The sequence below is a fragment of the Bacillus sp. YP1 genome (assembly GCF_000877815.1).
In the GTDB taxonomy this organism is placed as follows: Bacteria; Bacillota; Bacilli; order Bacillales; family Bacillaceae; genus Bacillus; species Bacillus subtilis.
Genome location: NZ_CP010014.1, coordinates 576,713 through 634,383 on the forward strand (window position 1 = coordinate 576,713; position 57,671 = coordinate 634,383).

Consider the following 57,671-nt stretch of genomic DNA (forward strand, 5'->3'; position numbering starts at 1 on the left):
TATAACATTCCGGAGGTGTCATTATGAGTGATCCTTATATGCCGCTGACTTCAGTCAGAAGCGGAACGGGGTTCGAAGCGGCAAAAGGGGTGCACGGCCTGACTGTGCAAATTGCGAATGTCTATTTTATTCAGCTGCCTTCTGAACCTCACTCATTTGTTTTAATTGATGCCGGCATGCCTCAATCAGCCGGCATGATTGTCAATGAAGCCAAACAAAGATTCGGTGAAGGGTTTCAGCTGAAGGCGATTATCCTCACACACGGGCACTTTGACCATATTGGGGCAATCGAAGAGATCCTTGAGCATTGGGATGTACCTGTTTATGTCCATTCTCGGGAAATGGCCTATGTAACAGGTAAAGAGGATTATCCTCCGGCTCGTCCTGACAGCAAGAGCGGGCTGGTCGCCAAGCTGTCGCCGCTGTTTCCGCGGCACTCCATCGATATTTCCTCACATGTTCAGGCACTGCCGGAAGACGGTTCAGTCCCTTTTCTTGACGAGTGGATGTGGATCGCGACACCAGGACACACGCCGGGCCATATTTCGTTATTCCGCGATGACGGCCGCGTGCTTGTGGCAGGTGATGCTGTTATTACAGTGGAACAGGAGAAAATGGCTGACGTCTTGATACAAAAACAGGAGCTTCACGGGCCGCCGGCTTATTTCACGCCTGACACAGAGACGGCCGCTGAGTCCATTCTGAAGCTGGCCGGTCTTGAACCGGAAGCGTTATTGACAGGGCACGGCATACCGATGACCGGCAAAAACTTTCGAAGTGACTTAACTGAATTGGCAAATCGATTATCGTCTATTTGACACCCGCACCACGCGGGTGTTTTTTATTGTTTTCCAGGAAGTTGCAGAAAAATCATTTGTCTTGCCGCTTAAAAACGATACAATGAAAAGCATGAAGTGATGTGAAGGGGAGAGTTTGTTGGAAGAAAAAGAAATACTCTGGAACGAAGCGAAAGCGTTTATTGCCGCATGCTATCAGGAATTGGGAAAGGAGGAGGAAGTGAAAGACCGTCTCGAGGACATTAAAAGTGAAATTGACCTGACCGGGAGCTATGTACATACGAAGGAAGAGCTAGAGCACGGAGCGAAAATGGCTTGGAGAAACAGCAACCGCTGCATCGGCAGATTGTTCTGGAATTCGCTGAATGTTATTGACAGACGAGACGTCCGGACGAAGGAGGAAGTGCGTGACGCCCTCTTTGACCATATTGAAACCGCCACCAATAACGGCAAAATCAGACCGACCATTACGATTTTCCCTCCGGAAGAGAAGGGTGAAAAGCAAGTCGAGATCTGGAATCATCAGCTGATCCGGTACGCTGGATATGAGTCAGACGGAGAAAGAATCGGCGACCCGGCTTCCTGTTCCCTGACAGCAGCCTGCGAAGAGCTCGGCTGGCGCGGAGAGCGAACGGATTTTGACCTGCTGCCGCTCATTTTTCGCATGAAAGGCGACGAACAGCCTGTCTGGTATGAGCTGCCGCGTTCACTTGTGATCGAGGTTCCAATCATACATCCGGACATCGAGGCGTTTGCTGATTTGGAGCTGAAGTGGTACGGCGTGCCTATCATCTCTGATATGAAGCTTGAGGTCGGGGGCATTCATTATAATGCCGCGCCATTTAACGGCTGGTATATGGGCACGGAGATCGGAGCGAGAAACCTAGCAGATGAAAAGCGGTACGACAAGCTGAAAAAAGTAGCGTCCGTGATCGGTATCGCCGCTGATTACAATACGGATTTATGGAAGGATCAAGCGCTAGTTGAATTGAATAAAGCAGTGCTGCACTCGTATAAAAAGCAGGGTGTCAGCATCGTTGACCATCATACAGCGGCAAGCCAGTTTAAACGGTTTGAAGAACAGGAGGAAGAAGCGGGCAGAAAGCTGACGGGGGACTGGACGTGGCTGATTCCGCCAATTTCACCCGCTGCCACTCATATCTTCCACCGATCCTATGATAACTCAATCGTTAAGCCGAATTACTTTTATCAAGATAAGCCTTATGAGTAAACAATAGAAAATCGATGATGGCCTTCAAGGCTGCGGGATTCAGTCACAGAGATGTCGGTAACTTTTGAGAAAGGGCTTCCGTTCTTTACAGCCTCAACAAACGATTGCAGGGCGTTTTCCGGACCCTCTGCCAAAATCTCGACACGCCCGTCATCACGGTTTTTGACCCAGCCGGCCAGTTTTCGCTTATCAGCTTCCATTTGAACAAAATAGCGAAAGCCCACACCTTGAACCCGGCCGTTTACAATGATTCGGTATTGAAGCATGTAAAAACCACCTTTTCTTTTTATGATAATCAATCATTTTACAACCTGTAAAGGGGATGTGTTTGTATGAAACCAGAGCGCTATTCAGTTCTTTCTCTTAATCTGGGAAAACCGCAGACGCTTGAATATGACGGAAAGAAAATCGAAACCGGCATCATGAAGCGGCCGGCTGAATCAGCCGTCATGCTGTATCGGGAGAATTTTGAAGGAGACGGACAGGCGGACCTCGTCAACCACGGCGGACCTGATAAGGCTGTCTGTGTCTACCCGGCGGAGCATTATCCGTTTTGGGAAGAGTTCCTCTCAAGACCGCTGTCAAATGCCGCATTTGGAGAAAATCTGACGGTCGCGGGCCTGACTGAGGAGAATGTTTGCATCGGGGATGTGTTCAGGCTTGATGAAGCTGTTGTTCAGGTCAGCCAGCCGCGCCAGCCGTGTGTAAAGCTGGCGAAAAAGTTTGGTGTAAAAGAAATGGTGCTGAAGGTCCAGCAAACCGGCTATACAGGGTTTTATTTTCGCGTGCTGGAGGAGGGCAGGGTGTCTCCCGGCGCGAACCTTGAATTGCTGTCCAGAGGAGAGAAGGGCATCTCCGTCCAGTTCGCCAACCGCATCAACTACCATAATGCAAAAAATCTCACCGCCATAGAACTGATTTTAAGTGAGGCTGCACTATCGGAAAGCTGGAGAGCGTCCTTTATGAAAAAGAAGGACAGGCTGCTGCCGGTTGAATAGAAAAAAGCCGCGCATATCAACGTGCGCGGCTTTGCCATATTTAAGATTGTTTTTTCTTTGTTTCAAGCAGGTTGGCAAGAAAATAGGTTTTATAGCTTTGAAGCTTTCTTCCCTCATGGTGCGTGATCCCCTGCTTTTTTAGTTCTGCCACATACCAGCCTTTACTGCCGTAATGCATGTCAGAAAACTCCTTTCCCTATCTGATTTCGAAACGATTGGCATTGTAACATCTATAAAAAGATGCTGAAAAGAGATGCGGGGAAAACTGAGCCTTTCGCACTAGATGTACGAATGTTCTTCTGTATGTATATGCGGAGCAAAAGCCGAATATGATTTAATGGCCGGTTAGTTTGATCATGACAACGCCAAATGTCATAATGGCGAAAACAATGCCGATATATGTGAGCATCCCGTTTTTTTTCTTAACGCCGTAAACGGTCATAATGATGCCTTCAATGAAAAAAATGATGCCGAAAATAATAAACCACATGCAGATAAAGGCTCCTTTCACAGACATAATAGTAGTGTAGCATATCTGAAAGAGCCGGGCTGTGACAATATCAAGAAAGCCGGGCGCATATCGCCCGGCTCATGTTTTATTGTTTATCAACCAATTTGACCAGAAGCTGTGCCAAATGTTCTTTCTCATCTTCGTCTGCAACGCTCCAAAGCTCTTGCAGCAGCATTTCTTCACCGTTTTGCGGCTCTTCATGCTTTGCGAGGTAGTCTCCCAGGATCGCAGCGCTTTTTACAAGCTTGCCGTCATCCAATCCCAGCTTTTTGCCTCGGTTGACTTGTTTTTTCAAGTAGCCTTTAAATTCCTCAAAGTCTTTTAAAATGTCTTCTTTTATTGTGCCATGCATCGCGTTCATTTCGTTTTCAATTTGGATTTTTTCTTGATCTCTGTTCATTGCAAGACCTCCTCGTGCAGAATAATGATGTTTTACCTGCTATTGGAGGAGGTTAAACCTGCCGGAAGCCCGGAATGTGTTTTACAGTTTCGTCAGGATAATCGGTTCATCTTTTGTGATGACGATCGTGTGTTCAACTTGGGCAACCATGCTTTTATCCGGCGTCTTGAACGTCCAGCCGTCTCCAGCTTCAACAATCGTTTCTGCTTTCGTTGAAATAAACGGTTCAAGCGCGATGACTGTGCCATTTTTGAACAGTGCGTTATCAAACGGATCATAATAGTTCATGATGTGGTTCGGCGCTTCATGCAGGCTTCGGCCGATTCCGTGGCCGGTCAGGGTTTTGATGACGGTAAAGCCTTGAGAGCGTGCTTCATGATAAACGGCTCTTCCGATCTGGTTTTGGCGCTTGCCCGCTTTTGCCTGCTGAAGCCCCTTTTGAAATGCGTTTTCCGCGCATTGGCAAAGCTTATGAAGGCGTTCTTCTCCTTCACCGAGCACAAATGAGATGCCTGTGTCGGAATAGAAGCCGCCAAATTCAGCGGAGATGTCGATGTTGACAAGGTCCCCTGCTTTTAAAATTTTGGATGTGCTTGGTATGCCGTGAGCCACTTCATCATTTACGCTGATGCATGTCACACCTGGAAAATCATATTCCTTCTCAGGAGCTGAAACGGCGCCGTGCTCATCAAGCACAGCTTTTCCGATAAGGTCAAGGTCTTTTGTGCTCATGCCGGGCTCTGCCTTCCGCTTCATTTCTTCACGCGCAAGCGCGACGATTCTTCCGATTTTTTTCAGACCTTCTAATTCTTGATCGTTTGTTACAATCATCTGTCATTCCCGCTTTCTTTTTAAATAATCTAGATTAAGCTTACCACAACTGTCTTAAAAATAGGAAACACACGGGCCTGGGAAAAAAGAAATACCCCCGGGAAAATTGGTATAGATCACTAGATATCTTATATGGTATATTTGAAAAAAAAGGGTATGAGGGGGATGGGTATGCTTTCATTTTTACAAAAACTCGGGAAGTCATTTATGCTCCCGATTGCGGTTCTGCCTGCGGTTGGAATTATCCTTGCGCTTGGCAGAGAGGATGTATTTAATATCCCGTTTGTTTATCAGGCGGGGACGGCGGTTTTTGATCATCTGCCGCTTATTTTTGCGATCGGAATTGCCATCGGCATTTCAAAAGACAGCAATGGGGCCGCGGGTTTATCAGGGGCGATATCGTATCTGATGCTTGACGCGGCAACAAAGACAATTGATAAAACAAATAACATGGCGGTGTTTGGGGGAATTATTGCCGGTTTAATTGCCGGTTACACCTATAACCGCTTCAAGGATACCAAGCTGCCTGAATATCTCGGGTTCTTCAGTGGCAGACGGCTTGTGCCGATTATAACAGCCATTATTACGATCATTTTAGCGGGCATATTCGGAGTCGTCTGGCCGCCGATTCAATCGTGTATAAACTCGTTTGGAGAGTGGATGCTCGGGCTCGGCGGCATCGGGGCAGGCATATTCGGCCTATTCAACAGGCTGTTAATTCCGCTTGGCCTTCACCATGTGCTGAACAATATTTTCTGGTTCCAATTTGGAGAATATAACGGAGTGACAGGGGATCTGGCGCGCTTTTTCGCGAAAGATCCGACAGCGGGCACATATATGACCGGATTCTTCCCAATCATGATGTTCGGTCTTCCGGCGGCTTGTCTGGCTATGGTTGTGACTGCGAAGCCGTCTAAACGGAAAGCGACGGCTGGAATGATGATTGGATTTGCTTTAACGGCGTTTATCACAGGGATTACGGAGCCGATTGAGTTTGCATTTATGTTTTTATCTCCGCTTTTATACGCTGTTCACGCGGTCTTAACCGGGTTATCTTTATTTATCGTCAACTGGCTCGGCATCCGTTCAGGCTTTTCTTTTTCAGCTGGAGCTATCGATTATGTGCTCAGCTATGGAATCGCAGAAAAACCGCTGCTTCTGCTTTTGGTAGGTATATGCTATGCGGCAGTATACTTTATCGTGTTTTATGTACTGATTAAGGCTTTGAATTTAAAAACGCCTGGACGGGAAGACGATGATGTAGATGAAGTGCTGGATGAAAATACTGTTCAGGATGTAAATGAAAACATCATGCTGAAAGGGCTCGGCGGAAAAGAAAACATTCAAACCATTGATCATTGCGCCACAAGGCTGCGACTGACTGTGAAGGATACCGCTTTGGTGGATGAAGCGCTGCTAAAGAAAGCAGGCGCAAAAGGGGTTGTCAAATCAGGCGGGCAATCGGTTCAAGTCATTATTGGCCCGAATGTGGAATTTGCGGCGGAAGAATTGAGGGCTGCTGTCAAATAAAAAAAGCGGAGAGGGCAACCTCTCCGCTTTTTCTTATTTATCTTCGTTATCCTTTGACGTTTCGGAAGAATCTTCGTCATGTTTTGTGTAATCATAATCAGAAGGATTCACCTTCTTAAAACCTTTCGGCTCGTAGAACCGCAGCAGGTCTCCGTTTATGATTTTATCGGACATTTCAAGTTCCTTCTTGACGAGCGAGTCTTCTGACTTGTCGACTTCGGATTCATCGAGTTCTTTTCCGGTTTTCGTGTCGTAATACTTACCGGATATTTTCGTGTACTTCGGTGAAATAAAGTCTCCGTTTCGGAACGGAATCACTTCACGGTGTTCTTTCGATAAAATATCAGACCCGGACATCAGATAGTCCTTCGTATCCACTCCGAGCAGATGCAGAATGGTAGGAGCCACATCAACGTCTCCGGCATATTTATGAACTTTCTCGCCCTTCACGCCGGCAGCGTGGATAAAGAGCGGCACCCGTTGAAGCTGGGCGTTGTCGTAATCAGTGATTTCATCCTTGCCAAGCACTTTCGCCATCGCTTTATTGTGGTTTTCAGAGATGCCGTAGTGGTCTCCGTACATCACAATAATCGATTTATCATATAACCCGTCTTTTTTCAGATCATTGAAGAATTGTTCAATGGACTGATCAAGGTAATGGGCTGACTGGAAGTAGTTATCGACGACAGAGTCACCAAAGTCTCCAGCCGGGAAGTCTGTATCCCCCTCATCCATTCCGAATGGGAAGTGGTTAGACAGGGTAATGAACTTCGTATAGAACGGCTGCGGCAGGCTTTCCAGCAGCGGCATTGATTCTTTGAAGAACGGTTTGTCTTTCATGCCGTAGTTTTTCGTGTTTTCTTCGTTCATGTCATAGTAAGCAGAATCAAAGAATTTATCAATGCCTTCCGCTTTGTACATTTCGTTACGGTTCCAGAACGTCTGCGTGTTCCCGTGGAAAGTAGCAGATGTGTAATTCTTAGACTTCAGAATCGCCGGAACGGATTGCAGCGTGTTTTGTGCTTTGTTTACGAAAACTGAACCTTGAGCCAGCGGGTACAGAGAGTTTTCCATCATAAATTCAGCATCAGATGTTTTACCTTGTCCCGTTTGGTGGAAAAAGTTATCAAAGTAGAACGTTTCGTTATCATGTGCCAGTTTATTTAAGAACGGTGTCACTTCTTTGCCGTCAATTTTATAGTCGATAATAAATGACTGCAAAGATTCAAGTGAAACGTAAATGACGTTTTTTCCTTCCGCTTTGCCGAAATACACGTTATTCGGCACATCGTAATTGGCTTTCATGTAGTTTTCCACTTCCGTCACGTCGCTGGAATCGGCAAGCGCGCGCTGGCTGTTGGACTTGATATTCTGTACAGCGTCATAAATCGTGAAATTGTATGTTCCCAAGTATTTCACAAGATAGTTCCGGTCGAATGATCTTGTCAGCAATTCAGGACGGTCTGATTCCGCAACTGCCAGGTTGATCAAGAACACAAGAATTGAAGACGCAAAAATAATTCGGAACGATTTTTTGCTTGACGTTTCGGCAGGCTTGTTTACTTTGATCGCCAAGATGATCAGGATGATCGTATCGATAAAGTAAAAGGCGTCAGTCGGTCTCATCAGCGAAAATGCGCTGTCACCGAGTTGGCCGCCGTTTGTTTTAGCCTGCATAATGACCGGAATTGTAATAAAATCATTGAAAAATCTGTAGTACACAATGTTTGCGTACAGTAAAAAAGACATTAAAAAATGAATCACTATAATGGCTGTCTGCTGTAATTTTTTCTTGAACAAGAGTCCAAAGCCAAGAAAGAACAAGCTTGAGCTAAGAGGATTCACAAAAAGCAATATTTTTTGTATCGTGTTGTCTATTCCTAAGTTGAAGTTCAGGACATAACCGACATACGTTTTGATCCATAACAGGACGACCGCAATTAAGAAGAAGGCCAGTCCTCTTTCTTTTATAAATGTTTTCATTGTTACACTCCTTTTTTCCGATCCAGTTCGAGCGAAACGATAGAAAAAACGAACGTATCCAATATAACACGAATCAGCAGATTAGAAAAGTGAAAATCGTATGATGGAGAAAGTGGCGAAAAACGCCGTCGAATCAACGTTTCGCTTTGATATTACCAAATGTAAAACAAGGTATCTTTCTAGAAATAAAGGAATAAAATGGTGCGTTGAGAATTGTATGATAAAATATAAGGTATAGATAAAAAGAGGTGAAATGATGGATTTTTCCCATATTGTGTCTGAAGATAAAATTAAGCGCGCCATCAAAGACGGGGACTTTCAAAACCTCCCGGGAATGGGGAAGCCGCTGCCGAAGGATGACGCGGCACACTTGCCGGAATCGCTGCGCATGGGCTATCGTATTTTGAAAAACGCGGGAATGGCAGAGGACGAGGGCGCGCTCAAAAAAGAGCTTATGACCATCGACCATTTAATCGAAAAGTGCTATGACGAAAAAGAACGCGAGCAATTAATCAGAAAAAAATCTGAAAAGCAATTGCTGCTTGATAAGCTTGTCGACAAAAAAGGCATGTTTTCAAAGCCAGCATCCGCTTTTTATAAGAATAAAGTATATGACCGGCTTGGACGAAACAGACCTTCTTCCAGCTGATTTGTCTTTTCTGCAGGATGGCGATTGATAAAAGCCATCCTTTTTATGTTCCAAGTTCTATGTCAAAAGGTTTATGTTTTTCCATCTATGGGAAATGATTCATAAACGAAAAAAGGGTGATGGGATGGAACGACTATTAGTATGGATAGAGCATATATCTGATTGGCTGTGGGGTCCGCCGCTAATCATCCTGCTGACGGGGACGGGGTTGTATTTCACTATTTTGCTGAAAGGTTTTCAATTTCGCTATCCTTTATACATTTTCAAACAGACAATCGGCAGCGTAGGAAAAAAACCGAAGGGAGAGGGCACAGTCACACCGCTTCAGGCATTGACCTCAGCCCTCAGTTCAACGATCGGTGCAGCGAACATTGTCGGTGTGCCCGCCGCTATTATGTTTGGAGGACCAGGAGCGGTTTTTTGGATGTGGCTGATTGCCTTATTTGCCATGGCGATTAAGTTTTCTGAAAGTGTTCTTGCTGTTCATTACAGAGAAAAAAATGAGCAGGGTGAATACGTCGGGGGACCGATGTATTACATAACAAAAGGGCTGCGCATGAAATGGCTCGGCGTATTCTTCTCTGTTGCGCTGATTGTGGAGCTGATCCCCAGCATTATGGTTCAGGGAAATTCGGTTTCAGTCTCGCTTGCTGAGACGTTTTCTTTCAATAAAATATACGCAGGAATCGGAATTGCGTTTTTGATTGGGTTAGTGGTGATAGGAGGGGTAAAGCGGATCGGAAAAGTAACAGAGTTTGTCGTGCCTCTTATGGCAGGGGCATACGCAGGTGCCGGTCTCCTAATTGTTCTCATGAATCTATCATCAGTGCCGGCGTTTTTCTCTCTCGTTTTTTCAAATGCGTTTACCTCTTCTTCAGCAGTTGGAGGGTTCGCAGGTGCTGCGTTGGCGGAAACCGTTCGCTGGGGATTTGCCCGCGGGCTTTATTCTAATGAAGCCGGAATGGGAACAGCCCCGATTGCACATGCGGCAGCAATGACTGATCATCCTGTGCGGCAAGGGTTTTGGTCTGTGATCGGCATTGTCATTGACACCTTGATCATCTGCACGACCACCGCTTTTGTCGTTCTTGCATCTGGTGTCTGGACAGGGAAGAACGCCTCAATTGATCCGGCAGCACTGACGACGGCTGCATTTCAGCATTATTTCGGTTCTGGCGGAGGGTACTTCGTTTCGGTTTCCCTAGTCTTCTTTGTCGTATCAACCATTATGGTTGTCATTTTTTACGGCGTAAAGCAAGCTGAATTTCTGTTCGGGCGGCTGGCAGGACACGTGATTAAATTCGTTTATTTAGCGGCTATTATCATAGGTGCCGCAGGCGGAGCAAAAGCCATTTGGGGCTTTTTGGACTTAGCATTGGCTTTTATTCTCGTCCCAAATGTGATTGCGCTGTTGTTATTGAGCAGAAAGGTAAAAGCGCTGTACACCGAATTCTTTACATCTGAACAGTACTACCTGAAAGATATAAGAAAAACAAAACAGAATCCTGTTTATCAAACAAAAGAAGCTAAAAACTCCTAGTGCTTTGCTTTGGCGCCGAACAACGCTTTGCTTTTTATGATCAAATAAATGAGTAAAGGCAGCAAAAGAGAAATCACTACATTAATGATTGGTTTGATTCTGTTAAAGTCGATTAGCTGATTTGTATTTAAAAAGAACCAAAAGCTGCATACGACTGAGAACATGCCGGTTGGTGTATACATGGCTTTCGGGTCGATTTTTGAGTGTAAAAACGAAAGGCCGTATACCACGATATATAGGGAACCTGCTATCTTCACCATAATGACCGGAATCCAAAAAGCCGCGATGACCAGGTCTGAGCGATCCAGAAAATCCGTAATGCGGATCTGCCTGATGACCATATAAGCAGGATCAAAGAAAGTAGATGTCAGGTTGGGACCAAAGACAGAAATTGAAGAAAATAACATCACGGCCAGCAATAAAGCACCCAGCAGTATCGCGAAAATGGTGTATTTTAGCGGGACGCTCTGGTTTGAGAAGAGAAGCGGAAGGATAATCAATTCCCCCATTGTCCCAAACGCGTAATAGCCTGATTGAAGATATGGGATTAGACCTTCAAAAACAGGCGTCAAGTTTTGAAGCTCAATTTGTGTGGCCAGCGTGAATGGAAGGAACAAGACCAGGGTGCCGAATGGAAATAAGAATATCTGCGCCATTCTGGTCAATGTTTCTTTTCCCTCTCTGGCAATACAGATCGCCACAAAGATAATAACACCGCCCAGAACAGCCATTGGTGTTCTCGGGAGAAATAAAATGTTAATCAAATTGATGAAAAAACGTATATCATGAGCATTGATTAACAGGAAATACAAAGAAAACAGTAAAATGATAATCCGGCCTGCGATTGGTGAGGAATCGCTCAGCAGCTCATAGATATTTTTATCCTGATGCTTTTTCATCAGCCTATGCATGAGCCAGAGTGCCGGAATCACGATGACAACGCCGAGGATGTAGCTGTGCCAGGCATTTTGTTTTGCTGATTCGATCATGAGAATCGGAGCATGCTTTAATCCGACCGCTAACGTATACAGAGCTCCGAAAAATAATCCTTGGTATGCAGAGGTCTTGTCCATAAAGCACATCCTTTCTGTCATGTTCAAAACGGAATATATTTAAACAGGTGCCCCAGCCGCGGAAGCAGGGGATTCACTCTCATATAAATCCATAGAAAAGCACTTCCTGCAATTAGCAGGCTGAAGGCCCATTTTGTTAGATTGTTAGCGGAACGAAAATTCTTCCATTCATATGCGTATATGGCAATGCACACAATCAATGTCTGTACGATATAGCTGATCATGCTGACGCACCTCCATTAATGGCTGATCGTTTTGTATAGGACACCGCCCTGCTCAATCGTCACAATTGGGACGACGTGAACCTCCATATCCTTATATACCTCTTCCCATTCCTTTTTCAGCAGATTCTTCGTGGTTGCCGTGCTTCTGATGGTCCTGTCTTGAAAGCCGGCCGGGTCCGCCTTTAGCTTTTGCAAACGATGAACGGTGCTGATCACGTCCTTCTTTATGGTTCTGTTTAATGCTTTTTGAATGATGTAATACTGGTCGGTTTCTCTCGTCTCATAGGTTGATTGGTTTTCCATAATAATTCCTTTGGCTCTGATCTCGATTGTCATTGACAGCTTTCCGTTTTTTTCAGCGGCATGAAAGGATGCATTGGACTTTTGAAGCTGAATGGATGCTTGTCCCATTTGATTCGGCAGGTCTACTATGAATTCTGGCTGGCGGGCTTGATTAAGCAACATCAGAGCTGCTGTCATGTGTTCATCTTTGAAAATATCCATCAATCTGTCCTTTTTAAAGATCGCAAGCCCGTCAATTTTCAAATTAGATTTGCCTTTCCCTCCAGGTTTTGTTTTAGATGCAGAGATGACCGGTGCATACGGATCACTGCCTATTTCTACTAGATCAGACATGAATCTGCTTAAAAAAACGGGGCGGCTCGTTGCGATAATGGCCAGCTCCCGAATCATTTCCGCCGGAAACTGTTCAAGCTGAACATCGGTGTTTAAAATGTCCCGCGCTTCTCCCCGGCTGACTAAAATGAGCGCCGTTAATCTGTTCTGCGGATTTCGCGTTAAAATATCAAAGACTGGGGCAACGCCGTCTCTCGCCATATCCTCTCCAATAATGACTGTACGTCTGTGGGACGTATTGATTGTCCGTGACAAGGAGGTTTGCAGCTTGTTGTTCGCTTCTCTGATCGTAGTGCCGGAAGCTGAATCAACATACCATGTTTTTGAACCGGCAGTTCCGCCGCCGCCCCCTGTTTGTCCGCCTAATTGACCGACCAAGGGAATCTGCATGGCCACTCGATACTGATCTTTTTTCTTATCAATGGCTGAGCTGACAACAAATGCAATGTCATTGATTTCTGTCCGGTCCCAGCACCCCGTTAGAAGGATACAAATGAGAAGCGGCAAAACACACTTATATATTGTTTTCTTCATCTTTTGGGTCCTCTCTTTTCGCTCCCTTCTGTCCGTTGCCGCGCGAATACGTGCCCGGCCTTCTGGTCATCGTCCACCAAGGCGCCCTGACAAAAATATCTTTTACTTCATCTCGTTTAAACGGAGAAATCCCGGATAAATAAGGAATGCCGAAAGATTGCAGCTTGCATAAATGAAGCACTAAGATAATCGTGCCGAGCATAATGCCGAATATCCCAAAAATACTTGCCAAAAACATAAGCGGGAAACGAAGCATCCTGATGGAGATAGCTAAGTTAAACCGCGGAATTGTAAATGACGCGATCCCTGTTAACGATACGATGATCACCATGGGGGCAGACACAATTCCCGCTTCAACAGCGGCTGTCCCAATGACTAGGGCCCCGAGAATACTGACGGTCTGGCCGATGGTTTTCGGCAGGCGCACTCCCGCCTCACGGAGAGCCTCAAAAGAAATTTCCATAATCAATGCTTCTATGATGGCGGGGAAAGGAATCGGTTCACGCGCAGAGGCCACACTGAACATTAAGTTTGTCGGCATTAAGTCCTGGTGGTATGTAATAACGGCAACATAAATAGCCGGCAAATATAAAGCAACGAATAAAAACATATAGCGAAGCCAGCGGATTAAGTTAGACATCAAATAACGCTCATAGTAATCTTCACTGGCCTGCATAAGCTGCCAAAACGTAATCGGGCCTGTTAAGACAAAGGGCGTATTATCTGTGAAAATGGCAAATCGGCCTTCGAGAAGCTGGGCGGCGACGGTGTCCGGCCTTTCTGTGTATTGCAGCTGGGGGAATGGCGAGTACGTGTCGTCTTCGATAAATTCTTCAATATATCCGCTTTCTAAGACAGCATCAATCTTTATCTTTTTGATTCTTTTTTTTGCTTTGTCAATGACCTTTGGATCGGCAAGCCCGTCAATATAGGCCAAGACAACATCGGTTTTGGTTTTCGTGCCGATTTTAAACGAGATCATTTTAAGCTGAAACGTTTTGACGCGAAACCGCACAAGAGCGGTATTGACCCTGAGGCTTTCAGTGAAGCCCTCTCTTGACCCTCTGATGGTCGATTCTGTTATCGGCTCTTCAATGCTTCTTCTTTGTCCGCCTTTTATATTTAAGATCAGGCCTTTTGAGTGCCCGTCGGCAAATAAAACCGCGTTCCCCTCAATGATGGATGCAGCCACTTTGCTCATACTCGTTTCTATTGCAACATTTGAAATTGATAGAGTATTTTGCAGCGCCTCTTCATGTTCATCTATTTGATCCGTCAAATGCATTAAGAAAGGGCGGAGGGCGTGATCCTGAATATGTTCAGATTTTACAATTCCTTCGATATAAACAATAAATCCGCACAGCCCGTTTCCAAAGTCAAATTGTCTAAATACGATGTCTGAGCAGCCTTCTGTTAATAAGGTCAGATTATCGAGGTTTTCCTTCAAATTGGGAGAGATCGGTCTGTCCTGATTGTCTTCAAGCTCTTTGATGAGCTGAAGCGCTTTGTCGCGTTTATTCATAGAGACTCACCCTGCTTTTTAATGTCACAATAAGTGCTTGTGACTTTTAGGGTAACCTTGTCTGTTTCATATATTCCAGACTAGGATGAAAGCGCTATAAAAAAGTGTTGACTACCTGTATATACAGGAATACAATATGATTATAAGTTGTATATACAAGTTATAAAAACGGATACGGAGGGGTTGGCATGGGGGAACTGAACAAATCGGCACGTCAGATTGTCGAAGCAGTCGGCGGTGCTGAAAATATTGCAGCGGCAACTCATTGTGTTACACGTTTGCGTTTTGCTTTAATAGATGAAAGCAAGGTTGACCAAGAGATGCTTGATCAAATTGATGTGGTAAAGGGATCATTCTCGACAAACGGACAGTTTCAGGTCGTAATCGGCCAGGGAACTGTCAACAAAGTATATGCTGAACTGGTCAAGGAAACGGGGATTGGCGAGTCAACAAAGGATGAAGTGAAGAAGGCCTCAGAAAAAAATATGAATCCTTTGCAGCGTGCTGTGAAAACGCTTGCAGATATTTTTATTCCAATATTGCCTGCGATTGTCACGGCGGGTCTTTTAATGGGGATCAATAACATTTTAACGGCGGAAGGCATTTTCTTCAGCACAAAATCGATTGTGCAGGTTTATCCGCAGTGGGCGGATCTTGCTAATATGATTAACCTGATTGCAGGCACGGCCTTTACGTTTTTGCCTGCGTTAATCGGATGGTCTGCCGTCAAGCGGTTCGGCGGCAATCCGCTTCTCGGCATTGTGCTCGGAGTTATGCTCGTGCATCCTGATTTGCTGAATGCGTGGGGATATGGCGCGGCAGAACAAAGCGGAGAGATCCCGGTATGGAATCTATTCGGCCTAGAGGTGCAGAAAGTCGGCTATCAGGGTCAGGTGCTCCCAATTTTGCTTGCTTCTTATATGCTGGCGAAGATTGAGGTATTTTTAACAAAACGCACACCTGAGGGCATACAGCTGCTCGTTGTCGCACCAATTACGCTTCTCTTAACAGGATTTGCCTCTTTTATCATTATCGGCCCGATTACATTTGCGATCGGTAATGTACTGACTTCAGGGCTTATCTCGGTGTTTGGTTCTTTTGCCGCACTGGGCGGTCTGTTATATGGCGGTTTCTACTCAGCGCTCGTGATTACCGGTATGCATCACACGTTTCTTGCAGTCGACCTGCAGCTCATCGGTTCAAAGCTCGGCGGCACCTTTTTATGGCCGATGCTGGCGCTTTCTAATATCGCACAAGGTTCGGCAGCTCTGGCCATGATGTTTATCGTGAAGGATGAGAAACAAAAAGGCCTCTCCCTCACATCAGGGATTTCTGCTTATCTTGGCATTACAGAGCCTGCCATCTTTGGGGTGAATCTGCGATACAGATTTCCGTTTATCATTGCAATGGTCAGCTCTGGCCTGGCCGGAATGTATATTTCTTCTCAAGGTGTGCTGGCAAGCTCCGTCGGTGTCGGCGGCGTGCCGGGGATTTTCTCAATCATGAGCCAGTACTGGGGCGCGTTTGCAATCGGGATGGCTATTGTATTGATCGTGCCGTTTGCCGGAACATACGCGTATGCGAGATTCAAACATAAATAACAAATGGGGAGCGGGACGTGTTGAACGTTCCCTTTTCCCGTTTTCAATTTAAATATGGTGGTGGAAACAGATGAAAACAGAACAAACGCCATGGTGGAAAAAAGCTGTGGTTTATCAAATTTATCCGAAAAGCTTTAACGATACGACAGGAAACGGTGTCGGCGATCTGAACGGCATTATTGAAAAGCTTGATTACTTAAAAACACTTCAGGTGGATGTGCTTTGGCTGACGCCGATTTATGATTCTCCGCAGCATGATAATGGGTACGATATTCGTGATTATTACTCGATTTATCCTGAATACGGAACGATGGAGGATTTTGAGCGGCTAGTGTCCGAAGCACATAAAAGAGACCTGAAAGTCGTCATGGATCTTGTTGTCAATCATACGTCAACAGAGCACAAATGGTTTCGCGAGGCGATCTCTTCAATAGACAGCCCGTACCGTGATTTTTATATATGGAAAGACCCACAGGAAAACGGTTCTGTTCCGACGAACTGGGAATCGAAATTCGGCGGCTCGGCATGGGAGCTTGACGAAGCATCAGGCCAATACTATTTGCATCTGTTTGATGTGACACAGGCTGATTTGAATTGGGAAAATGAAGAGGTCAGAAAGCATGTCTATGACATGATGCATTTTTGGTTTGAAAAGGGAATAGACGGCTTTAGGCTTGATGTCATCAACCTGATTTCTAAAGATCAGCGCTTTCCGAATGCGGAGGAAGGCGACGGCCGCTCTTTTTACACTGATGGGCCGCGGGTGCACGAATTTCTGCATGAAATGAACGAAAAGGTGTTTTCGCATTACGACAGCATGACGGTCGGTGAGATGTCTTCAACAACCGTAGACCACTGTATCCGGTATACGAATCCTGACAATAAAGAACTTGATATGACATTCAGCTTCCATCATCTCAAGGTTGACTATCCTAACGGCGAAAAATGGGCCTTGGCGCCGTTTGATTTTTTGAAGCTGAAGGAGATCCTATCTGACTGGCAAACGGGGATGCACGCAGGAGGAGGATGGAACGCTCTGTTCTGGTGCAATCATGATCAGCCGCGCGTTGTATCAAGATATGGAGATGATGGCGCATATAGGGTGAAATCGGCGAAAATGCTTGCTACGGCCATTCATTTGATGCAGGGCACGCCTTATATTTATCAGGGCGAGGAGCTGGGGATGACGAATCCGAAGTTCACTGACATAAGCTCCTATCGGGATGTCGAATCGCTGAACATGTATCACGCCTTTAAGGAAAAAGGAATGGCTGATCAAGATATTACAGCCATTTTACAGGCGAAATCCCGTGACAATTCCAGAACCCCCGTTCAGTGGGATGCTACGGAAAATGGTGGTTTTACAGCGGGCACACCATGGATACCGGTTGCAGGAAATTACCGGGAAATCAATGCTGAAGCGGCGCTGAGGGATCAGAATTCGGTGTTTTACCATTATCAAAAATTGATTCAGATTCGCAAAATGTATGACATTGTGACAGAGGGTACGTATGAGATAATTGCAAAGGATGACCCGAACATTTTTGCGTATCTCAGACACGGCAGCAATGAAAAGCTGCTCGTGATCAATAATTTTTACGGGACAGAGGCGGCCTTTACACTGCCGGACTCTTTAGCGCCTGACGAATGGAAGGCAGAGGTGCTGTTGACGAACGATGAAGCAAGGGAAGGGCTTCAGAACATGACGCTTCGCCCGTATGAGTCCATTGTTTATCGTTTAACGAAACCGTGTTAAACTAAGCTGGGTGGTCCATAATGAAGGTGAATAAATTCATCACAATTTATAAAGACATCGCACAGCAAATTGAAGGCGGCCGATGGAAAGCGGAGGAGATTCTTCCGTCTGAACATGAGTTGACCGCACAGTACGGTACATCAAGAGAAACGGTCCGAAAGGCGCTTCATATGCTCGCGCAAAACGGTTATATCCAGAAAATCAGGGGAAAAGGCTCCGTCGTGCTCAATCGTGAAAAAATGCAGTTTCCCGTTTCGGGCCTTGTCAGCTTCAAGGAGCTCGCGCAAACGCTTGGCAAAGAAACGAAAACAACTGTACACAAATTCGGGCTGGCGCCTCCGTCAGAGCTGATCCAAAAACAGCTCCGGGCCAATCTGGATGACGACATCTGGGAAGTCATCAGGTCTAGAAAGATTGACGGGGAACATGTGATTTTGGACAAGGATTACTTTTTCAGAAAGCATGTCCCTCACCTGACGAAAGAAATTTGTGAAAACTCCATATATGAGTATATAGAAGGAGAGCTCGGTCTTTCGATCAGTTACGCCCAAAAAGAAATTGTCGCCGAGCCGTGTACGGACGAGGACAGAGAGCTTCTCGATTTACGCGGCTATGACCATATGGTCGTGGTGAGAAACTACGTCTTTTTGGAGGATACCAGTTTGTTTCAATATACGGAAAGCAGACACCGTCTCGACAAATTCCGATTTGTTGATTTTGCGCGGCGGGGGAAATGAGAGAGGCGCCTGCCTGCGGCAGCGCGCTTTTTTGTTTGGTATCAAAATTGATACTATCCAACAAAAATGTGCGTACTTTTACTTTTTATCATAATGGCTACAATAGAGATGAGAGTAACCTAAAGGAGAGGTGTTTTACATGGCAGATCTAAAGAAACAAATTCTGGATGCATACAATTTCAGGCATGCGACTAAGGAATTTGACCCGAATAAAAAAGTGTCAGACAGCGATTTTGAATTTATTTTAGAAACAGGAAGACTGTCTCCGAGCTCACTCGGCCTTGAGCCTTGGAAATTTGTCGTCGTCCAAAATCCGGAGTTCCGCGAGAAGCTTCGTGAATACACATGGGGCGCGCAAAAGCAGCTGCCGACCGCAAGCCATTTCGTCCTGATTCTTGCGCGTACAGCGAAGGATATCAAATATAATGCGGACTACATCAAACGTCATTTAAAAGAAGTAAAACAAATGCCGCAAGACGTGTACGAAGGCTATTTAAGCAAAACAGAAGAATTCCAGAAAAACGATTTGCATTTGCTTGAAAGTGACAGAACATTGTTTGACTGGGCATCAAAACAAACCTATATCGCGCTTGGCAACATGATGACTGCCGCTGCGCAAATCGGTGTTGATTCCTGCCCGATAGAAGGCTTCCAGTACGATCACATTCACCGTGTTCTTGAAGAAGAAGGCCTTCTGGAAAACGGAAGCTTCGATATTTCTGTGATGGTGGCATTTGGCTACCGAGTGAGAGACCCTCGTCCGAAAACAAGATCTGCTGTTGAAGATGTTGTGAAGTGGGTTTAAATAAAGAAAGCTGCTCGCTTAGCGAGCAGCTCTTTTTTATGCCTGATTCGCTCTATTCTGTTTTCTCCTCTGATGTAAGTACATTGCGGTGCCGAGTGCGCTGATCAGAAATCCGGCCAACAGGATCGAGTACATGGATGTGGCTGTGTCCGGAAGCAGGCCGCCAGCCGGACCGTCTGTTCCTGATCCGCCCGAACCGTTTCCTCCAGAGCCGTTAGTCGGTTGAGTGCCGGGAGGCGTATCATTTCCTCCGTTTCCGTCAGTTGGCTGTTTTCCGCCTGGTTTGTCGGAGCCGCCGCCATGATTGCCGTCATCACCGCCTGTCGGTTGATCTGACGGGAATGCAGGCGGTTTGTTGTTCTCTCCGGAATTTAAGATCGTGTATTCGCTGAAGTGGTTTGTATATCCTGTCACCATATCATCGTCAACTGATCCGTGATCTGTCTTTATGAAAGCTTTCTTTTTCCTGTCGACATGATAAATGGCAGGGTTATGGGCTTCTTCAATATCAAACATGCGAAGCGAAAGCTGAACGGGCTCCTTGAATGATTTTATTTCTTTTCCTTTTTGCTTCACTGTAAAGTCATATACATCTGCCAGTGACACATCCAATTCTCCCGTCGACTTGATTCCGATTGCAGTGTCTGCTGATTTAAGGTTCGCCATTGGCATCTTCATGCTGTACCAGTAGTTGAACACCGTCAATGAAGGATCTGATTCTCTTTCTTTCAAAAGTTTGACCTGATCTTTTTTCATTTTAAGATTGATAGGCTTCTCTTGAGATCCTTCATGTGTTCCATAATAGACAAACGGCGTGTTGGCATTTTTAGCGTAAATCGCAAATTTGTCTTCATCAAGTGTCCAGCTGCCGTCCTCCTGCTTTGTCGGCAGGAATACTTCTTTGATCCGTCCTTCAAGCTTAGGAGAGACCTTGTTTCCTAGTTTTTTCAGCTGTTCGGTGAAAATCTCATAATCAACGTAGCCAAGGTCTTCACCATGGGAGGCTTCTGTAAAGACAGAGTATCCGTCTCCTCCGGCACCGACAAAATTATTTGTTGCCACGCGGTAGGTATCATCCGTATTTATAGCAACTTTGTCTCCGTTAGGCGATTCAATTTTCACTTCTAACACACGGTGTCCAGGTTTGTTGTTTAATGTAAAGGTATATTCGATTCCGGCCACCTGAGGGAAAGCGCCGCCGCCATTTTCCACATTGCTTAAGCCTTGTTCAAGGGCTTCTTTAATTTGTTTTCCGGTTAAATCGGCCACGTAAAGCGTATTGCCGAACGGCATCACGTTGAGCACCTCGCCGAGTGTGATATCACCTTTGTCAATGCCGGCTCTGATGCCGCCGCCATTTGTTATCGCTATTCTGGCGCCGGCTGCTTCTTTCGCTTTTGCCAGCATACCGTCCGCAATGAAGTTTCCGAGATTTGTTTCCTTCGTGCGCACATGCTCACGCTGGCCGTCAAGCGCCACATCCGTGTAGCCGACTTTTTCATTTTTTACGTCTTCTAATTCATTTTTGAACTGATCGAGCTCTTGTTTTGCTTCTGGGTTTTCTTCTGTATGTTCATCAATTGGCAGCACGCTCAGATTTGATTTGTCTGTTTGCACAACGCCATTTTCATCAAACGCGACATCAACGCGCCCCAAGAATTGGCCGTATTCTTTTGCCTGCGCCACGATCGTCGGTTCTTCGCTGTTTACGACCTCCATTTTGTCAACGAGGGTGTGAGTGTGTCCGCCGATGATCAAGTCAATGCCTTTTACTTTTTTGGCTAGCTCAAGATCACGGTTATGACCGATATGGGTTAAAGCAATAATTTTATTTACCTGTTCTTCTTCCTGAATCGCTTTGACGGTGTTTTGTGCTGTTTCAAAGGCATCATTGAATACGATGCTTTTGCCCGGGCTTGATGTGGTGGCCGTATCTTCCGTTGTCAGGCCGAATACGGCGACTTTCTCCCCGTCAACGTCTAACAGAATGTAAGGATGGATGCCGGCCTCTTTCTTTTCACCTGCGGTAAAGGTTTGCGGTTTTTTGACAAATGATTTCAGTTTGGGCTCATTTGACACATCTACGTTTGCGCTGACAATCGGAAATTCCGGCGCTTCAAAGTGATAGCGGTTCGCCGGATCAACGGTCGCGCTGTTTCCGCTTAGAAAATCAGAAAGCACTGTCGGGCCTTTGTCAAATTCATGATTTCCGAAGGTCATGGCGTCATAGCCCATCATGTTCATCATTTTCAGATCGGCCAAACCGTTCCATTTTGTAAAATACAGATCGCCGGAAAACACATCTCCCGCATCAAGGAGAATGTTGTGATTTGTTTCGCTGCGTACTTCGTTGATTTTCGTCATTCGTCTCGCTGCATCATCGAGATGTGCGTGCGTATCATTGGTGTGCATGACGGTCAGATCCCACAGTCCGTCTTTAGGAGGATCTGGATTTGAATCATCATCGAATTGCAGCTTATACACACCATAGCCTTCATTCGCAGACTTGCCTACATAAGCGACGTCGTCTGCTTTATCGGCAAATGGCTTGGCCAAAAGCGAGGATTCAAACGTCAGATTCGTGCCGGAAACAGGCGCGATTGACCAGTTGTTGTCTGCCTTTGGATTGACTGTTTTTTGTTCAATAATGTAATCCATCAGCACCTGCCTATTTTCAACCGCAGAGCCGTGGACAATTTTATCGCTTGTCAGATGAGGGAACCCGCCGCCTCCGGACGCACGATAGTTATTGGTGACCACGAGAAATTCCTGGCTTGGGCTGATCGGCTTGCCTTCATAGGAAAGGTTGATGATCCGGGATGAATCCGCATTGATCACTTTTCCGTTCTCATTGTATTTAGCCGGTTTTGTCACATCGACCTGATATGTGACACCGTCAATCACGTCAAAATTATAGGAGCGGAAATTCTCGTTCAGCAAGGCCTGATCGCCGCCTTTGGCTGGATCAATTTGGTTGAATTGGCCTGCTGACATCTCCAGCCAGTCCTTCACTTCGCTGCCTGTCAGCTTGACGATTTGAACAGTATTATCGTAAAGGTACAAGTCACCGACATTTTTAATCGCAAGATCTCCGGCTGGAATGTTTGTATAGTAATTGGCTCCGTTTCTGCCGCCTGCTTTAAACGGCGCCCCCGCAGACAAAATTGGAAGGTCCTTGTACTCAGTATCCTTCATTTCTTTTTGGGCATACCATTTTTGCGCGTCAGTCACGATTTGAATGGAAGGATCATCTTTGACCTGTGCAAAGAAGCTGTTAATATCTGCTTCGGTTTTGCCGACTGGCTTTCGGACATACTCCAGTGTGTTTTGGTGTGTTTGCTGAATGGTGTTTGTAACGGTCTCGTTTCTTGATGTGACGTTGCCAGCAATAGATTCAATACTTCCTTTGGAATCTGCTACCTTCCATGAGCCGTCCGCCTTTTCAAGCTTGAGGTCAATCACGCCTAAATATTTGCCCCAGCTGCTTGGCATGACGACAGGAATGCCGTTAATTGTTCCCTTTTCCACATTGAACTGAGCAACACCCGCATACTCGGCGGAAGGAAAGAGTCCGTGCTGATGGCCCGAGATAATCGCGTCAATGCCTTTCGTTTTGGTGGCAAGGTCAAATACGGCGTTTTCTGCACCTGATGATTGTGACTGCTTTTCAATGCCGGTGTGGGCGAGGGCAATAATGACATCTGCGCCTTCCGCCTTCATTTTCGGGATTGTTTCATTGGCGGATTCTACGATATCCTGCACCTGAACCTGCCCCTCGAGATTCTTTTTGTCCCATGTCATGATTTGCGGCGGGACAAAGCCTATGTAACCGACTTTTACTTTCTGCTCATTACCGTTTTCATCAATGAGAGTTTTTTCATTAATCACATACGGCGTATAACGGTTTTCGCCGCTAGTTGTTTTGACGTTGGCATTTACAATCGGGAAATCGGCTCCTTTGATTGTGCCGTCGAGAAAGTCGAGCCCGTAGTTGAATTCATGATTGCCAAGCGTTCCGGCGTCGTATTTCAGCGCATTCATGACGCTGATAATCGGATGGGTTTTCGTGCCGGAGATAATGTCGTCTTTTTGATATTTCACCGCGTATTCACCCAGCGGATTCCCTTGAATCAAGTCGCCGTTATCCACAAGCAGGGTGTTAGGGTTTTGCTCGCGGTGCTTTTGGATCAATTGCGCTGTTCTCGCCAGACCGAAATCCGCCGTTTCTTTGTCGCTGTAGTAATCGTAATCCATCATGTTGGCATGAATATCAGTCGTAGCCAAAATACTCAGATGCACCTGAGGAGCCGCGCTTTCTTCTGCATGAATGGGTGGTGTTGGGAGGATTAGGCTAAGTATCATAATTGGGGGCAAAAGAATACGGAGAATGTTTTCGACGTGTGTTCGTCTTTTCTGTATTCTCACCAGTTCTCCACCTTTCAACGAAATTTGTGTTACAGCTCCTATTGTAAGAATATTTTGTAACTATTTGTAGGTGTTTCTTTATGATTATTGTAAAAGGGAGAAAAATGAGTATTATGTAGCAGTATCAAGCGACAAATACTGGGTATTTATGCTTATCGTTTGTCACAAATCGCGGAATGTTTATTTTAGTGTGGCTGGGGTAGAGTGTTTTATGTAGACATATAAAGCGGGAGGTTATGAATCATGGGGAAAAAAATTGCAGTTGTTTTAACAGATTATTTTGAGGACAGCGAGTACACTGAGCCTGCGAAAGCCTTTAAAGAAGCGGGACATGAACTGACTGTCATCGAAAAAGAAAAAGGAAAAACAGTAAAAGGCAAGCAGGGAAAAGCGGAAGTGACGGTTGACGCGTCCATTGACGACGTAAACCCTTCAGACTTTGATGCGCTTTTGATTCCCGGAGGATTTTCACCAGACCAGCTTCGCGCTGACGATCGTTTCGTCCAATTTACAAAAGCGTTTATGACTGACAAAAAACCGGTATTCGCCATTTGCCACGGCCCGCAGCTTTTAATCAATGCGAAAGCGCTCGACGGCCGAAAAGCGACGGGCTATACGTCCATTCGTGTTGACATGGAAAACGCCGGTGCCGACGTTGTGGACAAGGAAGTGGTTGTTTGCCAGGATCAATTGGTCACTAGCCGCACACCGGACGATATACCGGCATTTAACCGCGAGTCATTGGCATTGCTTGAGAAATAAGAAAAAACGGACGCCCGCGGGCGTCCGTTTTTTTGTTGCTTAGGCTTGAGCACCTGTCAGTTTCTTGTACCTGTAATACAAGAAAGCAGCTGCAGCGGTTCCGATGACCGCAATGCCGAAGTCGAATATGAAAATATGAGCGATGCCCCCCGCTTTTGCGATAAGCCCTGTTGCAATCGGCAGCAGAATCGATGCAAGACTTGAAGCGGTCGCTACAATTCCGGTAACGGTTCCTTTTCGCTTCCAGAAAAGCTCTGTCATTAACGTAATGGTAATTTGAAACACACCCGCAGTTGAAAAGCCTAAGAAAAAGGCAGTGATGTCCAGCACAACTGGGATATGAACGGTCAGCATGACTGCGAGCGTACATAAAGTAATAATAGGATATAAGAGCGTTATGAAGACAGGTTTGACCCATCTATTCAGCAAAACGGCTAATAATAAAACAGATGCCAGAGATCCTATACTATAATAGCTCAGCAATTGTACAGATGCTGATTCAGCTAAACCGGCTGCTTTTTGCGCGTAGCTCGGGAGCCAGATTTGAGAAACCGTAAATAAAGCCGTGGATGTAAAACCGATGATAATCAGTGCGGTGCCTTCTTTCTGAAAAACGGGTTCAGACAAGAAAACGGGAGATTCCTGTTGGCCGCTATTAGTTGGTTTCTTATGTTTTTTAGGAAACGAAAGCGTTGATAAATAAATAATATTCAGGAGATAGACCGCTGCCGGCAGATAAAAAGCAAATCCGTAAAACATGCTGTGGTCTGATAAAAATGTGATCAAAAGCGGCAAAAGTGCGGCCCCGACAGACATAAAGGCTTTGACCAAGACATTCGCCGAACCGGAAGCAGACGGAAAGAGCTCGGTTAGGGCCGGATATGTTCCGGCATCCATCGCTGAATTTGCGACTCCGGCTAATAAGGCGAACACAAACGCCAGCTCATAGCTCGGTGATAAAGGAATACCGACTAAAAAGACGGCCATAATTCCCGCAGAAGCGACAACAAGCGGCTTTCTGCCGATTTTATCTGATAGAACGCCGGAAATGCCGTATGTCAGCAGTTTGCCAAACCCGATAGCGGCAATGACATAACTGATGCCGGTCGGATCGGTATTCCACTGTTTTGTTAATGAAGACATATTGGATGCGAGAATGATGTTGACCATCCCCAGAAAGAAGTAGTTGATATACATTCCGGATGCTGTTTTGATAGATGTCGTTTGCATGCTTGTACTCCTTCAAATCTTATTCGAACACTTTGCTGTTTTGGTTTGGGGAAATGATAAAAAAGACTCGCCGAGTTTCCGGCCAGTCTCCATTATTTACGAAGCGAGGCTAATTCTTGAGCAATCGCCTGCATTTCACTTGGGCTGAATGATTCTTTTCTCATCACCATGCTGTGAAGGTACGTGAGGTCTTCAATCTTCTCATCACTGAAATCCTCCGCTTTGATTACGCCGACGTTCAGCATGTTCAGCTTTTGGGAAATCTCTTCAATCATTTGAGTTAATGTTTCTGTATTTGGGCTGGACAAAGGGTTCCATCCTTTCTATGCGCAATATAGGTATGTTTTATTCTAACAGAATTCCATCAGAAAAAAACCCTATTCTAAAAGCAGGCTGTTCATTCCAAAAAAGTGAAGACATCAGTTGAAAAGAAAATGAACATCCTACTAAGATATTCATGAAGGTTTCTTTTTAGAGAAATAGGGGCAAAGAATAGGGAGGTTGGACATCATGATAAGCGTGTTATTTGTTTGTTTAGGTAACATTTGCCGGTCTCCGATGGCGGAAGCGATTTTTCGGGACCTGGCAGCCAAAAAAGGATTAGAGGGGAAAATCAAGGCGGACTCAGCCGGTATTGGCGGCTGGCACATCGGCAACCCCCCGCATGAGGGAACGCAGGAGATATTGCGCAGAGAAGGAATTAGCTTTGATGGCATGCTGGCGCGTCAAGTCAGCGAACAGGATCTGGACGATTTTGATTACATCATTGCGATGGACGCAGAAAATATCGGGAGCCTCAGAAGCATGGCGGGTTTTAAAAACACCTCGCATATCAAAAGGCTCTTGGACTATGTTGAAGATTCAGATCTGGCTGACGTACCCGATCCTTACTACACAGGGAACTTTGAAGAGGTCTGCCAATTAATCAAAACGGGCTGTGAGCAGTTGCTTGCATCCATTCAAAAAGAAAAACAATTGTGAGTGAAAGGAGAATTTGCATGAACAACGAACGTTTAATGCTGAAAGGGATATTTCTCGGAGCTGCGGCAGGCGCGGCGTTATCACTGCTCCATAAGCCGACAAGACAGGCGTGCGGCATGAGATGGCTGACATGCAAGCATAAACTTTCACTGTACAAAAGCAACCCAGAGCTGTTAAAAAACACTGTCATCACAAAAGTGGATGAGGCCAAAAAGCTCGCCCAAACGCTTTCAAAGGAAGTCGACTTTGTGAACCAGCAGGTGAAAGAGCTGAAGAAAACAACGCCGCAAGTGATGGAACTCGTGCAAGAAACGAAAGAGCATTTTTTTAAAAAATGATCAAACATGCGAGGTGAGACGACATGAGTTTTTTGAAAGAGCTTTTCAGCAGATACACCCTTCATGAAGGACAAAGTAAATCAGCGGAGCTGGCGTATTTTTTTCTATTGTCACTGTTTCCTTTTTTGATTTTTATGCTGACGCTCACCGCGTATCTTCCGCTTTCTACCGATGATGTTTTAGGAGTCATAGAACAATATGCTCCCGCCAGTGCGATGTCTCTCGTTGAATCCATTACCCATCAAACCTTAAATAATCGAAATGGCGGTTTGCTGTCATTCGGGATTATCGCCGCATTATGGTCTGCGTCTAATGGAATGAACGCGATCGTCCGGTCGCTAAACCACGCGTATGATGTGGAAGAAAACCGCTCTTTTATCATTGTTCGTCTAACCTCGATTTTTTTGACGATTGCCATGGTATTTACGATTTTAGTGGCTTTGCTTCTGCCGGTATTTGGCCGGGAGATTGGAAGGCTCGCTTCTGACTTTGTCGGCGCGTCGGATCTGTTTTTATCCGTCTGGGCCGCCATTCGCTGGGGTGTCAGCCCGCTTGTGCTTTTGATTGTTTTTTCCGCGCTGTATGTGATTGCGCCGAACAAAAAGCTGTCTCTCCGGTTTGTCATGCCGGGTGCGGTCTTTGCGACTATCGGCTGGATCATTGTCAGCACATTGTTTTCATTTTACGTCAGCACGTTTGCGAACTATAGCGCCACTTACGGGAGCATCGGGGGAATCATCGTTCTGATGATTTGGTTTTACTTGAGCGGCATTTTAATTATCCTAGGCGGAGAAATCAACGCTCTTTTACATAAACGTAAAAAGCTTCCTGATGAAAATCCCTACCATTAGCGCACCCTATAAACGAACTTCGGTTCAAAAAGAAGTCGGGGGGATATCGTGATGACCAAGCATACGAAAAAAGGCGGAAGCCATAACAAACAAAATTCGAAAAGCAAATCGAGCCATAAAACAAGCGGAAGCGCCAACGGACAAAACGGCTACCATTAGCATAAAAGCCTCCTGACATGATGTCGGGAGGCTTTTTGATTAAGAAGATGAAGAATAGGTTTCAGCCGGTGACCAGCTTTTCGGTTTGCCCAGCACAAGGGCCAGCCACACAGCGCTAAGCGTGAGAGTAATGAAGTAGAACAAGTTTGCGCTTTCAAATGTCTGCATATACCAGCCGCCGGCAACCGGGCCGAGGATGCTGCCGAGACTGAATGTAATGCCGCAAAGCAGGTTTCCCGCCGGCAGGAGGTGAGGCGGAAGAAGATCTGTCATATAGCTGATGCCAAGTGTAAAGGTTGATCCTACTGCCATTCCTGCAATAAAAAAGCAGCCGCCGATCACGTAAGGCGAAGGAAATACACCGGCGATGAAAAAGCAAAGAGCCCCAGTCAGTAAAATCACCAGCAGCACATTCCGCCTGCCGTATTTATCGCTGAGGATGCCGAGCGGAAACTGAAAGATAATGCTTCCAATCGCAAATGCGGGAAGGATGATCGCTACAGCGTCTACTGATATCCCCAAACGGAGCGCGTACACCGGAAAGCTTCCGTTCAGCGCCGTTTCCAGAAAGCCATAGCCAAATGTAGGCATAAAGGCAACCCACCCAAACAGCATGGCCTGATAAAATCGCCTGAAACTATTGTCTGATTTGGTTTCATGAGGACTGGTTTCCGGGTATGCATTTTGTAGAAAGAAAACAAAAAGCCACGCAAACAGACTGATGCAGCCGGACACGATAAAAGGAAGCGACGGACTCAGCTTGACAAGCGGCACCATGAACGGGCCCGCGGCAAAGCCAAGGCCAAAGGAAAGCCCGTAAATAGACAGGTTTCTTCCGCGATTTTGTTTTGATGACATGGAGGTCACCCACGTTTGCGTAGAAAAGTGAAGCATGTGGTCGCCGATTCCAATGAACAGGCGAAGCAGGAACCAGACCCAAACTGACTGAAGCCAAATAAATCCGAATAAGCTTAAAATGACAATGCTTCCGCCCATGACGATCAGCGGCTTGAACCCGAGCTTTCTGAGCGGCGCTTCCATAAACGGCGAAGCCAAAAGCACACCGATATACAGCCCGGTCGCGTGCAGGCCGTTGATCGCAGCGGATTCTCCATTTGTTTCAAAAATGATTGAAATGACAGGCAGCAGCATGCCTTGTGAAAACCCGGAAATGGATACGAGCAAGACAAGGATAAAGAAATGAAATCGTGACATCGTGTCAGTTCTCCTTATGTGGAATCTATGTTGATCGTACAATGTTTTCCAAAAGCAGGCAACCTGAAAAAAGCCTATATCACGCTATACATTTGCCCTCGTGTAATCATGAAGGTTTTTGTGAAGAATAAAAATAAAACAAGTCATAAAAAAGGAGCTATTTCACCATGAATCGTATCTTTTTTATTTTAGTGGCGGCCGGTGTTCCGCTTTCTGTGATTGGCAGTTTGATGCATTGGCCTTCCGCGGTTCTATTTGCAGTTTATTGCGTGACGATTATCGCGCTTGCAAGCTATATGGGGAGGGCGACAGAATCACTGTCCATCATTGCAGGACCGCGTATCGGCGGTTTGTTGAATGCAACCTTCGGGAATGCGGTGGAGCTGATTATTTCCCTTTTTGCATTAAAAGAAGGCCTGACAGGAATCGTGCTTGCCTCTTTAACCGGTTCAGTGCTGGGGAACCTGTTGCTGGTAGCGGGCCTATCGTTTTTTGTCGGCGGTTTAAAATATAAGCGGCAGGAATTTAATATCCATGATGCCCGCCATAACTCCGGGCTTCTGATTTTTGCCATCATTGTCGCCTTTGTGATTCCGGAGGTATTCTCTGTTGGTATGGGAAACGCCAGCAAGCTCAATTTAAGCATCGGCATCAGCATCATTATGATTCTGTTATATGTGGCGGCGCTGTACTTTAAACTTGTCACGCATCGGGGCGTTTATCAGCCGAATAATGCCGCTCAGACTGAAGAAGAGGAAGAGCCAGAATGGTCAGGGAAGGTTGCGACGATTGTCTTGTTTGCGGCAACGATTGTGGTTGCATACATATCCGAAAACCTGGTCCATACCTTTCACTCGGTGGCTGAACAGTTCGGGTGGAGCGAGCTGTTTATTGGGGTCATCATCGTGGCGATTGTAGGAAATGCGGCGGAGCATGCGTCAGCGATTATTATGGCCTTCAAAAATAAAATGGACATTGCTGTTGAAATTGCAGTAGGCTCTACGCTGCAGATCGCTATGTTTGTCGCACCGGTTCTCGTCATCTGTTCTATCTTTTTTCCGACAAGCATGCCGCTTGTATTTACATTGCCTGAGCTCGTCGCGATGGTATCAGCGGTTCTCTTGATGATCGCGATTTCGAATGACGGGGATTCCAACTGGTTTGAAGGTGCGACACTGCTTGCTGCATATGTCATTATGGCGATCGGCTTTTTCCTTCTTTAACCTGAAAAAATGATGGATAACAACAAAGCGGGATGAAAAGACTAAGGGAAAATGCCATAGAAAGAGTGATATGATGAAAAAGCTATTTCATTCCACACTTATCGTGTTGTTATTCTTTAGTTTTTTCGGCGTTCAGCCCATCCACGCGAAAAAGCAGTTTAAGGTTCCTAATTCTGTCGCAAGCATTTCAAAGGAAAACACGTATCCGAATGCTTCACAGGATCAGCCAATGCTTCAGCCGAGCAAGCTGGCAAAGGAATTGCTCGATCATTCTGAGGTGAAGATTGAAAATCCGCATCTCATCAAAATGCTGAATGAATCCAACATATCCGGCACACCGCTTGCAGTAGGGTACCGGGCGACAATATTTCTCGGGAAATGGGCGCTCGGCTATGAATCAAATGAAACAGTCGCAAACTGGGAATATAAAAAAATCAATACAAACCGTGCGGATAACCGCGGCGGGAAAGAAACGGCTGAAATGCATTATGCCCAGGAACAGCAGTACAGAGTGAAGGGCGGCCTGACAGCTAAAGTTCCAAATGCTGAAGATGTCAAAAGCATGATGATGCAAAAAGCAATGAAGAAAACGAACCTTCCGCTTGCATTTGAGACGGTCATTGGGGCTGGCACAAAACGGGATCAGATTTATAAAGTCGCTCCTAAAAAAATCGGTTATTTACATGCATATGCACCGGCTGTGAATGAAAAAGGAAAAGTGACTTACGGAGAAGTGTACTTAGTGCTGAAAGGAAATAAACGAAAACTCGTCGTGAAAAATGTCACGTCACAGGGCATCGGCGCGTGGATTCCGGTTCAAGATCATGTCACATTTGGCTTTCAGCTTTCCTCACTGCCAAGATAAATAAAAAACTGATTCCAACTCGGAATCAGTTTTTTTGTTTATTGGGTTCTCTCGATTCGGACCGCTTCCTCAAGCATTTGCACATTGTTTTGGTAGAGCTGGCGAACGAGAACCCGTCTGACTGCAAGGCTGGCACTGAAATAATCATCATCTTTCACCATGCCTTTAACCGTAAATTCGACGCCGCGATTGATTTTATTCAATGCGGTGATGCCGTGGATTTGAAATGGTTCTGTCGGATTGCCGAATACATCCCGCTTCAATGAATCACGAAGCTCTTCATTCAGCATGTCACATGCCTCTTCCAACACGCTGTACACGCGGTCCGGATCTTCTTTAAAGCTGATAAGAAAGGATTCGGTAATCCGCATAAAATCAATATTATAGTTCTCTATTTGTCTGACCTCGCCGTTGCTGATGGTGAGCAGCTTCCCGCTCCATTCTCGGATTTGCAGCGAGCGGAGGCCGATTTCCTCCACTGTCCCGTTGAACAAGTTGTTGATGGTGACATAATCGCCTTTGTGCAGCTGGCGTTCATATATTAAGAACACACCAGCCAGCACATCTTTGATCAGCGATTGGGCGCCAAAACCGATCACGATACCTGCTACGCCCGCCCCGGCCAATATCTTGCCGAAATCATGCACAAATAAAGAAATAACGTAAAAAATAAAACCAATTGTCGCCGTATACTGGGTGACAGAACGGACAAGGCTTTCAATCGTTTTTTCCTTTTTTTCTTCAATAAAATCCGTCCGTTTAAAAAATAGCTGTACCAGCCGGTTGATGATAAAGACACCGATCCAAAGGATAACGGCAACGAGGAGAATATCGACGATTTTATTTTGAAAAATCTCCGTAAGTGTTTCTTTCATCCGCATCTAACTCCTGGCTTGACGTTTTGTGAAGTCTGTATCCTGATAATAACTGTTTTTGACAAGAACATTCGGTCCGAGGCACCGGACATTCGGGCAGTGGCAACTTAGTTCCTTCGCAAGCTTGGTCTCTCTCCACTTTTCATAGGCGGAAGGGAGGCTGTCCGTCTGAATGTTGCCAAGCGGCGGGGTATCACCGAAATCGGTCACGATAATGTTTCCGTCGAAAATGTTCACATTCAGGCGGGATCGGCCGTCAGGGTCATTTCGCACTGTGACGTTTTTCGCCGCGCGAAGCCGGCGAAGCAGCTTTTGGTCGTCTTCGTCCGGACTGCAGGCATAAAACGGCAGCGTTCCGAACAGCATCCACGTATTTTCATCACGAATATCCAGCAAGCGGTGAATGGCCTGTCTCATCTCTTTCAGGCTGAGGGATTCAAGAGCGCTTGCGAAATCGCTTGGATACATTGGGTGGACCTCGTGACGCTGACATTTCATATCTTCTGTGATTTGGCGGTGAATATGCTCAATATGCGGAAGAGTTCGTTTGTTCAGCATCGTTTCCGCAGATACCATTACTCCGGCATCCACGAGCGTGCGGCTGTTTTCGATCATTTTTTCAAAATAGCGCGCGCGCTGTTCGAAGGTCGGTTTTCTGTCCATCATGGCAAAGCCGATTTCAGCAAAATCTTCAACTGTACCCCAGTTATGAGAAATATGTAGCACATCGAGATACGGAATGATCCATTCGTACCGCTCGATGTCGAGGGTCAGATTTGAATTAATTTGTGTCCGCACACCCCGTTCATGGGCATATTTCAATAAAGGAACAACATATTCTTTTACTGATTTCAACGAAAGCATCGGCTCTCCGCCTGTGATGCTGATGGATCTGAGGCGCGGGATTTCCTCCAGCCGTTTTAACAGAAGATCTATTGGCAGAGCATTCGGGTCTTTAGGCTGCAATGTATAGCCTACAGCACAATGCTCGCATCTCATATTGCACAGTGTCGTCGTTGTGAATTCAACGTTTGTCAGCTGCATGTCTCCGTATTGGTCAACATCCATATAGGCTTCCCAAGGGTCAAACTCGGGCGTAATCGGACGCAGCTTCGTGTTTTGTGTCATGACTATCTAACTCCTTTATAAATGGGCATACTAACGCTGCCAACAGTTAATTTTAGACCTGATTTGCCAAGATCGCAAGTAGCGCGGCGATTGAAAAACGGCAAAAAATGAGCTACCATAATAAAAAATGAATGGAGGAACAGAATGGGGAACGCCGTAAACAATAAAGATCAGCAGATTGATTATTTAAAGAACAGACTTGACATGTTTATGAACGTCATCGATTCATTAGACCCTGAAGCAACCGACGTTGAAGATATAGACAGGCTTATCAGCATGCTTGATGACCTGGAAGCCAAATACGAACGTTTTAAAAAAGATTGGGAATAAAACCGCGTGCCCGCCGCGGTTTTTTTATTGGCATAAAGCAACAGTATAAAACAATGCCCCTATCTGTAAAATAAGAAAAAATGCAGAAGGAGCGCTGGCCATGAAGTGGATGTGTTCAATATGCTGCGCCGCCGTATTGCTTGCCGGAGGTGCAGCACAGGCGGAAGCGGTGCCGAATGAGCCGATTAATTGGGGCTTTAAACGAAGTGTCAATCATCAGCCGCCAGATGCCGGGAAGCAGCTGAACAGTTTAATTGAAAAATATGACGCGTTTTATTTAGGGAATACAAAGGAAAAAACGATTTACTTAACGTTTGATAACGGATATGAAAATGGCTATACGCCAAAAGTGCTTGATGTCTTAAAAAAACATCGCGTAACAGGAACGTTTTTTGTCACCGGGCATTTCGTAAAGGACCAGCCTCAGCTGATCAAACGAATGTCAGATGAGGGCCATATTATCGGCAACCATTCCTTTCACCATCCGGATTTAACGACAAAAACAGCTGATCAGATTCAGGATGAACTAGATTCAGTCAACGAAGAGGTTTATAAAATTACGGGAAAGCAGGACAATCTGTACTTGCGTCCGCCGCGTGGCGTGTTCAGTGAGTACGTACTGAAAGAAACGAAACGCCTCGGCTATCAAACCGTTTTCTGGTCGGTCGCTTTTGTTGATTGGAAAATCAACAACCAAAAGGGGAAGAAATATGCCTACGATCATATGATTAAGCAGGCGCACCCGGGAGCCATTTACCTGCTGCACACCGTATCAAGGGACAATGCTGAAGCACTGGATGACGCGATTACAGATCTGAAAAAACAGGGCTACACTTTTAAAAGCATTGATGATCTGATGTTTGAGAAAGAAATGAAGATGCCGTCCTTGTAATGAGAAGAGCCTCTCCTGAAATGGAGAGGCTTTTCTTTATTTTATACATTTAATCAGTGCGGCCCAGTCCAGATCTCCGAAGCCCTGTTCAATCCCGCTTTCAAAATGGCTCTTGGCCAGCTCGGCAAGAGGAAGATTTGCAGAAACCCGTTTTGCGGCGGCGAGTGCCAGGTTGGTATCCTTCAGCCCTAAAGACATTTTGAAGCCGGCCGGCTCAAATTTCTGCTCGGCCATAATGGTTCCGTAATTTTGATAGACTGGAGAACCAAAGAGCGCGCTGGCGATTTCTAAAAATTGTTTTTGTTCTAAGCCGTATTTCTCCATCATTAAGAAGGATTCAGATAACGCCTCCAGCATGGACACGAGCAAGAAATTGATGCTGATTTTGGCTGCATTTGCCGTCTTGCTTTCTTCGCCGACGTCAAATACCTGCTGGCTCAGGCTGTCGAGCAGAGGCTTGGCAGCTTGCTTTGCTTCCGCCGGTCCGGCTGTTATGATACGGAGCGCGGCTTTGGCTGCGGCATCCGGTCTGCCAAGGACAGGAGCGGCGAGAAAAAATTGTCCTTTCTCTGCATGAGCCGCTGCGAGCTTTTCTGAGAACTCAACACTGATTGTGCTCATCGAGATGTGAATGCCGTTCTCTGCTAATCCTTCAAGCAGCCCGTCTTCTCCGAATGTCACGGTGCTGACAGAATCATCATCTGCAAGCATTGTGATGACAATATCAGCGGATTTTGCCGCCAGCCGCGGCGTATCAGCTGCCTGTGCGCCTTCTGTGACAAGGTCTTCTGTCTTTTGTTTCGTCCGGTTATAGACAGTCAATTCGTAGCCTGCTTGAAGAACATTTCGGGCAATGGGCTGTCCCATATTGCCGAGTCCGATGACAGCAATTTTCAATCTAATCACTCCCTGAATATTTTTTCCATTATAAACAATATGAACAGAATATGCATAGCGATCGGCTTACAACAAAAAAGAACAGCTGCTCGCTGTCCTCATTTAAAAATATTGAACCATCCTTTATGTACAAACCAAATCAGCATTCCAATCACAAGCGCGGCCATCAGGCCAAGTACAGCGAAATATCCGTATTTCCAATGCAGCTCCGGCATAAAGTCGAAGTTCATACCGTATACACCGGCAATAAAGGTGAGCGGGATGAAAATGGTTGATACGATCGTCAGTGTCATCATAATCGCATTCATCCGGTTTGAGTTTAGCGTCACGTAGCTGTCACGCAAGTCGGACGTCATGTCACGGTTGGATTCCACAATTTCAGACAACTTTAACAAATGATCATATATGTCGCTGAAATAGGCTTTCGTTTCCCGCTGCTCTTTCACATGGTCAAGGCTTAAAATCCGGTAGAGCAAATCACGCATCGGGATAATCGTCCGTCTCAAATGCAATAGGTCTGTTCTGAGATCAAACACCTCGTTCATCAGCGTTCCATACGTTTTGTGGGGACGGCTTTCTTCAATTTCATTCAGCCGGTCTTCAATTTTATACACGAGAGGAAAATATTCATCAACTAGCTGATCCATGATCATATAAGAAATATGCCCGGGCCCTTTTTTCAATATATCCGGTGAAGCATACAAACGCTCCCGGACTTTAGCGATACCGGGCGTTTCGTGTAAATGAAAGGTGACGACAAATTTTTCGCCTTGAAAGATATCGACTTCCTCCGTCTCAAGTGTTTCCTTATTCAGCGCATGAATCACGTAAAAACGATAGCCGTCATAATGGTCAAGCTTCGGCCGCTGCATATGCTGGAAGCAATCCTCAATGGCAAGCGGGTGAAAATGAAAAAAATCTCTCAATAACGCCGTTTCCGTATCCTCCGGGCCGTAAAAATCAACCCAGTACCATGCAATATCAGGCTGTTCCACTCGTTCGATCGGTATATTTTTCAGCAGCTGATGCTCTGTTGTGATTGCGGTAATGTTGATCAAAAACACCCCCCCACCTGCCATTATATCATGCGGTCTTTATGAGAAAAGTATACGGTACTCTCTGCCTAATTCAAGCGGCATGTTATACTGAACAAAAACGGAAAAAGGGTGGATCTCATGTGGAAGGAAAAAGTATCTGTCACGCCTCCGTATCATTTTGACCGCGTGCTGGACAGGCTGTCTTTAGACCCCCTCAATGCTGTTGATCGAGAGGCGAGGGAAGTCCGTGTGCCAATCAGAAATCAAGCGGGGGACGTATGTATTGTAAAGGTACAAGCGTTAGGACATGCGGGCGATCCTGAGTTCCTCGTCAGCGGGGAAACGGATCAGGGAGAAATGATGAAGGAAATCAAGCGGATTTTTCAATGGGAAAATCATTTGCAGCACGTTCTGGATCATTTTTCAAAAACGAGCCTGTCCGCCATTTTTGAAGAGCATGCCGGGACGCCGCTTGTTCTGGACTACAGCGTGTACAACTGCATGATGAAATGCATTATCCACCAGCAGCTCAATCTTTCCTTCGCTTACACGCTAACAGAACGGTTTGTTCATGCGTTTGGCGAGCAGAAGGATGGCGTGTGGTGCTACCCAAAGCCGGAAACGATTGCAGAACTCGATTATCAGGATCTGCGTGATCTGCAATTCAGCATGAGAAAAGCGGAATACACCATTGATACATCAAGGATGATCGCAGAAGGCACACTCAGCTTGTCAGAGCTGCCGCATATGGCGGATGAAGACATTATGAAGAAACTGATCAAAATCAGGGGTATCGGCCCGTGGACCGTGCAAAATATCCTCATGTTCGGACTTGGCCGTCCCAATTTATTCCCGCTTGCCGATATCGGCCTCCAGAATGCCATCAAACGCCACTTTCAGTTGGACGATAAGCCGGCAAAGGATGTCATGCTGGCGATGAGCAAGGAGTGGGAGCCTTATTTAAGCTATGCGTCTTTATATTTGTGGAGGAGTATAGAATAATTCATCTGACAATGAAGGAAATCCTGCAAACGTGTTATACTAGAAAGATGTGAAAAAACCATTTCACTTTCTGCCATCTGCAGAAAGCTTTATATAGAAACGGAGAGAACAACGTGAACCAACAAAAGAAACAGGCGCCCGTCGAACTGAAGGTCGGACAAACCTTTCCGCTGACGATTAAGCGTCTCGGCATTAACGGAGAAGGTGTCGGCTATTTTAAGAAAAAAGTCGTCTTCGTACCCGGCGCGCTTCCTGGCGAAGAAGTTGTTGTGCAGGCCACAAAGGTCCAGCCGAAGTTTTCGGAGGGCCGCATTAAGAAAATCCGCAAGGCATCTGAGCACCGGGTGGCACCGCCTTGCCCTGTTTATGAACAATGCGGCGGATGTCAGCTTCAGCACCTTGCATACAGCCAGCAGCTTCGGGAAAAACGCGATATCGTCATTCAGTCTCTTGAACGCCATACGAAGTTTAAAGTTGAAAACATGGAAATCAAAGAAACGATCGGCATGGACAACCCGTGGAATTACCGCAATAAAAGCCAATTCCAGATCGGACGCTCGCAAAGCGGCAGCATCATCGCCGGCTTATACGGCCTTGATTCCCATGATATCGTGCCGATTAAAGATTGCATCGTTCAGCATCCGGCAACGAACAAAACAACAGGCATCGTCCGCCGCATTTTAGAGGACTTCAATGTGTCTGTTTATAATGAAAGAAAACGAAAAGGCGACGTTCGCACGATCGTGACGAGAGTCGGCTTTGAAACAGGCGAAGTGCAGGTCGTGCTTGTAACCGCAAAAGAAACGCTTCCGCACAAGGAAGAAATCGTCAAAGCGATTCAAAAGCGATTGCCAGAGGTCAAATCCATTATTCAGAATGTAAATGGTGCGAAAACTTCAGTGATTTTTGGTGAGAAAACAAAACAGCTCGCCGGAAAAACAGTAATTCAAGAAGTGCTAGGCGACGTATCTTTTGAATTGAGTGCCCGCGCTTTCTTCCAGCTCAACCCGGAACAGACCGTCAAGCTGTATGATGAAGTGAAAAAAGCGGCGCAGCTGACCGGAAAAGAAAAAGTCGTTGATGCGTATTGCGGCGTCGGCACTATCGGCATGTGGGTGGCGGACGGAGCGAAGGAAGTCCGCGGCATGGACGTCATCAAGGAATCAATTGACGATGCTAAGAAAAACGCCAAAAAACACGGCATGGCAAATGCCACATATGTAACAGGAACAGCCGAACACTGGCTCCCGAAATGGACGAAAGAAGGCTTCCGCCCGGACGTCGTCATTGTAGACCCGCCAAGAACGGGCTGTGACAGCACGTTCCTGGACACGATCAAAAAAGTCAAACCGAAACGCTTCGTCTACGTTTCCTGCAATCCATCCACGCTTGCGAAGGATTTGCAGACGCTGTCGAAGGACTATCGCGTGGACTATATTCAGCCTGTCGATATGTTTCCGCAGACGGCGCATGTTGAAGCAGTGGCGAGACTTGTATTGAAATCGTCTAACTAAAAAGAACATTTCCCAGTCATAAAATAGTTTTCCTAATAAGACCTGGATTTCGGTAAAATAAACAATTCCGATTTCCGGGTCTTTTTCGTGCGCAGCCCTTGTCCTAACTGTCTTTCCCCAATTTTATCTTCCTTCTTTTCTCGGAGATCTTTATTTTAACTGGCGAAAAGAATTGAAAAAACGTGTTGAAAAGCGGGTGAAAAAAAGCGTTATTTAACCGGAAAAATTTCCTTCCAGTATGATTAAAATACATGAGTAAAATGATGTAAAATCATAGATATATTTTTCATAATTTGTAAAATTATATATTGACTTGCAGTTATTACGTGTGAAATATTGATGATAGGAATATAAGGAAAGGTATGGCGTATATCATTTCAAGAGTCATTCGATGTAAAAAGTTGAAACATTGTAATAAACGAAAGAGGTGAAAATGATGGCCAACCCCATTTTAAAATGAATAACGTATGAGCACTAAAATAATAGTGCCGAGACGATAAAAACTATTACAGTAATACCAACAATGGTTATACTAGCTAAAAAGTATTGCAGAGAAGGAAATGGATAACTAAATGGATAAAGTATATAAAAAACGACCGTTATATAAAAGAAGTTGGTTTCAAACATTTTTGGCATTTTTAGTATCTCAGCTTTATTTTAATTTTGTAGAATTAACGGGATGGGGTCCTAAGTATAGAGAAATGAATGGATTCCCAGCAAACATAGTTGAACTAGATTTCTTTCAAACATATCTTTCATTCTATGATAATCCATGGTTTAATATTATTACTGTTTTCTTGGGAGTTTTCACTATTATACAAATAATTACAGGGATAACAAAGGATATTCGAAATTAAAGCAATAACTTCTGATGCCTATTTAATGATGAAAGAAAATGAACACTTTCTTAATTATCTTATGAGTGAAGACTGCGACACTTAGTCAGCAGTCTATTTTATTGGTTCTGGAGCAGGATTACCGTTCTCATCCTCTTTACCACATGTGATTCACAAGTAGTAGCAAGCCGTAAGTTAAAGCTTTTTCATTCTCTTGAGTACTAGTTATACCACCCCCAACTCAATTTGCTTAATCAAAGTTTATCTCTTGAAATTAGTTTTTCCGCAAATATGATATTGAGATACGGATATGGTGTAGCGTTAAATATCTTATCTTCAATAACAGGGCAATTATTTTGCGTTGGTAATATGGAGAACTCATATGATATTCTATTTAGGTTGGAATCCTTTTTATCCAAAAAGTTCAAAAGCAAGGCCACTAAGAAAGACGAAGGTCAGCGCCAGTGTTAACCACAATATAAAAAATAGGTATAGATGGTCATCCCACGTGAAATGTTCAAAAATTACTATAGATTGATAAGAAATGCTTTCGCATGCGACAAGTGTAAAAAGAAAGCATGGTCAGTTTTTTAATATTGAGATAAAGGTATAGCCGTATCCCCTAATGAAAGGATTTGATTTTTGTTATGACAGAAAATTTCTGGCGTGAATTACCACGGCCATTTTTTGTACTGGCACCAATGGAAGATGTGACAGATGTTGTTTTCCGGCATGTAGTAAGTGAAGCAGGCAGACCGGATGTATTTTTTACAGAGTTCACAAACTCAGAGAGCTATTGCCATCCGGATGGGAAGGATAGCGTACGCGGCCGTTTAACTTTTACAGAGGATGAACAGCCAATGGTAGCCCATATATGGGGAGATAAGCCTGAAAACTTTCGTAAAATGAGTATTGGCATGGCAGAGTTAGGATTTAAAGGACTAGATATCAATATGGGCTGTCCTGTGCCTAATGTTGCGGGGAATGGAAAGGGAAGCGGCCTTATTTGCCGTCCTGCAGTTGCGGCAGAATTAATACAAGCTGCAAAAGCAGGGGGATTGCCTGTAAGCGTGAAGACAAGACTTGGATACACGGATGTGGATGAATGGCGCGAGTGGCTGACACACATTTTGAAACAGGATATTGCCAATCTTTCTATTCATTTGCGTACAAGAGCGGAAATGAGCAAAGTAGATGCCCATTGGGAACTCATCCCGGAGATTAAGAAACTTCGTGACGAGGTGGCACCAGATACACTTTTGACAATCAACGGAGATATCCCTGACCGCCAAACCGGCTTGAAACTTGCTGAACAATACGGTGTTGATGGCATTATGATAGGGCGCGGTATTTTTACAAATCCATTTGCCTTTGAAAAGGAGCCGAAAGAGCATAGCAGCAAGGAATTGCTTGATCTCTTAAGGCTGCATCTGGATCTTCATGATAAATATTCAGCATTAGAAGCCCGTCCGTACAAGCCTCTTCCTCGCTTTTTCAAAATTTATCTCCGCGGGTTCCGAGGGGCAAGTGAATTAAGAAATCAATGCATGAACACAAAGTCAACAGATGAAGTGCGTGCATTGCTCGACGACTTTGAGAGAAAGTATCTTGATGGGATAGAGTAACAGCAGTGCTTGATTCAAAAAAGGCTAACAAAATAAAGGGATTTTTACACAATTCTTGACTAAAATAAACCTGGATTTTCGGTAAATCCGGGTCTTTTTTGTACGAAGCTTTTACTCAGCCTGTCTTTTCTCTAATTTATTGTAAGAAAATAATGGTATATTTAGTGGAGATATCTTATAAAGGGGGAGAGAAAAATGAAACGGCTATGCATCATCCCCTGCGGCAAGAAAAAAATCTGGGACGTCCAGCCTGATGCCGGGCCGGTAAGAGCAGAGGACGCTTATCTCAGCCCGTTTCATCAGGCATGCGAGCGGTATGCGAAAGCATTTTTCGATGAGTGGGTGATTTTGTCTGCGAAGCACGGGTTCCTCCGTCCTGATGATCTCGTTTCGGGAAATTACGATGTCACTTTTGGCACCGGTCATCCGGAAATCATGACAGCGGACGAGCTGCGCCGTCAATTTCACGAAAAAGGCTTTTCTGATATCGAAGAGCTAGTCATGCTTGGCGGAAAAAAATATCGAAGCATTCTAAACGCCGTCATCGGAGAACACCAGCATATCAGCTGGCCGCTATCATCATACAAAGGCATAGGCTACATGCTCCAAGCGCTGAACCGGGCTGTTGAAGAAAAGCATGAACTGTAGCACGCACATATGTAGAAAAGAGTGTGAACATGTGTGCCAGCGGGTTATCAAAAACAGATGCCGAAAAGATGGCGGTATCGCATATGTCAAATATTCAATTGATTTTCTTTCAAAAGCAGCTATTCAGTCAAACGAGGCAGAGAAACTAGGAAGTTAAAAAGATTTCCAAGGAAATAAATACGTCGATCATTGTCAAAGGCCGGGTGATATCCGGTCTTTTTTGCATGCTGTAAAACGAGACAAATGAATCAGTTTGAGACAAAACGAGACACACGTCTCAAACTGTCTCCAAAGTGAAGACGAGAAGACTGGTTTTACGGGCTCAAAAGACTGGCACACTTCTTGCATTTATAATGGTGAACCCTAAATAGAAGGAGGCGCACAAAATGGAATTGTTAAAACGAGAAGGCTTATCATTAACTGAGGAAAAAGCGCTGTGGATGTACCAAAAGATGCTGGAGATCAGGGGCTTTGAAGACAAAGTGCATGAACTGTTCGCCCAGGGAGTGCTTCCCGGATTCGTTCATTTATATGCCGGTGAGGAAGCTGTGGCTGTAGGGGTGTGCGCTCATTTACATGATGGCGACAGCATTACAAGCACCCACAGGGGACATGGACATTGTATCGCCAAAGGCTGTGACCTGGACGGCATGATGGCGGAAATTTTCGGGAAAGCGACCGGATTGTGCAAAGGCAAGGGCGGTTCTATGCACATTGCGGATCTTGATAAAGGCATGTTAGGCGCAAATGGAATCGTCGGGGGCGGCTTTACGCTCGCATGCGGATCAGCGCTCACGGCTAAATATAAACAGACCAAAAATGTAAGCGTTTGCTTTTTCGGGGACGGGGCAAATAACCAAGGCACCTTCCACGAAGGGCTGAATTTAGCGGCTGTATGGAACCTTCCTGTCGTATTTGTTGCTGAAAACAACGGCTATGGCGAAGCTACCCCATTTGAGTACGCATCAGCCTGTGATTCAATCGCCGATCGGGCGGCTGCTTATAACATGCCGGGGGTTACAGTTGACGGCAAAGATATTTTAGCAGTTTACCAGGCAGCCGAGGAAGCGATAGAAAGAGCAAGAAACGGCGGCGGCCCGTCTTTGATTGAATGTATGACCTACAGAAACTACGGCCATTTTGAAGGAGATGCCCAAACCTATAAAACGAAGGATGAAAGAGTTGAGCACCTTGAAGAAAAGGATGCCATTCAAGGTTTTAAAAACTACCTTTTAAAAGAAACAGATGCTAATAAGCTGTCAGACATTGAACAGCGTGTCAGCGAATCGATTGAAAAAGCCGTCTCGTTCAGCGAAGACAGCCCATATCCAAAAGATTCGGAGCTGCTAACAGATGTGTATGTGTCATATGAAAAAGGAGGAATGTAAGAGATGGCGAGAGTCATAAGCATGTCAGATGCGATCAATGAAGCAATGAAGCTTGCGATGAGAAAAGACGAAAATGTGCTTTTGATCGGTGAGGATGTCGCCGGGGGAGCGGCGGTCGATCATTTGCAGGATGATGAAGCATGGGGCGGTGTATTAGGGGTCACAAAGGGACTCGTACAGGAATTCGGGCGCACAAGAGTGCTGGACACACCGATTTCTGAAGCGGGTTACATGGGTGCGGCTATGGCTGCGGCTTCAACCGGGCTGAGACCGATTGCCGAGCTGATGTTTAACGATTTTATCGGCACGTGCTTTGACCAGGTGATCAACCAAGGGGCGAAATTCCGTTATATGTTCGGCGGAAAAGCGCAAGTGCCGATTACCGTCCGCACCACATACGGAGCAGGGTTCCGGGCCGCTGCCCAGCATTCACAAGCGCTGTATGGCCTTTTCACGAGCATTCCTGGACTGAAGACAGTTGTTCCATCCAATCCGTATGATGCCAAAGGTCTTCTGCTTTCAGCAATAGAAGATAATGATCCGGTGTTCTTCTTTGAAGACAAAACGTCCTACAACATGAAGGGCGAGGTGCCGGAAGATTATTATACAATTCCGCTCGGAAAGGCGGACATCAAACGCGAGGGCAATGATGTTACGCTCTTTGCAGTCGGCAAGCAGGTCAATACTGCGCTTGAAGCGGCTGCACAGCTTTCAGAGAGGGGCATCGAAGCCGAGGTCCTTGATCCGCGCAGTCTGTCCCCTCTGGATGAGGATGCGATTTTCACATCGTTAGAAAAAACAAACCGGCTGATCATCATTGATGAAGCCAATCCGCGATGCAGCATTGCCACGGATATTGCTGCGATTGTCGCTGACAAGGGCTTTGATTTGCTTGATGCGCCGATTAAACGGATTACAGCGCCGCATACACCGGTTCCGTTTTCACCAGTGCTTGAAGATCAATATTTGCCGACACCAGATAAAATTGTCAGCGTCACGCTTGAATTGCTTGGCGAGCCGGCAATGAATTAAAGGGGGGACACAAATGGCGGTAAAAGTAGTGATGCCAAAATTGGGAATGGCTATGAAACAAGGGGAAGTATCGATATGGAATAAAAAAGTAGGCGACCCGGTTGAAAAGGGAGAAAGCATTGCCAGCATTCAATCGGAGAAAATTGAAATGGAGATCGAAGCGCCTGAAAAAGGAACGCTGATCGATATCAAAGTGAAAGAGGGAGAAGAGGTTCCGCCCGGCACAGCAATCTGCTATATCGGGGACGCCAATGAGTCGGTGCAGGAAGAGGCGAGCGCGCCTGTTGCTGAAGACAGTGTGCCGCAAGCCATCCAGCCCGTCAAACAAGAAAACAAACCCGCAGCCTCCAAAAAAGATCGAATGAAAATATCTCCAGTCGCCAGAAAAATAGCAGAAAAAGCAGGATTAGACCTAAAACAGCTGAAAGGAACTGGACCAGGCGGACGAATCGTGAAGGATGACGTGACAAAGGCCCTTGCTGAACAGAAAAAAGATCAGGCAAAGCCTGTGTCGGAGCAGAAAGCGCAGGAAATCCCGGTGACAGGCATGAGAAAGGTCATCGCTGCCCGAATGCAGGAAAGCTTGGCAAACAGCGCGCAGCTGACGATCACGATGAAAGCTGATATCACCAAGCTTGCCACTCTTCAAAAACAGCTTTCACCAACTGCGGAAGAGAGATACGGCACAAAACTGACGATCACTCATTTTGTCTCAAGAGCCGCCGTTCTCGCTCTGCAAGCTCACCCTGTGCTGAACAGCTTTTATCAAAATGAGCGCATCATCACACATCCTCATGTGCACCTTGGTATGGCTGTAGCCTTGGAAAATGGCTTAGTGGTGCCTGTGATCCGCCATGCTGAAAAGCTATCGCTGATTGAACTGGCTCAATCTATCTCAGAAAATGCCAAAAAAGCACGCGAGGGACGTGCGGGAAGCGAAGAACTGCAAGGCTCTACCTTCTCCATTACAAACCTTGGCGCGTTTGGAGTTGAGCATTTCACACCGATACTAAATCCGCCGGAAACAGGCATTCTCGGCATCGGAGCAAGCTATGATACGCCGGTGTATCAAGGGGAGGAGATCGTCAGAAGCACAATCCTGCCGCTCAGCCTGACATTTGATCACAGAGCGTGTGACGGCGCCCCAGCCGCTGCATTCCTGAAGGCGATGAAAACATATTTGGAAGAACCCGCAGCATTAATTTTATAGGAAAAGCAGGTGAAAACGACATGACATTAGCCATTATCGGCGGCGGACCTGCAGGCTATGCGGCTGCGGTTTCCGCGGCACAGCAGGGCAGAAACGTGCTGCTCATTGACAAAGGCAAGCTTGGGGGGACCTGCCTGAATGAAGGCTGCATCCCGACAAAGTCTTTGTTAGAAAGCGCAAACGTTCTTGATAAAATCAAGCATGCCGACAGCTTTGGAATCGAACTTCCGGCAGGTGCGATATCAGTCGATTGGAGTAAAATGCAAAGCCGGAAACAACAGGTTGTCAGTCAGCTTGTCCAAGGCGTTCAGTACCTAATGAAGAAAAATCAAATACAGGTTGTAAAGGGAACAGCCTCCTTTCTTTCTGAAAGAAAGCTCTTGATCGAAGGAGAAAAAGGAAAAGAAATCAGAGAGGCGGACCAAGTATTGATTGCCTCCGGATCAGAGCCAATCGAGCTGCCTTTCGCCCCGTTTGACGGCGAATGGATCCTCGACAGCAAAGACGCGCTTTCTCTTTCCGAGATTCCGTCTTCACTAGTCATTGTCGGCGGCGGTGTCATCGGGTGTGAGTATGCAGGGCTGTTCGCCAGATTGGGATCGAAGGTGACCATCATTGAAACAGCGGACCAGCTGATCCCGGCTGAAGACGAAGATATTGCCCGTCTTTTTCAGGAGAAACTTGAGGAAGACGGTGTCGAAGTGCATACCTCATCCAGATTAGAGCGGGTGGATCGGACGGCCAAAACGGCAATATGGAAAAGCGGTCAGCGAGAGTTTAAAACGAAGGCCGATTATGTGCTGGTGGCTATCGGCAGAAAACCCCGTCTTGACGGATTACAGCTTGAACAGGCCGAAGTTGATTTTTCTCCAAAGGGCATTCCGGTGAATGGGCACATGCAAACGAACGTGCCTCATATTTACGCGTGCGGAGATGCTATAGGGGGCATTCAGCTGGCGCATGCCGCTTTTCATGAGGGCATCATCGCTGCTTCTCATGCTTCCGGAAGGGATGTCAAAATCAATGAGAAACATGTGCCGCGCTGCATCTATACGTCCCCGGAAATCGCGTGTATCGGAATGACAGAACGTCAGGCAAGAAGCATATACGGCGATGTGAAAATTGGCGAATTTCCTTTTTCCGCAAACGGCAAGGCACTCATTAAACAGCAAGCGGAAGGAAAGGTCAAAATCGTGGCTGAACCGGAATTCGGCGAAATCGTAGGTGTCTCGATGATTGGCCCGGACGTAACCGAGCTCATCGGCCAAGCGGCAGCGATCATGAATGGTGAGATGACGGCAGATATGGCGGAGCATTTTATCGCCGCCCATCCGACTTTATCGGAAACATTGCATGAGGCGCTGTTAAGCACGATCGGCCTTGCGGTACATGCATAATAAAGGAAAAAGCAGGCGCATGGATATAAGGCGCCTGCTTTTTTATTGTTGAAAGCGCTTTATTTTTCCCCTACAATAGATGAAAACGGCGTGTAAGGGAGGAGCGATCAAGGAAATGAATGCGGTCCCAAACGATTTGCAAACCTGGAAACGTTTTGTGAAAGACGGTGTGCTTGACGAAGCCCGATTAAGAAAACGGATTGCCGAGTCATGGCATCGCTGCAAAAAAGCTGAGGTCAATCCTTATTTAGAAAAAGGCCCGAAGGTTTTACAGCAAACGGAGCTGGATCAGCAGTCAAAAAAACATTCATTCTTCTTGACGACCGCAAAGCCTTACCTCGAAAAACTGCTGCCTGCCATAAAAGAAATGGAAATGATGGCGCTGCTAATTGATTCAGACGGTGTTGTTCTGGCATTGGACGGCCATTCCCGCGCGCTCTATGAAGCCAAACGCATCAACTTTGTCGAAGGGGCATGCTGGACGGAAACGGCTGTCGGAACAAATGCGATTGGCACGGCGCTCCACATTAGCGAGCCGGTTGCGATACAAGGATCAGAGCATTACTCCATTGCTTCCCATCTTTGGAACTGTTCAGCCGCTCCGATTCACCATGAGGATGGCAGCCTTGCGGGTGTGATTGACATATCGTGTCCGGCGGCAGGCGCTCATCCTCATATGCTCGGTATTGCCACTGCGATCGCCTATGCAGCTGAACGGGAACTCGCAGCTAAAAGCCGTGAGAAAGAGCTCGAGCTGATCAGCCGTTTTGGAGAGAGGGCTGCATCCAGTGTGCCGATGGTGCTATGCAATAACAAGCAGCACATCATCAGTGCGAGCATACCGATTCGAACCTCAATGCCTGATTGGCAGGGCCGGCACCTGTATGAGTTGAAGGAACGGGGCTACTCAATCGAAAAAGCTGTCACCATAGGAGATGGCGGCACTTGTTTTTATCTTTCGGAACATAAGAAAAAGAAGGTGTTTCGATTCAATGGAGTGATCGGGAAAAGCGGTCGATCGCAAGCGATGCTGATGAACCTTGAACGTGCAGCTGCGGCAGATGCAACGGTCTGTTTGTCGGGCGAAACTGGTACGGGAAAGGAAGTCGCGGCTCGCGCGCTTCATGAGAACAGTGAGAGACGGCACGGTCCGTTTGTTGCTGTCAATTGCGGAGCGATTCCGTCTGATTTGATTGAAAGCGAACTATTCGGATATGCAGAGGGCGCTTTTACGGGAGCGAAACGAAATGGCTATAAAGGCGCCTTTCAAAAAGCGAATCAAGGCACATTATTTTTAGATGAAATCGGAGAAATTTCCCACTCGATGCAGGTTGCGCTTTTACGAGTGCTTCAGGAACGTAAGATAACGCCAATCGGCGGGACGAAAGAAATTCCGGTTGATATCAGAGTTATTGCCGCCACACATTGTGATTTACGCGAGCTTGCCGAAAACGGAAAAATCAGAGAGGACTTGTTTTACCGTCTTCATGTCTATCCAATTGAACTCCCTCCATTACGCGATCGCACCGAGGATATCCCGGACCTCTTTGAGTACTACAAACAGAAGAATCATTGGCCCGGCGAACTTCCTTCTGATTTTTGTGATGTGCTGAAGCAATGGAAGTGGCCGGGGAATATCCGTGAGCTGTTTAATGTGTTTGAACGTCTTTCTATCAGATTTCCGGACGGCAAGCTGAGGGATGAACCGCTACCCGCTTTACTGGAAGCTGCTGGATTGCCGGCCAGCTCTGCAGAAAAAAAGCCGGCTGCTGCCGGCGTGCTTACCTTTCGTGAGCAAATCCAAAAGGATATGATGATCAAAGCACTTGAATCTGCAAAAGGAAACGTCTCTCAAGCTGCCAAAATCAGCGGGATCCCCCGTAGCACTTTCTACAAACGCCTGAAAAAATTCAACTTGTCCGCTGAATCATAAAGCATACTTCCTTCAGGAAATGGAAACGTTATGTATTGAAGGAGGGTGTTACGATGAATATTCAAAGGGCGAAAGAAATTGTAGAATCTCCCGATATGAAAAAAGTAACATACAACGGCGTTCCTATATACATTCAGCACGTGAATGAAGAAAACGGAACAGCAAGAATTTATCCGCTTGACGAACCGCAGCAGGAGCATGAAGTGCAGCTGAACAGCTTAAAAGAGGATTAAACAAAAATGGCCCGCTTCATAAGCAGGCCATTTTGTTATCCGCGCGGCGCAAATAAAATAACACAGACACCAATGAGACAAATGAATGCGCCGATCCAGTCATACAGATCAGGTGTTTTCCGGTCAACAAGCCATCCCCACAGGACCGCAAGCACGATGAATACTCCGCCATAAGCGGCGTATACACGGCCGAAAGATGGGAAGGACTGAAACGTCGGAAGAATGCCGTATACAATGAGGATCAGCGCCCCGGCAATTCCGTAGCCGGCTGGCTTTGCCTCTCTCAGCCATAGCCAAACCAGATATCCGCCGCCAATTTCAGCAAGCCCTGCCGCGAGAAATAAAAGAATGGTAATCAGCATCATGAGCACTCCTCAATTTGCATTTATCTTTCATTATAGAGGAGGAGAGCTTTTAAAGCTTCGGATGATTCTCAAATTCCTTCAAATATGCTTTTCGCTGAACCTCTGTAAATTGTCCGATCCAATTGCTTTTCGCCTCTTCATTCAAATGGGGAAGGATATAGCGTTCAACCGCTTCGAAAAACAGCGGATTCGCGATGATGTTCCAGGTCGGGATGCGAACGATTTTCCCGTCTGTTTTCTCGATGATAATATCCTCAAAAAAGATCCCTTTCAAACTGTATTGATGACGTCCCATATAAAGCCGCTTCACCTCGGAAAACAGTACGCTGCGCTTTCTCGAAAAGATCTCGCCACTAGGTCCGGTCTTTATGCTGAAAATGACATTTCCACGGCTTGTGAACGCAGGAAAAGCCATAAAGAATGTGATCAATCCATAAATCATCGCCAGTAATCCGCCGCCCAAATAAAGCAGGGCATATTTAGATTCAAACGTGAGGGCTTCAGACACCAGCCAGACGCCCACAATAAAGGCGCCCCCTGTAGCGAGGAACAGCCAAGCCCTTAGAAACATCATGCTTTTTACTTCAATCATGTGCTGCCCCTAAAGCTTCGGATGATTCTCAAATTCCTTCAAATACGCACTGCGTTGGATGTCTGTAAACTGTCCGATCCAATTGCTTTTCGCCTCTTCATTCAGATGGGGAAGGATATAGCGTTCAACCGCTTCGAAAAACAACGGATTCGGAATGATGTTCCAAGTGGGAATGCGAATGGTCTTCTGATCAACAGTTTGGATCAATATATCTTCTTGGAAAATTCCTTTTAGACTAAATTTATGGCGGCTCATCTCAATTTTCTTGATATCAGTAAACGTAACAGACACTTTGTCAGTGAACACTTCTCCATTTTTTCCTGTCTTGATGCGGAAAATGGTATTTCCCCGCGGGGTGAAAGCCGGAAAGAAGATGATAAATAAATATAAACAAAACAAGGTGAACAGAAAGCCAGCAGGAATGGCTAATAGGTAATATTTCGTTTGAAACGTAATACCCATATAAAAGAGCCACAAACATGCTAATCCCATACCGGCAGATCCGACAAAAGCCCATATTCTCAGGAACATTTTGCTTTTGACTTCAATGATTTCTTGGTTTTTCAATGCTTTTCTCCTTTTGTTAATTCAATTCTTATCATTTTGAAATGATTTGATTTACAACATCCTTATGAGCAGGGAGGATAGAAAATTCATTCTGGGTGATGCCTGTGACAAGCCAAGTATGGTGGGCCCCCGGCAGGACAAATGCCATGTCAGCCACTTCAGGAGTGTTATCTTTGCCATATGCCAGACGCATAAGTGTATCCATTTTCCCTTTCCGCAAAGCCAGATCATTTGCAAATCGGGTAACGTCCTCTTGGTGGTCATGTTTTTCAAGGAACTCTTTTAGATATGAAGGGTTGTCTGAAGCGCCCTCCAAGAGTTTTTCAAATTCATTTGATGTCAATGTCACAATCGATTCTCTTTTATCCTCTGTATCTATTATATGTAAAAACTCATCTGTCTTAGCAAGTAACCCTTCACTTGATTCCATTTTTGTAATGCGATGGACTTGTTCATCAAAAAGGAGTTCGTGAGAGTAGGTGCCGAATTTTGATACATGGCAGGACACATTCTGTTCGGCGCCTTGCCCGTTAAATTTAGAAAGCTTCACTGTATAGTCAGCGTCGTTTAATACATGGATAAACGGACAGTACTCGTCCTTTAACCGATATTGATGGTTCCGATATTCCGCTGCATCCTTAGCTAAGAGTGAGCGGCAAGCTGCTTCGAACAAAGCGCCGAGCTGTTCATCTTCTATTTCCGGAAAATAGGCCTGCTTCAAGGCCATCCCCTGTTCAAAAAACCCTTCGCTGTAAAAGCAAAATAAGAGTTCTTCTATGCTAATTGTAAACTGCTTCATTGTTTATTCTCCTATCCAAATGAAAATTTCCCTTTAAGGAAATGGGTTGCGCCGTGTATGAGCGAATCCGCTGTTTTCTTTGCTTTTTCCATTCCTTTTTTCGCGCTGTCTATCCCTTTATGTATCGATTTATTCGCCGCATCTATGCCGTCATTCACTGATTTGACGACTTTGCCGGCTGATTCCAGCCCTTTTTTGGCTGTATCAACGACAGCATGGATCGGTTCTTTCAGCTTTAAGGCTGCTTTTTCGGCAAAACCGGCTGTATATTTGGCGATTTGTTCTCCGACGACTCCGCCAATGTATGAACCTGCTGCCCCAAGAAGGACAGTACCCACAGGTCCTGCAAAGCTTCCAATTGCACCGCCGATGACAGCACCAGCTGTGGCACCGCCGGCAATAAAAATGGTGTTATTCACAGCATTCCCGACGGCCTTGGCGTTTTCACGCTTGAGAACTTCGGGTTTGTCCTGGTATTTTGCATAATTTTCAGCAATTTTCACGCCTGCTCCGAATGTTTCGGTCGCACCGGTAATCAGTGTGGCGGTAATGGCATTTCCTTTCGCGAATCTCAAGCCCGTTTTTCCCACATCCTTCAAAGTGGAGCGTACGCCGGCTTCATTAAGAAATCCTTTTGTGTAGCTTCTGACGCTGTTTGAAAAATCCACCGTGTCCTGAGGGAAGTATTTTGTAAACTTTTTATGTACCAAATCTGAAAATGGACGGTTTGTCTTTTTCAGCAAATATTTAGGATTCAAAAGCACTCTTGCTGCTTTTTGATAACGTGAGCTGTCAACGGCCCTGGAAATATCCAAGAGCAGTTTTGAGTGCTGGGCTGTATGCAAGCCGCTTGGCTGTTTCACAAATTTCGTAAGCCCTAATCCGTAATATTTTCCCTGCGTCAGCATAAGGGCGGTTAAGCTTGTCATCGTACCGTATTTGTCGTAGGCATTGTAGAGCTTTCGCAAAATATCATCTTGTTCCACAAATTTATCGCCCGTTTTTCTGATGAAAATCTCATTGTCACTCAGCTTGGTGACGAGCGCTTTTCCTGAGCTCCACGCATCGCCCACTCCGGAAAAACAGCTGCTGTAGCGGGGATCGCATTGCAAAATCATCTGCCCCAGCTCCACATGCAGGTCCTTATATTTTTTTTCCATATCAGTTAATTCAGTGACTACATCATTTGCAAGCTGTTCGAGCTTATCCGGATCAATTGCAATGTTTCCTGACACACCGTTCACCTCCCGAGTTTATGTCTTTCCTCTCTTGCTTTACGCTCCAGTTCTTCCATTCTGGCAATTTCAGCTTTTCGTTCTTCTATTTTGACAGCGGCAGCCTTCAGCTCTTGGCTTGTTTCAAGCAGCTCCTGTTCGAATTGATCGTAGGCGGCTTTCGTTTCCTCGAAATCCTGGTCAAACGAATCTCTTGCTTTGCCCTGCCAAGCATCTCCCAATGCAGATAACCGGGATTCAAGCAGCATTTTGGAGCTTCTGACCTCTTCTGCGGCCGCACTATACTTGTTTGCCAGCTCAATGACTTTATATGAGTCCAACTTTTGTCCCCTGCCTTTTCTAAATTCACGCACAATTGGATGTTTTATATAAATGATTATAAATAATTCGGCATGTATCCGAATCGTACAAAAGAACCTTTTCATAAGAATTGGAAGGGCGTATATTCACTTAAAATTCACAGTTGGTGAGACTTTAAGATTACAAAAAAGGTAAAAAAACCAAATCTCTCAGACATAAGGCAAATGAGAAATTTCCCGCTCTATGGGAAAAAACACTAAAGTTGATCAAATGACCTAAGTGCGCCAAACGTGTTACGGGACGGGCTATCTCATGGTATAAATGGAATGTAAACGTTATCAAGGAGGTCGTCATATGAAGAAAAAATCATTCTCAATCGTAATAGCGGGCGGAGGGAGCACTTTCACTCCAGGGATCGTACTCATGCTCTTGGACCATTTGGAGGAGTTTCCGATCAGAAAGCTGAAGCTGTATGATAATGATAAGGAGAGACAGGATCGAATTGCAGGCGCCTGTGACGTTTTTATCAGAGAAAAAGCGCCGGATATTGAATTTGCAGCGACGACTGACCCGGAAGAAGCTTTTACAGATGTCGATTTTGTTATGGCGCACATCAGAGTAGGGAAATACGCGATGCGTGCGCTTGATGAGCAAATTCCGTTAAAGTACGGAGTTGTCGGCCAGGAGACGTGCGGGCCGGGCGGGATCGCATACGGTATGCGTTCGATCGGCGGTGTGCTTGAAATATTAGATTACATGGAAAAATACTCGCCTGATGCGTGGATGCTCAATTATTCCAATCCGGCGGCAATTGTGGCTGAAGCTACGAGACGCCTTAGACCGAATTCTAAAATTCTCAATATCTGTGATATGCCGGTTGGGATCGAAGACCGGATGGCGCAAATTCTTGGCTTATCCTCAAGAAAAGAAATGAAGGTCCGCTATTACGGATTAAATCACTTCGGCTGGTGGACATCAATTCAGGATCAAGAGGGCAACGATTTAATGCCGAAGCTGAAGGAGCATGTATCTCAATACGGCTATATTCCGAAAACAGAGGCTGAAGCGGTGGAGGCGAGCTGGAATGACACATTCGCCAAAGCGCGTGACGTGCAGGCAGCAGATCCTGACACACTGCCGAATACGTATTTGCAATATTATTTGTTCCCGGATGATATGGTGAAAAAATCAAATCCGAATCATACGCGGGCAAATGAAGTGATGGAAGGGCGCGAAGCTTTTATTTTCAGCCAATGTGACATGATCACACGTGAGCAGTCCTCGGAAAACAGCGAAATCAAAATCGATGATCACGCATCATATATCGTTGATCTTGCCCGGGCGATTGCCTACAACACAGGTGAAAGAATGCTGTTGATCGTTGAAAATAACGGCGCAATTGCGAACTTTGACCCGACTGCGATGGTCGAGGTGCCATGCATTGTCGGCTCAAATGGGCCTGAACCGATTACCGTCGGCACCATTCCGCAATTCCAAAAAGGGCTTATGGAGCAGCAGGTATCCGTTGAGAAGCTGACTGTTGAAGCATGGGCGGAGAAATCGTTCCAAAAGCTGTGGCAGGCGCTAATTTTGTCAAAAACAGTGCCGAACGCGCGTGTGGCAAGACTCATTCTCGAGGATTTAATGGAGGCCAACAAAGACTTCTGGCCTGAGCTTGATCAAAGCCCGACCCGTATATCATAACTGAAATTCCCCCATTTTCGAATCTGTAATTGTATATAATAGAAAGAAAATGGGGGGATCTGATATGCAGCTCGAAGAACTGATCAATCAGCACTACAGCAAATTGAATGACAACGATTTTCATATTTTAAAATATATATTGAATCATAAGCACACATGCTATCACCTTGGAATCGATGCGCTGGCCAAAGCTTGCAGTGTATCGCGTTCCTCAATTTTACGGCTTGCCCAAAAGCTCGGTTTCAGTGGCTACAGTGAATTTCGCGTCTTTTTAAAGTGGGAAGATCAGCCGGAAGAAGGCGAGAGTATGAGTTTTGAAAAGCTGCTTGATGATATTGAAGCAAATTTGAAGTTCTTAAGGACAAAGGACATGACGGACATGTGCCAGCTGATTGATGAAGCTGACCGCATTTTCGTCTACGGTTCTGGAAATGCGCAAAAGATATGCGCCCGCGACCTGCAAAGAATGTTTATTCCGCGTCATCGCTATCTTATTTTGATTGAAGACACGAATGAATTTAATCTGATGCGCGGGGATTTTAAAGTGAACGATCTGTTTATCATCATTTCTCTTTCCGGAGAAACACCGGAGCTGATTCCTCAGGCAAGAATGCTTTCTGCAAAGGGTATTCCCTTTATTTCCATTACGAATTTAAAAAACAATGTCCTCGCCCAGCTGACTCCGCATAATCTTTATGCGACAAGCAAACCTGTGACATTAAGCGATAAAACGGAAATTGTCGCTTTTGCACCGTTTTTTCTCGTTGGCGAAGCATTGTTCCGCGCATATGTTGATTACAAAGAGGCAGAAAAAAATGACAATGAGTAGCAGGGGGTTCTGGTATGATGCAAAAAATTCAGCGCTTTGGAAGCGCGATGTTTGTGCCTGTTTTATTATTCGCGTTCGCCGGCATTATCGTCGGTATCAGCACGCTCTTTAAAAATAAAACCCTCATGGGACCGCTCGCCGATCCTGACGGTTTTTGGTATCAGTGCTGGTATATCATTGAGCAGGGCGGCTGGACTGTCTTTAACCAAATGCCGCTCTTATTCGCCATTGGCATCCCGGTTGCTTTGGCGAAGAAAGCTCAGGCACGCGCTTGTTTGGAAGCGCTTACCGTCTACCTGACATTCAACTATTTTGTCAGCGCGATATTGACGGTATGGGGAGGAGCATTTGGCGTCGACATGAATCAAGAGGTCGGCGGAACGAGCGGGTTAACGATGATTGCGGGCATAAAAACGCTCGATACCAACATTATCGGAGCCATCTTTATTTCTTCGATTGTCGTCTTTTTGCATAATCGCTATTTTGATAAAAAACTGCCCGATTTTCTCGGCATCTTTCAAGGCTCAACATATATCGTGATGATTTCCTTCTTTATTATGATCCCAATTGCCTTGGCTGTGTCTTATATTTGGCCGATGGTTCAATCGGGAATCGGCTCGCTTCAAAGCTTCCTGGTTGCTTCTGGGGCGGTGGGCGTTTGGATATACACGTTTTTGGAACGGATTTTAATTCCGACCGGCCTTCATCACTTTATTTACACGCCGTTTATTTATGGCCCGGCTGTAGCGGAAGGCGGGATCGTCACGTATTGGGCACAGCATCTTGGCGAATATTCGCAAAGCGCCAAACCGCTGAAGGAGCTCTTTCCGCAAGGCGGATTCGCGCTTCACGGCAACTCGAAAATCTTCGGTATTCCGGGTATCGCCCTGGCTTTTTATGTGACAGCCAAAAAGGAAAAGAAAAAACTCGTCGCAGGGTTGCTGATTCCTGTCACACTGACAGCGATTGTCGCCGGTATTACAGAGCCAATTGAGTTTACGTTCTTATTCATTTCACCTTTCTTATTTGCGGTTCACGCCGTGCTTGCCGCCACAATGTCGACAGTTATGTATATGGCCGGCGTCGTCGGAAATATGGGAGGCGGGCTGATTGAGGCGGTGACCTTGAACTGGATTCCGCTCTTTGGCAGCCACGGTATGACATATGTGTATCAAATTTTGATCGGGCTCTCGTTTACAGCAATTTATTTTTTTGTCTTCAGATTTTTAATCCTCAAATTCAATATCGCTACACCAGGACGGGAAAAGGATGAACAGCAGGAAACAAAGCTATATTCGAAAAAGGAATACAGAGAACGAAAAAACAAGGATGAAACGGCCTCCGCTGCTGAAACGGCTGATGACACCGCTTTTCTGTATATTGAAGCGCTGGGCGGAAAAGACAACATCACTGAAGTCACAAACTGCGCCACCCGCCTCAGAGTCAGTGTCAAGGATGAAACAAAGGTTGAACCCGACAGCGTATTCCGCGCGCTTGGCGCACACGGCGTTGTCAGGAACGGGAAGGCGTTTCAGGTGATTATCGGATTAAGCGTACCGCAGATGCGGGAGCGTGTGGAAAAAATACTAAATGAATAGGTGAAATTATTTGATCAGTGCGCTGTTTAAAGACAGCGCTTTTTTGTTTGTCATACGTTTGCCACTTATAAGTGCAAGGGATGTTATGTTTCTTAAAAATTGAAACCAATAGGGGGAGTAAAAATGGAAAATTATACAACGTTTTTAGGTCTTTACAAACCTGAAAGCACTGAAAGTATTGAAATTGATTCCAAGCTTGCCGAGAATTTCGAAACGATTGATAGTAAAATTGGGATTGCATTAAGTAATGGAATAACAACTTTTGAAAACTTAAATGAAAGACTCAAAATGTATGAGA

The 57,671-nt window shown here is 45.7% G+C and carries 58 protein-coding genes and 1 pseudogene (1 of these 59 cut by a window edge); 35 read left to right on the forward strand and 24 right to left on the reverse strand.

The genetic code is table 11. The features are described from left to right. Window positions 1-23: 23 nt before the first annotated feature. Both QF06_RS02705 and nosA read left to right on the forward strand, forming a co-directional pair. Window positions 24-818, forward strand: coding sequence for an MBL fold metallo-hydrolase (locus QF06_RS02705; RefSeq protein ID WP_041851182.1), 795 nt, complete (start codon window positions 24-26; stop codon window positions 816-818). A 118-nt stretch (window positions 819-936) separates the two neighbouring features. Next, window positions 937-2,028 carry a nitric oxide synthase gene (nosA, locus tag QF06_RS02710; RefSeq protein ID WP_043940067.1) on the forward strand — a complete coding sequence of 364 codons (1,092 nt, stop codon included), beginning with the start codon at window positions 937-939 and terminating at the stop codon, window positions 2,026-2,028. Here nosA and QF06_RS02715 read toward each other — a convergent pair. Further along, complete coding sequence (locus QF06_RS02715; protein WP_003233709.1) at window positions 2,019-2,294, reverse strand: acylphosphatase; 276 nt, start codon at window positions 2,292-2,294, stop codon at window positions 2,019-2,021. The genes nosA and QF06_RS02715 overlap by 10 nt on opposite strands. Before the next feature lie 66 nt (window positions 2,295-2,360). Here QF06_RS02715 and QF06_RS02720 point away from each other — a divergent pair, with 66 nt between their 5' ends. Then, window positions 2,361-3,026, forward strand: a complete 666-nt coding sequence (locus tag QF06_RS02720; RefSeq protein ID WP_041851181.1) for an MOSC domain-containing protein — start codon at window positions 2,361-2,363, stop codon at window positions 3,024-3,026. Window positions 3,027-3,066: 40 nt separating this feature from the next. On the opposite strand, the gene QF06_RS20890 is transcribed toward QF06_RS02720, so the two are convergent. The 4 genes from QF06_RS20890 to map all read right to left on the reverse strand — a co-directional run bounded on the left by QF06_RS20890 (window position 3,067) and on the right by map (window position 4,768). After that, complete coding sequence (locus QF06_RS20890) at window positions 3,067-3,204, reverse strand: YflJ family protein (protein WP_003239885.1); 138 nt, start codon at window positions 3,202-3,204, stop codon at window positions 3,067-3,069. A 156-nt stretch (window positions 3,205-3,360) separates the two neighbouring features. Then, window positions 3,361-3,516, reverse strand: a complete 156-nt coding sequence (locus QF06_RS20895; RefSeq protein ID WP_003244572.1) for a hypothetical protein — start codon at window positions 3,514-3,516, stop codon at window positions 3,361-3,363. A gap of 106 nt (window positions 3,517-3,622) precedes the next feature. Continuing rightward, window positions 3,623-3,937, reverse strand: coding sequence for a DUF3243 domain-containing protein (locus tag QF06_RS02725; protein WP_003242951.1), 315 nt, complete (start codon window positions 3,935-3,937; stop codon window positions 3,623-3,625). Between the two features lie 81 nt (window positions 3,938-4,018). After that, complete coding sequence (map, locus tag QF06_RS02730) at window positions 4,019-4,768, reverse strand: type I methionyl aminopeptidase (protein WP_003233698.1); 750 nt, start codon at window positions 4,766-4,768, stop codon at window positions 4,019-4,021. A 171-nt stretch (window positions 4,769-4,939) separates the two neighbouring features. Here map and nagE point away from each other — a divergent pair, with 171 nt between their 5' ends. After that, window positions 4,940-6,298, forward strand: coding sequence for an N-acetylglucosamine-specific PTS transporter subunit IIBC (gene nagE / locus QF06_RS02735; RefSeq protein WP_041851180.1), 1,359 nt, complete (start codon window positions 4,940-4,942; stop codon window positions 6,296-6,298). 33 nt (window positions 6,299-6,331) lie between these two features. Here the strand turns inward: nagE and ltaS are convergent, their stop codons facing one another. Continuing rightward, window positions 6,332-8,281 (reverse strand): lipoteichoic acid synthase, encoded by a 1,950-nt coding sequence (gene ltaS / locus QF06_RS02740; RefSeq protein ID WP_003233694.1) that lies wholly within the window; start codon window positions 8,279-8,281, stop codon window positions 6,332-6,334. A 100-nt stretch (window positions 8,282-8,381) separates the two neighbouring features. Here ltaS and QF06_RS20900 point away from each other — a divergent pair, with 100 nt between their 5' ends. From QF06_RS20900 to QF06_RS02750, 3 genes are all read left to right on the forward strand, one after another. Next, on the forward strand, window positions 8,382-8,519 hold the full coding sequence (locus tag QF06_RS20900; protein WP_080332623.1) for a hypothetical protein: 138 nt from the start codon (window positions 8,382-8,384) through the stop codon (window positions 8,517-8,519). A gap of 18 nt (window positions 8,520-8,537) precedes the next feature. Further along, on the forward strand, window positions 8,538-8,930 hold the full coding sequence (locus tag QF06_RS02745) for a DnaJ family domain-containing protein (protein ID WP_003233692.1): 393 nt from the start codon (window positions 8,538-8,540) through the stop codon (window positions 8,928-8,930). 124 nt (window positions 8,931-9,054) lie between these two features. Continuing rightward, window positions 9,055-10,470, forward strand: coding sequence for an alanine/glycine:cation symporter family protein (locus QF06_RS02750; RefSeq protein WP_015252561.1), 1,416 nt, complete (start codon window positions 9,055-9,057; stop codon window positions 10,468-10,470). Here the strand turns inward: QF06_RS02750 and QF06_RS02755 are convergent. Genes QF06_RS02755 through QF06_RS02770 form a run of 4 tightly spaced genes read right to left on the reverse strand, consistent with a single transcriptional unit; the run spans window position 10,467 to window position 14,459 of the window. Then, a complete protein-coding gene (locus tag QF06_RS02755; protein WP_041851179.1) occupies window positions 10,467-11,543 on the reverse strand; it encodes an endospore germination permease in 1,077 nt (358 codons plus the stop codon). The two genes, QF06_RS02750 and QF06_RS02755, sit on opposite strands and share 4 nt — an antisense overlap. Window positions 11,544-11,566: 23 nt before the next feature. Beyond that, window positions 11,567-11,767 carry a hypothetical protein gene (locus QF06_RS02760; RefSeq protein WP_003233686.1) on the reverse strand — a complete coding sequence of 67 codons (201 nt, stop codon included), beginning with the start codon at window positions 11,765-11,767 and terminating at the stop codon, window positions 11,567-11,569. A gap of 15 nt (window positions 11,768-11,782) precedes the next feature. Further along, a complete protein-coding gene (locus QF06_RS02765; RefSeq protein WP_041851178.1) occupies window positions 11,783-12,937 on the reverse strand; it encodes a Ger(x)C family spore germination protein in 1,155 nt (384 codons plus the stop codon). Beyond that, window positions 12,918-14,459 carry a spore germination protein gene (locus QF06_RS02770; RefSeq protein ID WP_041851177.1) on the reverse strand — a complete coding sequence of 514 codons (1,542 nt, stop codon included), beginning with the start codon at window positions 14,457-14,459 and terminating at the stop codon, window positions 12,918-12,920. Before QF06_RS02770 ends, QF06_RS02765 begins: the two co-directional genes overlap by 20 nt. Window positions 14,460-14,647: 188 nt before the next feature. Between QF06_RS02770 and treP the strand changes: the two genes are divergently transcribed. The 4 genes from treP to QF06_RS02790 all read left to right on the forward strand — a co-directional run bounded on the left by treP (window position 14,648) and on the right by QF06_RS02790 (window position 19,358). Beyond that, on the forward strand, window positions 14,648-16,060 hold the full coding sequence (gene treP / locus QF06_RS02775; protein ID WP_003233682.1) for a PTS system trehalose-specific EIIBC component: 1,413 nt from the start codon (window positions 14,648-14,650) through the stop codon (window positions 16,058-16,060). Between the two features lie 70 nt (window positions 16,061-16,130). Then, the gene (gene treC, locus QF06_RS02780; protein ID WP_041851176.1) at window positions 16,131-17,816 is read left to right on the forward strand and encodes an alpha,alpha-phosphotrehalase; all 1,686 of its coding nucleotides are present in this window, start codon (window positions 16,131-16,133) and stop codon (window positions 17,814-17,816) included. Window positions 17,817-17,836: 20 nt separating this feature from the next. After that, entirely contained in the window at window positions 17,837-18,553 is a 717-nt protein-coding gene (gene treR / locus QF06_RS02785; protein WP_041851175.1) for a trehalose operon repressor, read from the forward strand. 139 nt (window positions 18,554-18,692) lie between these two features. Continuing rightward, a complete protein-coding gene (locus QF06_RS02790; protein ID WP_043940068.1) occupies window positions 18,693-19,358 on the forward strand; it encodes an NAD(P)H-dependent oxidoreductase in 666 nt (221 codons plus the stop codon). A gap of 36 nt (window positions 19,359-19,394) precedes the next feature. On the opposite strand, the gene QF06_RS02795 is transcribed toward QF06_RS02790, so the two are convergent. After that, window positions 19,395-23,783: a multifunctional 2',3'-cyclic-nucleotide 2'-phosphodiesterase/3'-nucleotidase/5'-nucleotidase gene (locus tag QF06_RS02795; protein ID WP_082044602.1), complete on the reverse strand. Its 4,389-nt coding sequence runs from the start codon at window positions 23,781-23,783 to the stop codon at window positions 19,395-19,397. A gap of 243 nt (window positions 23,784-24,026) precedes the next feature. Here QF06_RS02795 and yfkM point away from each other — a divergent pair, with 243 nt between their 5' ends. Beyond that, window positions 24,027-24,545 carry a general stress protein 18 gene (gene yfkM / locus QF06_RS02800; RefSeq protein ID WP_043940070.1) on the forward strand — a complete coding sequence of 173 codons (519 nt, stop codon included), beginning with the start codon at window positions 24,027-24,029 and terminating at the stop codon, window positions 24,543-24,545. A gap of 39 nt (window positions 24,546-24,584) precedes the next feature. Here the strand turns inward: yfkM and QF06_RS02805 are convergent, their stop codons facing one another. Together QF06_RS02805 and QF06_RS02810 are read right to left on the reverse strand one after the other, a co-directional pair. Further along, a complete protein-coding gene (locus QF06_RS02805) occupies window positions 24,585-25,775 on the reverse strand; it encodes an MFS transporter (protein ID WP_003233671.1) in 1,191 nt (396 codons plus the stop codon). Between the two features lie 92 nt (window positions 25,776-25,867). Beyond that, the gene (locus tag QF06_RS02810; protein WP_015715504.1) at window positions 25,868-26,083 is read right to left on the reverse strand and encodes a DUF1128 domain-containing protein; all 216 of its coding nucleotides are present in this window, start codon (window positions 26,081-26,083) and stop codon (window positions 25,868-25,870) included. A 202-nt stretch (window positions 26,084-26,285) separates the two neighbouring features. Here QF06_RS02810 and yfkJ point away from each other — a divergent pair, with 202 nt between their 5' ends. From yfkJ to QF06_RS02825, 3 genes are read left to right on the forward strand one after another with little or no spacing between them, the layout of a single operon-like run. Then, window positions 26,286-26,756, forward strand: coding sequence for a protein-tyrosine-phosphatase (gene yfkJ, locus QF06_RS02815; RefSeq protein ID WP_003243480.1), 471 nt, complete (start codon window positions 26,286-26,288; stop codon window positions 26,754-26,756). 17 nt (window positions 26,757-26,773) lie between these two features. Then, window positions 26,774-27,094 (forward strand): hypothetical protein, encoded by a 321-nt coding sequence (locus tag QF06_RS02820; protein ID WP_015715505.1) that lies wholly within the window; start codon window positions 26,774-26,776, stop codon window positions 27,092-27,094. Between the two features lie 23 nt (window positions 27,095-27,117). After that, the gene (locus tag QF06_RS02825) at window positions 27,118-27,945 is read left to right on the forward strand and encodes a YihY family inner membrane protein (protein WP_003242564.1); all 828 of its coding nucleotides are present in this window, start codon (window positions 27,118-27,120) and stop codon (window positions 27,943-27,945) included. Between the two features lie 198 nt (window positions 27,946-28,143). On the opposite strand, the gene QF06_RS02830 is transcribed toward QF06_RS02825, so the two are convergent. After that, window positions 28,144-29,319, reverse strand: coding sequence for an MFS transporter (locus tag QF06_RS02830; RefSeq protein ID WP_003243008.1), 1,176 nt, complete (start codon window positions 29,317-29,319; stop codon window positions 28,144-28,146). Between the two features lie 167 nt (window positions 29,320-29,486). On the opposite strand from QF06_RS02830, the gene cax reads away from it, so the two are divergent. Together cax and QF06_RS02840 are read left to right on the forward strand one after the other, a co-directional pair. Continuing rightward, window positions 29,487-30,542, forward strand: coding sequence for a calcium/proton exchanger (gene cax / locus QF06_RS02835; protein WP_003242902.1), 1,056 nt, complete (start codon window positions 29,487-29,489; stop codon window positions 30,540-30,542). Window positions 30,543-30,612: 70 nt separating this feature from the next. Continuing rightward, window positions 30,613-31,407: a YfkD famly protein gene (locus QF06_RS02840; RefSeq protein WP_003233657.1), complete on the forward strand. Its 795-nt coding sequence runs from the start codon at window positions 30,613-30,615 to the stop codon at window positions 31,405-31,407. 38 nt (window positions 31,408-31,445) lie between these two features. On the opposite strand, the gene mscC is transcribed toward QF06_RS02840, so the two are convergent. Together mscC and yfkAB are read right to left on the reverse strand one after the other, a co-directional pair. Then, entirely contained in the window at window positions 31,446-32,288 is an 843-nt protein-coding gene (gene mscC, locus QF06_RS02845) for a mechanosensitive ion channel protein MscC (protein WP_080332621.1), read from the reverse strand. Then, window positions 32,289-33,410 carry a radical SAM/CxCxxxxC motif protein YfkAB gene (gene yfkAB, locus QF06_RS02850; protein ID WP_003233655.1) on the reverse strand — a complete coding sequence of 374 codons (1,122 nt, stop codon included), beginning with the start codon at window positions 33,408-33,410 and terminating at the stop codon, window positions 32,289-32,291. It abuts the gene before it with no gap. Window positions 33,411-33,554: 144 nt separating this feature from the next. On the opposite strand from yfkAB, the gene QF06_RS02855 reads away from it, so the two are divergent. Both QF06_RS02855 and pdaA read left to right on the forward strand, forming a co-directional pair. After that, on the forward strand, window positions 33,555-33,740 hold the full coding sequence (locus QF06_RS02855; RefSeq protein WP_003223132.1) for an SE1561 family protein: 186 nt from the start codon (window positions 33,555-33,557) through the stop codon (window positions 33,738-33,740). A gap of 100 nt (window positions 33,741-33,840) precedes the next feature. Further along, entirely contained in the window at window positions 33,841-34,632 is a 792-nt protein-coding gene (gene pdaA / locus QF06_RS02860) for a delta-lactam-biosynthetic de-N-acetylase (protein WP_014479173.1), read from the forward strand. A 36-nt stretch (window positions 34,633-34,668) separates the two neighbouring features. Here the strand turns inward: pdaA and QF06_RS02865 are convergent, their stop codons facing one another. After that, entirely contained in the window at window positions 34,669-35,529 is an 861-nt protein-coding gene (locus QF06_RS02865; RefSeq protein WP_015715507.1) for an NAD(P)-dependent oxidoreductase, read from the reverse strand. 98 nt (window positions 35,530-35,627) lie between these two features. Further along, on the reverse strand, window positions 35,628-36,587 hold the full coding sequence (gene corA, locus QF06_RS02870) for a magnesium/cobalt transporter CorA (RefSeq protein ID WP_003233650.1): 960 nt from the start codon (window positions 36,585-36,587) through the stop codon (window positions 35,628-35,630). Between the two features lie 117 nt (window positions 36,588-36,704). Here corA and QF06_RS02875 point away from each other — a divergent pair, with 117 nt between their 5' ends. From QF06_RS02875 to QF06_RS02925, 12 genes and pseudogenes are all read left to right on the forward strand, one after another. Then, complete coding sequence (locus QF06_RS02875; RefSeq protein WP_014479176.1) at window positions 36,705-37,568, forward strand: DNA-3-methyladenine glycosylase family protein; 864 nt, start codon at window positions 36,705-36,707, stop codon at window positions 37,566-37,568. A 113-nt stretch (window positions 37,569-37,681) separates the two neighbouring features. Beyond that, the gene (gene rlmD, locus QF06_RS02880) at window positions 37,682-39,082 is read left to right on the forward strand and encodes a 23S rRNA (uracil(1939)-C(5))-methyltransferase RlmD (RefSeq protein WP_003233644.1); all 1,401 of its coding nucleotides are present in this window, start codon (window positions 37,682-37,684) and stop codon (window positions 39,080-39,082) included. Between the two features lie 572 nt (window positions 39,083-39,654). After that, a complete protein-coding gene (locus QF06_RS02885; protein WP_021481197.1) occupies window positions 39,655-39,939 on the forward strand; it encodes a YfzA family protein in 285 nt (94 codons plus the stop codon). Window positions 39,940-40,565: 626 nt separating this feature from the next. Beyond that, window positions 40,566-41,543 carry a tRNA dihydrouridine synthase gene (locus QF06_RS02890; protein ID WP_032726644.1) on the forward strand — a complete coding sequence of 326 codons (978 nt, stop codon included), beginning with the start codon at window positions 40,566-40,568 and terminating at the stop codon, window positions 41,541-41,543. 195 nt (window positions 41,544-41,738) lie between these two features. After that, the gene (locus QF06_RS02895; RefSeq protein WP_017696486.1) at window positions 41,739-42,191 is read left to right on the forward strand and encodes a DUF6884 domain-containing protein; all 453 of its coding nucleotides are present in this window, start codon (window positions 41,739-41,741) and stop codon (window positions 42,189-42,191) included. 67 nt (window positions 42,192-42,258) lie between these two features. Continuing rightward, window positions 42,259-42,348 (forward strand): annotated as a pseudogene (locus tag QF06_RS22085) (hypothetical protein); the annotation flags it as partial. Between the two features lie 229 nt (window positions 42,349-42,577). Then, window positions 42,578-43,579, forward strand: coding sequence for an acetoin:2,6-dichlorophenolindophenol oxidoreductase subunit alpha (gene acoA, locus QF06_RS02900; protein WP_015383114.1), 1,002 nt, complete (start codon window positions 42,578-42,580; stop codon window positions 43,577-43,579). Between the two features lie 3 nt (window positions 43,580-43,582). Further along, complete coding sequence (gene acoB / locus QF06_RS02905) at window positions 43,583-44,611, forward strand: acetoin:2,6-dichlorophenolindophenol oxidoreductase subunit beta (RefSeq protein ID WP_043940071.1); 1,029 nt, start codon at window positions 43,583-43,585, stop codon at window positions 44,609-44,611. Between the two features lie 13 nt (window positions 44,612-44,624). Beyond that, a complete protein-coding gene (acoC, locus tag QF06_RS02910) occupies window positions 44,625-45,821 on the forward strand; it encodes an acetoin dehydrogenase complex dihydrolipoyllysine-residue acetyltransferase (protein ID WP_043940072.1) in 1,197 nt (398 codons plus the stop codon). Between the two features lie 20 nt (window positions 45,822-45,841). After that, the gene (gene acoL, locus QF06_RS02915) at window positions 45,842-47,218 is read left to right on the forward strand and encodes an acetoin dehydrogenase complex dihydrolipoyl dehydrogenase (RefSeq protein WP_038829503.1); all 1,377 of its coding nucleotides are present in this window, start codon (window positions 45,842-45,844) and stop codon (window positions 47,216-47,218) included. A gap of 115 nt (window positions 47,219-47,333) precedes the next feature. Then, complete coding sequence (gene acoR, locus QF06_RS02920; RefSeq protein ID WP_043940073.1) at window positions 47,334-49,151, forward strand: acetoin dehydrogenase operon transcriptional activator AcoR; 1,818 nt, start codon at window positions 47,334-47,336, stop codon at window positions 49,149-49,151. 53 nt (window positions 49,152-49,204) lie between these two features. Continuing rightward, entirely contained in the window at window positions 49,205-49,384 is a 180-nt protein-coding gene (locus QF06_RS02925; RefSeq protein ID WP_003233621.1) for a small acid-soluble spore protein H, read from the forward strand. Window positions 49,385-49,419: 35 nt separating this feature from the next. Here the strand turns inward: QF06_RS02925 and QF06_RS02930 are convergent, their stop codons facing one another. The 6 genes from QF06_RS02930 to QF06_RS02955 are packed head-to-tail and all read right to left on the reverse strand — an operon-like array spanning window position 49,420 to window position 53,262. Beyond that, on the reverse strand, window positions 49,420-49,749 hold the full coding sequence (locus tag QF06_RS02930) for a YnfA family protein (protein ID WP_010886445.1): 330 nt from the start codon (window positions 49,747-49,749) through the stop codon (window positions 49,420-49,422). A 49-nt stretch (window positions 49,750-49,798) separates the two neighbouring features. After that, complete coding sequence (locus QF06_RS02935; protein ID WP_038829500.1) at window positions 49,799-50,341, reverse strand: YfjD family protein; 543 nt, start codon at window positions 50,339-50,341, stop codon at window positions 49,799-49,801. Window positions 50,342-50,350: 9 nt separating this feature from the next. Continuing rightward, on the reverse strand, window positions 50,351-50,908 hold the full coding sequence (locus tag QF06_RS02940) for a YfjD family protein (RefSeq protein WP_003244496.1): 558 nt from the start codon (window positions 50,906-50,908) through the stop codon (window positions 50,351-50,353). Between the two features lie 31 nt (window positions 50,909-50,939). Further along, the gene (locus QF06_RS02945; protein WP_003243767.1) at window positions 50,940-51,707 is read right to left on the reverse strand and encodes a hypothetical protein; all 768 of its coding nucleotides are present in this window, start codon (window positions 51,705-51,707) and stop codon (window positions 50,940-50,942) included. A gap of 11 nt (window positions 51,708-51,718) precedes the next feature. Beyond that, on the reverse strand, window positions 51,719-52,942 hold the full coding sequence (locus tag QF06_RS02950; protein ID WP_043940074.1) for a hypothetical protein: 1,224 nt from the start codon (window positions 52,940-52,942) through the stop codon (window positions 51,719-51,721). Window positions 52,943-52,947: 5 nt separating this feature from the next. Then, a complete protein-coding gene (locus tag QF06_RS02955; RefSeq protein ID WP_003243177.1) occupies window positions 52,948-53,262 on the reverse strand; it encodes a WXG100 family type VII secretion target in 315 nt (104 codons plus the stop codon). A gap of 334 nt (window positions 53,263-53,596) precedes the next feature. Here QF06_RS02955 and glvA point away from each other — a divergent pair, with 334 nt between their 5' ends. From glvA to QF06_RS02975, 4 genes are all read left to right on the forward strand, one after another. Beyond that, window positions 53,597-54,946 (forward strand): maltose-6'-phosphate glucosidase, encoded by a 1,350-nt coding sequence (gene glvA / locus QF06_RS02960; RefSeq protein ID WP_041851167.1) that lies wholly within the window; start codon window positions 53,597-53,599, stop codon window positions 54,944-54,946. 64 nt (window positions 54,947-55,010) lie between these two features. Continuing rightward, entirely contained in the window at window positions 55,011-55,775 is a 765-nt protein-coding gene (gene glvR / locus QF06_RS02965; RefSeq protein WP_014476181.1) for a MurR/RpiR family transcriptional regulator GlvR, read from the forward strand. A gap of 14 nt (window positions 55,776-55,789) precedes the next feature. Then, complete coding sequence (gene malP, locus QF06_RS02970; protein ID WP_043940075.1) at window positions 55,790-57,373, forward strand: PTS maltose transporter subunit IIBC; 1,584 nt, start codon at window positions 55,790-55,792, stop codon at window positions 57,371-57,373. A gap of 123 nt (window positions 57,374-57,496) precedes the next feature. Continuing rightward, a protein-coding gene (locus QF06_RS02975; protein ID WP_043940076.1) for a peptidase G2 autoproteolytic cleavage domain-containing protein crosses the window boundary here: on the forward strand, window positions 57,497-57,671 show its beginning. Its footprint extends 2,159 nt past the window's final position; the window shows 175 of its 2,334 coding nt (coding positions 1-175); the start codon lies at window positions 57,497-57,499; its stop codon lies off the right edge, out of view.

Coding starts and splice junctions, on each gene's coding strand:
- QF06_RS02705 (WP_041851182.1), top strand. CDS start 24: ATGAGTGATCCTTATATGCCGCTGACTTCAGTCAGAAGCGGAACGGGG.
- QF06_RS02715 (WP_003233709.1), bottom strand. CDS start 2,294: ATGCTTCAATACCGAATCATTGTAAACGGCCGGGTTCAAGGTGTGGGC.
- QF06_RS02720 (WP_041851181.1), top strand. CDS start 2,361: ATGAAACCAGAGCGCTATTCAGTTCTTTCTCTTAATCTGGGAAAACCG.
- QF06_RS20890 (WP_003239885.1), bottom strand. CDS start 3,204: ATGCATTACGGCAGTAAAGGCTGGTATGTGGCAGAACTAAAAAAGCAG.
- QF06_RS20895 (WP_003244572.1), bottom strand. CDS start 3,516: ATGTGGTTTATTATTTTCGGCATCATTTTTTTCATTGAAGGCATCATT.
- QF06_RS02725 (WP_003242951.1), bottom strand. CDS start 3,937: ATGAACAGAGATCAAGAAAAAATCCAAATTGAAAACGAAATGAACGCG.
- map (WP_003233698.1), bottom strand. CDS start 4,768: ATGATTGTAACAAACGATCAAGAATTAGAAGGTCTGAAAAAAATCGGA.
- nagE (WP_041851180.1), top strand. CDS start 4,940: ATGCTTTCATTTTTACAAAAACTCGGGAAGTCATTTATGCTCCCGATT.
- ltaS (WP_003233694.1), bottom strand. CDS start 8,281: ATGAAAACATTTATAAAAGAAAGAGGACTGGCCTTCTTCTTAATTGCG.
- QF06_RS20900 (WP_080332623.1), top strand. CDS start 8,382: ATGATGGAGAAAGTGGCGAAAAACGCCGTCGAATCAACGTTTCGCTTT.
- QF06_RS02745 (WP_003233692.1), top strand. CDS start 8,538: ATGGATTTTTCCCATATTGTGTCTGAAGATAAAATTAAGCGCGCCATC.
- QF06_RS02750 (WP_015252561.1), top strand. CDS start 9,055: ATGGAACGACTATTAGTATGGATAGAGCATATATCTGATTGGCTGTGG.
- QF06_RS02755 (WP_041851179.1), bottom strand. CDS start 11,543: ATGGACAAGACCTCTGCATACCAAGGATTATTTTTCGGAGCTCTGTAT.
- QF06_RS02760 (WP_003233686.1), bottom strand. CDS start 11,767: ATGATCAGCTATATCGTACAGACATTGATTGTGTGCATTGCCATATAC.
- QF06_RS02765 (WP_041851178.1), bottom strand. CDS start 12,937: ATGAAGAAAACAATATATAAGTGTGTTTTGCCGCTTCTCATTTGTATC.
- QF06_RS02770 (WP_041851177.1), bottom strand. CDS start 14,459: ATGAATAAACGCGACAAAGCGCTTCAGCTCATCAAAGAGCTTGAAGAC.
- treP (WP_003233682.1), top strand. CDS start 14,648: ATGGGGGAACTGAACAAATCGGCACGTCAGATTGTCGAAGCAGTCGGC.
- treC (WP_041851176.1), top strand. CDS start 16,131: ATGAAAACAGAACAAACGCCATGGTGGAAAAAAGCTGTGGTTTATCAA.
- treR (WP_041851175.1), top strand. CDS start 17,837: ATGAAGGTGAATAAATTCATCACAATTTATAAAGACATCGCACAGCAA.
- QF06_RS02790 (WP_043940068.1), top strand. CDS start 18,693: ATGGCAGATCTAAAGAAACAAATTCTGGATGCATACAATTTCAGGCAT.
- yfkM (WP_043940070.1), top strand. CDS start 24,027: ATGGGGAAAAAAATTGCAGTTGTTTTAACAGATTATTTTGAGGACAGC.
- QF06_RS02805 (WP_003233671.1), bottom strand. CDS start 25,775: ATGCAAACGACATCTATCAAAACAGCATCCGGAATGTATATCAACTAC.
- yfkJ (WP_003243480.1), top strand. CDS start 26,286: ATGATAAGCGTGTTATTTGTTTGTTTAGGTAACATTTGCCGGTCTCCG.
- QF06_RS02820 (WP_015715505.1), top strand. CDS start 26,774: ATGAACAACGAACGTTTAATGCTGAAAGGGATATTTCTCGGAGCTGCG.
- QF06_RS02825 (WP_003242564.1), top strand. CDS start 27,118: ATGAGTTTTTTGAAAGAGCTTTTCAGCAGATACACCCTTCATGAAGGA.
- QF06_RS02830 (WP_003243008.1), bottom strand. CDS start 29,319: ATGTCACGATTTCATTTCTTTATCCTTGTCTTGCTCGTATCCATTTCC.
- cax (WP_003242902.1), top strand. CDS start 29,487: ATGAATCGTATCTTTTTTATTTTAGTGGCGGCCGGTGTTCCGCTTTCT.
- QF06_RS02840 (WP_003233657.1), top strand. CDS start 30,613: ATGATGAAAAAGCTATTTCATTCCACACTTATCGTGTTGTTATTCTTT.
- mscC (WP_080332621.1), bottom strand. CDS start 32,288: ATGCGGATGAAAGAAACACTTACGGAGATTTTTCAAAATAAAATCGTC.
- yfkAB (WP_003233655.1), bottom strand. CDS start 33,410: ATGACACAAAACACGAAGCTGCGTCCGATTACGCCCGAGTTTGACCCT.
- QF06_RS02855 (WP_003223132.1), top strand. CDS start 33,555: ATGGGGAACGCCGTAAACAATAAAGATCAGCAGATTGATTATTTAAAG.
- pdaA (WP_014479173.1), top strand. CDS start 33,841: ATGAAGTGGATGTGTTCAATATGCTGCGCCGCCGTATTGCTTGCCGGA.
- QF06_RS02875 (WP_014479176.1), top strand. CDS start 36,705: ATGTGGAAGGAAAAAGTATCTGTCACGCCTCCGTATCATTTTGACCGC.
- QF06_RS02885 (WP_021481197.1), top strand. CDS start 39,655: ATGGATAAAGTATATAAAAAACGACCGTTATATAAAAGAAGTTGGTTT.
- QF06_RS02890 (WP_032726644.1), top strand. CDS start 40,566: ATGACAGAAAATTTCTGGCGTGAATTACCACGGCCATTTTTTGTACTG.
- QF06_RS02895 (WP_017696486.1), top strand. CDS start 41,739: ATGAAACGGCTATGCATCATCCCCTGCGGCAAGAAAAAAATCTGGGAC.
- acoA (WP_015383114.1), top strand. CDS start 42,578: ATGGAATTGTTAAAACGAGAAGGCTTATCATTAACTGAGGAAAAAGCG.
- acoB (WP_043940071.1), top strand. CDS start 43,583: ATGGCGAGAGTCATAAGCATGTCAGATGCGATCAATGAAGCAATGAAG.
- acoC (WP_043940072.1), top strand. CDS start 44,625: ATGGCGGTAAAAGTAGTGATGCCAAAATTGGGAATGGCTATGAAACAA.
- acoL (WP_038829503.1), top strand. CDS start 45,842: ATGACATTAGCCATTATCGGCGGCGGACCTGCAGGCTATGCGGCTGCG.
- acoR (WP_043940073.1), top strand. CDS start 47,334: ATGAATGCGGTCCCAAACGATTTGCAAACCTGGAAACGTTTTGTGAAA.
- QF06_RS02925 (WP_003233621.1), top strand. CDS start 49,205: ATGAATATTCAAAGGGCGAAAGAAATTGTAGAATCTCCCGATATGAAA.
- QF06_RS02930 (WP_010886445.1), bottom strand. CDS start 49,749: ATGATGCTGATTACCATTCTTTTATTTCTCGCGGCAGGGCTTGCTGAA.
- QF06_RS02935 (WP_038829500.1), bottom strand. CDS start 50,341: ATGATTGAAGTAAAAAGCATGATGTTTCTAAGGGCTTGGCTGTTCCTC.
- QF06_RS02945 (WP_003243767.1), bottom strand. CDS start 51,707: ATGAAGCAGTTTACAATTAGCATAGAAGAACTCTTATTTTGCTTTTAC.
- glvA (WP_041851167.1), top strand. CDS start 53,597: ATGAAGAAAAAATCATTCTCAATCGTAATAGCGGGCGGAGGGAGCACT.
- glvR (WP_014476181.1), top strand. CDS start 55,011: ATGCAGCTCGAAGAACTGATCAATCAGCACTACAGCAAATTGAATGAC.
- malP (WP_043940075.1), top strand. CDS start 55,790: ATGATGCAAAAAATTCAGCGCTTTGGAAGCGCGATGTTTGTGCCTGTT.